The sequence below is a fragment of the Campylobacter sp. JMF_11 EL3 genome (genome assembly GCF_027736965.1).
GTDB lineage: Bacteria > Campylobacterota > Campylobacteria > Campylobacterales > Campylobacteraceae > Campylobacter_B.
In genome coordinates this window covers 57,672-112,516 of record NZ_JAOVTJ010000004.1, presented here as the reverse complement: position 1 = coordinate 112,516, position 54,845 = coordinate 57,672, and the positions used below count along the sequence as shown (strand labels likewise).

Here is a 54,845-nt window from a genome sequence, read left to right as displayed (position 1 = left end):
ATCCGTAAATACCACTGATAGCGCCGTTCGTATCACCCATATACCAACAGGTCTAGTCGTAACCAACCAAGACGGCAAAAGCCAACACAAAAACAAAGAAGCTGCGATGAAAGTGCTAAAAGCTAGGCTTTATGACTTGCAAGAGCAAGAACGCCTAGAAAAAGAGCGCGCCGAACGAAAAGATCAAGTCGGCACAGGCGATAGAAGCGGTCGAATTCGCACCTATAACTACCCGCAAAACCGCATTAGCGACCACCGCATAAATTTAACACTTTATCGCTTAGACGCGATAATGGCTGGCGGACTTTTTGATGAAATCATCGATCCGCTCATCACAAACGCACAGGCCGAAGCGATTGCAAACGCAGGGCTGTAAAGCTAAATTTATCTATAAATCAAATTTAATCAAAATTTTATCTGTTTTTAATGGGGAACTATAATCCCCTTTTTAAATTTTAAAAAGGAAATTTCATGGGAATTTGGCAAAAAACTTTTGGCGGATTAGACAAGGCGTATTATTTTAGACATTTTATCTTTGGCGCAGTTTTGGCTGTGATTTTGATCTGGGCGCAAAGCTACTCGGCAGAAAGCATGAGCGCAAGGACTGGCAAGGAATTCGCTGGTATGGATTTTTTTATCTATGTATTTTATGCGATTTGCGCGCTTTTGTATCCGTATGCGAGATTTGTGTATGAAAGTATCGTAAATTTCATCATCGGAAACAACTTTTTTATCGTAAATGCCGTGTTTTTGCTCATTTGGAAACTTGTAGTTATGATAGTGCTTTTTGCGTTTTCTATCATCATCGCACCCGTTGGCCTAGCGTATCTATACTACTATCACACAAAAAACCGCACATTTGACGAAAATTCAAGCGATTATTTTGAATTTATAGAAAAAGGCGACGAAAAATAAAAAATAGTGAAATTTAAACGAAATTTATTCTAAATTTTGCTATTCTCTTTCGAATTTTAATCAAAAGGATAGCTATGAGCAAAAAAGTATTTATCTGCGTTGATGAAAATGCGCTTTTAAAACCTGTTTGCGATTATGGAATCTACACTGCAAAGCGTCTTGACGCCGAGGCTGTGTTTATCCATGTAATCGAAACCCCAGAGCTTGGTCAAAATTTTTACGGACTTGCAGCTGGCGGGATAGTTTTGGGCGAAAATGATATGGTAATGTCGCAGTATGGGGCGTTTGACGGCAAAGACAACGAAGTAGATGAGGGCAAAATCAAAGCATGGTTAGATAAATGCGTAGATGAGGCAAAGGCTCAGGGCGTGAGCGCTAGCGCGATTTTGCGCGACGGCGATTTTATCGAAATCATCGAAGAATACAAAGATGAGGCTAGAATTTTCGTGCTAGGCATAAAGGGCACAAACAGCGAAGATGTGGGCTTTAACGCAACTATGCTGATTAAAGAAATGAAGGTTCCAGCCCTTTTGGTAAATAAAGATTTCAGCCCGATAAACTCCGTGCTTGTGGCGTTTGACGGCACAGAGGCTGCGCAAAAAACTCTAAATTTCACAAAAGAGGCCAAGCTTCTAAAAGACGCGAAAAAATATGTCATAAATGTAAATAACGACGCCGAGGAATCGCAAAAAACGCTTGAAATCGCAAGAGAAATTTTAAAGGGCGAAAACGCCGAATTTGTAAGCGTTTCAGGCGATGTGCCAGGCGATGAGATTATCAAATATCGTCGCGCAAACAACCTCGATTTAATCGCGACTGGCGCATTTACGAAGAGTTTTTTCAAAAAGCTTTTTGTAGGAAGCGTTTCAGAGGATATCTTGCACAACGCTCTTGTGCCGATTTTAGTTCTAAGTTAAAATTTGGGGCAAATTAGCCCCAAATTTACCAAATTTCTTTAAATTTCAAAATTCTATCAAATTTCAAAATTTCACCAAATTTTGCGCCTAAATTTTAGCCTTTAAAACGGCAAATCACGCCCCGCTCACTCGCAAATAAAACTTTACCTTTTGCCTTTTTCTTAAATTTATCGTAAAGCCTACCTGCACTCATGCTCTCGCCGATGACAGTTTTGGTGCTGTTTGCGACATAGCCGATTTTGCCAAAACCCTCCAATTTCACGACGATTGCCTCGCGGTCGTATTTATTATCTGGCTCTTTTTCGAGATTTACGACCATATTTTCCTTCAAAAATTCCCACCCATAGTAGAAATTTAGCCCAGTGATTGTGAAATAAATCTTTTTCATTTCGCGCTCCTTTCCTAAAATTTCCACTATTTTAGCGTGAAATTTTGACATATTATGTCGAAATTTAAATTTGTCCTTCCCACAAATCAAGCGCAGTTTTTAGCCTAGATAGACCATCAACCACATTTTTGCGCGAAGTTGCGATATTTAATCGCAAAAATTTCTCTCCGCCCTTGCCGTATTGCGCGCCGTGGCTTAGGAAAAGCCCTGTTTTTTGGCGGATAAATTTGGCTAATTTCGTGCCCTCATCGCAATACCCGCTTACATCAAGCCACATTAAATATGTCGCATTTTGCGCTACGCTACGCACTTTTGGCAGTTCGCGCGCAATAAATTCATTGACAAATTTGCGGTTTGCGCTCACATACGCTCTCATCTCTTCTAGCCACGCTTCGCCCCGCTCAAACGCCGCAATCGCCGCAATTAGCCCAAAAAAGCTAGGCTCTGCGATATCATCGCCATTTAGCGCACGGCTGACTTTTTTATGCAGTTTTGGATTTGGGGTAAAAACAGCCGCTGTTTGCAAACCAGCGATATTAAACGCCTTTGTGGGAGCTATGATATTTGCACTTAAATTCGCACAAACCTCGCTAGCAGCGGCAAATGGAGTGTAATTTACGCCAGGCTCAGTGATATCGCAATGCACCTCATCGCTGATGACGATGACGCCGTATTTTTCGCACAGCTCGCCGATTCTCATTAGCTCGTCCTTGCGCAAGGTCCTGCCGATAGGATTGTGCGGATTGCAGAGCAAAAGCAGCGATGTTTGCGGATCTTTTAGGCAAAATTCCAAATTTCCCCAGTCGATGAAATACTCGCCCTCTTCGTATCTAAGCTCGCAAGAAATGGTGTTTCTGCCCATATTTTTAATGCAGTAAAAAAAGCAGTTATAAACGGGCGTTAGGATTACGACATTTTCCCCGGGCGCGCTAAGCTTACGAATTAGCGAATTTATCGCTGCTAGCGTGCCACCAGCGTAAGTTAGAGAGCCTTTTTTGATTTCGTAATTATGGCGCCTTTTCCACCACGAAGTATAGGCGTTTTCCCACTGCTCATCTAGCACGCTATATCCATACACGCGCTCTTCCAAGCGATTTTTTAATGCCTCGTAAATCTCGGGTGCTACGGCAAAATCCATATCCGCAACCCACATTGCAAGCTCGCCCTCACCTACTTCCCATTTTAGCGATTTTGTGCCAGCTCGGTTTGGCAGATTGTCAAATTCATACGCCATTTTACGCCCTTAATTCAGTGATAATCTCGGTTTTGCTCGCATCTGTCGCGCCGTCTTGGATCAGCTCGCGGATTTTAGCGGCTTTGATTAGCCCTGAGCGCGGGTTTTTCACGCTGTCGATTTCACCGATGATTTGGGCATACACATCGCTAAATTCAAACGCCAAGGTCGTGTTTATGAGCTCGCAGTTTTCTAGGCGTAAATTTTGCATATAGCAAAATCCTTGCAGGCTTTCGATTTTGCAGTTTTTGAGCGTAACATTTTTGGAATTCCAGCCAAAATACTCGCCCGCGATGAAACAATCCTCGATTAGGATATTTTCGCAGTTCCAAAACGCATCTTTGCTAAGAAGTTTTGAATTTTTGATTTTCACATTTTTGCAGCCGTCAAAGCAATAATCGCCAAAAAGATTTAAATTTTGTATTTCTAAATTTTGGCAATCAAGCCCGAAATATGGGCCTTTTGCGCTGATATTTTTAAGCACGATATCCTCGCAGTGCCACATGGTTTCTAGCGCGTCAGTGAATTGGACATTTTCAATGTGCGCATTTTTTACTCTGCGAAGCCCCTTTGGCGCGCCATAAACGCAATCACTTAGCTTTAAATTTTGGCTATACCAGATACCTGCGCGCGCGATTTCATCGAAAAGGCAATTTGAGATTTCGATATTTTTCGCATACCAAAACGGATATTTCCACTCAAATTTTGAGTTTTGCACGATTATGTCAGAGCTCTCTTTCAGCGGTGATTCGCCGTCGCAAAAAACGGAATTTTCTATTTTTAAATTTTTCGCACCAAAAAGTGCTCTTTCGCCACTAAATCGCATTTGTTTTAATGTTTGCATAAATTTTCCTTGTGATAAATTTACCTTTTTATACCAAAATTTTTAAAATTTTAATAGAACAATATTGCAAATTTCTTGCCTAATTATGCAAAATTTGATTTATTTGTGTTTTGGCGTTTTGCGCAAATCAAAATAGATAAAATGTCCTGTGCTTTCGCCATTTTCAAAAATTTCGAGTTTATAGCGCATGATAGGGCTGTGGCAGGCTGCGACCATGATTTTAGCATGGTATGAGCCATCGTTAAAGCGGACAAGCGGGCTTTCGAAATTTCCCATATTCATGCTAATTCCTTTGATTTTTAGGGTTGGATTTTTTAGCTCGCGCAAAATCCCGCTAACCACAACCTCGCTCTCGCTCATCGCTACAATCGGCGCTGGTATGATTGCAAAGCTCGCGCTCTCGCCACCTGCATTGCTAAGGCACGAGGCTGTGTTTAAATCGCACGGCAAGGAAATTTTAGTATCCCCAAATAGCTTGTCGCTATCCTCGTTTGCGTGAGTTAAACCGCATAAAATCGCCAAAACAAGATAAAATTTTTTCATTTTTTCTCCTTGAAAATTTTTGCGTAATTTTAGGTAAAAAAGGTAAATTTTAATGATTGTTATTAAAATTTTGCTAAAATATCAGCCAAATTTTTAATGATAGGAGAGCTATTATGGATTTAAACGCACTTATGAAAATGGTTTCTGCGCTAAAAAGCGATGAGGGAAATGTCAGCAATTTCCAAGCAAACCCAGTTGCATTTATCGAGAAATTTTTAGGCGTTGATTTGCCTGATGATCAAGTAAATGCCCTAATCGCCGGCGTTAGCAATAACTTTTTAAAAGGCAACACTGCAAATGCTATGGGTAATGGCGGCGGCAGCGATATGATTGGAGCTGTGCTAGGCGGACTTTTAGGCGGTGGAGAGAGAGCAAACGCAAACTCAGTAGATAAATCAGGCGTAGATTTTACCGCGCTTATCGGCAAGCTTGCTGTGGCGAAATTTGACACAAACGGCGACGGCAAAATCGATATGAACGATCTAGGCGGGATACTCGGCAATATCATTGGTGGCGGAAACAAGGCTGGTTTTGGCGCAGATAACGGCGGAGAGACTGGGCTTGATCTTGGCACATTGATGAAAATGTTCAAAGTCTGAAAATAAAAAAAATATGCGAAATTCCCAAATTTCGCATATTAAAATATACTTAAATTATCATTTTTATATCACATATTAATCATTTATTTACCAAACTAGTAGTATAATCCCCCTGTCCGACAAGATAAAAACCTCCTTTTTGTATTTGCCTAGGCTTTCGGGTCTAGGCTTTTTTTATGCCCAAAAATTTGCTATAATCCCGCCAAATCAAATTCCAAGGAAAATCAATGCTAACACACATAGATGAAAACAATATGCCACGCATGGTCGATGTCAGCGCCAAAGATGACACCGAGCGTGTAGCCACAGCCAGCGGGATAATCCACCTAAACGAGGCTGCGTTTCGCGCAGTCAAAGAGGGCGATGGCAAAAAGGGCCCCGTGCTTCAAACTGCCGTTGTAGCGGCTATCATGGGAGCAAAAAAAACGAGCGAACTAATCCCAATGTGCCACCCGCTAATGATAAATTCGGTAAAAACGCAAATTGAAGAGTTGCCAAACGCTTTTAAACTCTATGTTACGGTAAAAATTACTGGTAAAACAGGCGTGGAAATGGAGGCTCTAACCGGCGTGAGCGTGGGCTTACTAGCCATTTATGATATGGTTAAGGCCGTAGATAAATCAATGCGCATTTCAGACATAATCTTAGAGCGCAAAGAGGGTGGCAAAAGTGGCGTGTATGTTAGAGAGTAAGCCTGTAATCGCCTATCCGGCGCAGTGGAAATACAAGGTCATCATCGAGTGCGCCACGCAAAAAAAAGAAAAGATTGACGAGGTTTTAGCTAGCGAGGAATACAGCCTGAAATTTTCGAAATTTTCAAACGGCGGAAAATACGCAAGCTTCGATATTTCGGTCTTGGTGGCTAACGAGGCTCACAGACTGGGCGTTTTTGAGAAATTAAAGAAAAATTTTAAATTTGTATTATAGGAGAGAGTATGAAAGAGGAATTAGTAGCGAAATTTGGCGAGAATTTACGCAGCGCAAGCGAGGCGCAAATTACTGAAAGTATCGAAAATTTGGCATTTTTGGCGTGTGAAAGAGAATTTGGAAATTTAAGCAAAGATGAGAAAACCGCTAAATTTGCAACCCTTACTAGCGCACTTTGCACCGAGTTGCAGGAGCTTGAAATTTTAAACAAATCAAACGCCAAATCTGTCATAAACGGCACAAAAAAGGCACTTTGCGAAGAGGGCGAAAAGGAGCTTTATAGCCTGTTTTACGAATACGACGATTTACGCAAAAAAATCCTAGCCTCACAAAGAGAACTTTTAAATTTAGTCGAAAACGGCTACGAAAAAATCGAAAATTTGCTCCCAAATTTGGGCGAAAACGAAAAAATCATAGTCTCTGACGCTCTTGGCGAGCTTAGCAAAAACTCGCTTTTGCTTGCCGATGTTTTGAAGGAAGCTAGCGAAATGGCGTTTATCAGCGTGCTAGAAAACGGCGATGATATCGAGGATACGGCGCATTATACGGCAAAAAATATCGCATTTTACGCTATTAGCGAGGGCGAATTTACCCGCTTCCGCCTAAAAGAGATAGCCAAACTCATCATCGAAAGTGCGATTTTCGTGGCAAACGAGAGCAAAAACACTGCCCCAGCACTAATCCGCGGAGCCGTGCTTGGCGTGTATGATGCGATCACCAAAGTGGCTGAAAAATACCTAGACGATATGAGCGTGAGTCCCGATGAGAGCGTGCAGACCTTGGAGCAAAAAAAGGCGCAAATCGCCCAGACTAGCGACATTTTCACAGCTGTTTTAAGCGACGCAATCTCTCGCGCTGGTGAGCCAGCCAAAAGCGAAATCGAAAAATTAGCGCAAGAGGAATTTGGCGGATATTTGTCGAAATTTAAGAAAATTTATAGCGAGCTTGGCGAGGTACTAAGTGATAAAATCAGCGAAATGAAATTTGGCGAAAAGGCCAAGGATCTAAGCGCGCAATGGAAGGAAAAAGGCGAGAGGATTATCGAAAATTTCGAGCTTGATGAGAAATTCGGTAGCTTTAAAAAGGAAATGAGCGAAAAGCTTAGCGAAATCAAAACGGATATGGCGAAAAATATGAGCCAAAAAGCGCGTGAAATCAGCAAAAAAGCCTATGAAAGCGCACTTGATGCACTTGCAAAGATGAAAAACAAAGGCGAGAGCAAATGAGTGACAAAAATAGCACCTATCCGCTAATGGGAACGAGATTTGTCCTTGACGAGGAAAAAATCCTGCGCGAGGGCAAATACCGCCCAGAAACGCTTTACGCGCAGATTGACAAAATCGCCAAAGAGTGCAATATGCAAAAGCAGGAGAAAAAGATAAATTTGAACTAATAAATTCGCTAATTGCTACCATAGAAGCAAAATCAGAGCTACAAGCTCACATACTAAAATCAAATTTCACACTTAAAAAGCTTGGCTTAATCACAAGCCAAAGCAAAGCGTGTGAGTAGGTGGGGAAAATGGGGAATTTAAGTGATAATCTAAATGAGCGAAAAGAAAAAACTCGTGAAAAACTGGTGCATAGTGCAATTTGGGTTAGTTATACGATTTTGGCTTTGCACATTTTTGTATTGCCACACGATGTATTGGATAAAGTCCCATTTCTTGCACCATATACGGAATTTATGAAGTATAATTTGCCTTTTATACACCAAATTTCGCTTCGTATTTCAAATTTGCCACAAGTTGGAATTTTATATGCGTCAAACATGATAATATTGGCGGTATTATATGCTATACCTATTTTAAAAACAGGTTATCCTTATTCAAAATATTCAAATTCTTGGGCGTTTAATTCTATAAAAAATGAAAAATTTTTTAATATACTTTTTATTTGTATTGTGACTTTTTGTGTCGCAAGTTATATTTTATACACTATGAATTCTGGCGAAATTTTTGATACGAATTTACACGGCGCCCCAAACAGCGACAATATAAACTCCAAGATAGGACTATTTGTAAGACTTTATATTTTATTTTTTGGTCTTGTTTTAATTTATACAATATTTTTGAGAACACTATTTTTAGAATTTAAAATTTTAATCAAATTTCTATTTAAAGGATAAATTATGGATCAAAATTCAACAAACAACACTCCGTCTAATGAAGAAGAGGGAAATGAGGATTTGATTGAAGATATAGCAGAGGTAAAACAATGGAAAAAATCCTAAATTTGGGCTAAATTCACGCTAAATTTAACCCAAATTTCATGCCTACTCAGCCGGGCTCATCTGCTTTATCACAAGTTCTGGCGAGATTACACTTCTGAAATTATTTTTATTTATGCTAAAAATCAAATCCACTCTCTGATTTTCGCGTGGCAAAAAATCATAGTTAAACCACAGCGCCTCGACGCTGGCGCCGTTTTTTTGGATACTCATTTTGATATGTTTGCCCTCTTTGCCGATTTGGCGCACATTGCCCACACTCGCACCACAGATATTAAAGACAGGCTTTGGATTTTTCTGCCCGTAAGGCTCGAAAAATTCCAAAATTTCAAGCAGTTCAAAGTCGATTTGCGAAACTTCTAGCTCGCCTAGCAAATCGTCCGCCGCCCTAAAATCCTCCAAATCATCAGGCGTGATTTTCGCATTTACCCTGCGCCTAAATTCCTCCAAATTCGCAGGCTCAATCCCCACACCAGCAGCACCTTTGTGCCCACCATAAGTGGTTAAAATTTCAGCCTGCGATGAGATTAAATTTAAAATATCAAATTTCCCCACACTCCTAGCGCTTCCCTTGGCGCGGTCCTCATGTACGCTAAAAACAATCGCTGGTTTTTTGTAAGTTTTGCTTAGGCGCGAAGCCACGATTCCGATAATCCCCTCGTGCCACTCATCACCCCAAACCACGATGATATTGTCGTCTTCGTTGATACTTTGCGCGATTTGCTCGTAAAGAGCTTTTTCTTCTTCTTTACGAGAATTATTAATATTATCTATCATTTTTAGGTATTGGTTTGCCTCTCTGATATCGCGCGCGCACAGAAATTTATACGACATCGTCGCATCGTCCATGCGCCCTGTGCAGTTAATCAGCGGAGCAATCGTATAGCTAATATCGTCGAATTCGAAATGTTTTTTGAAATAATGCTCTTTAATCGCCTTAAAACAAGCCCGATTTGAGTTGTTTAGCTTTTTGATACCATAGCGCAAAAGCGCCCTATTCATATCTCTAAGCTCCATCATATCGGCGATTATAGCGATGATTAGGATATCCATTAGGCTAGACATATCGTAATTCACACCAAGGGTTTCTTTGAGCGCGCCCACTAGATACCACGCGACCTGCGCCCCGCAAATTTCGATATTTGGGAAGGTGCAGTCTGGTTGTTTTGGATTGACGATAGCGTAGGCTTCTGGCAGGATTGGTGGTGGCATGTGGTGATCTGTGATGATTAAATCAATGCCCTTTTTAGCGCAAATTTGCGCTGCTTCTATCGCCGAAGTGCCGTTATCAACGGTAACAATCAGCCCTATACCCTCTAATTCGTCGATTATTTCGTTATTTAGCCCGTATCCATCAGTGAAGCGGTTCGGGATTTTTATGACATAATCTGCGCCGATTTGGTTAAAAAAGTCGCTCATAATCACGGTGCTTACGATACCATCGACATCGTAATCACCCACGACTGCTATGCGTTCATTTTCATCAATGGCAGTTTTTATACGCAATGCAGCCTTATAGATATCTTTGAGCTGGCTTGGTAAGGGAATTTCACTAAGTTTTGTGTGTTTATCATTTGCAAACCTCGATTGTAAAATTTCCCTTACTTCGTTTTTACCTAACATTTTTAATAGAAGCTTCGATAAAGCCCAAAATCGCAGGATTTGGGCGCACTAAGCGACTAGTAAATTCTGGGTGAAACTGCACACCTAGAAAAAACGGATGATTTTTTAACTCTACCGCCTCGATTAGGCCGTTTGATTCGCCACATACGATCAAACCCTCTTTTTCAAATTCGGCTCTATATTCAGGGTTTGCCTCGTATCTGTGTCTGTGGCGCTCTCTAATAGTCTTTGCGCCATCGTAAATTTTGGCTAGCAGTGAGCCTTTTTTGGTATCGCAGTCGTATCCGCCAAGGCGCATAGTCCCACCTAGCGGGCTTTTGTGCGTGCGGATTTGTTTTTTGCCACTTGCGTCGATAAAGCTATCAATGAGATAAATAAGCGGACTTTTGGTGTTTTCGTCAAATTCGATTGAATTTGCGTCCTTTATACCTAGCACATTTCGTGCAAATTCGATTATACATAATTGCATACCAAGGCAAATGCCTAAAAACGGCACTTTGTGCGTCCTAGCGTAATTTATGGCTAAAATTTTGCCCTCTACGCCACGCACGCCAAATCCCCCGGCTACTAGCACGCCATTTACATCGCTTAGCATTTCATCTAAATTTGACTCTTCTATTTTTTCGCTATCAATCCATTTGAGATTTACCCTAGTATCCAGAGTAGCCCCTGCGTGGATAATGCCCTCGGTTAGGGATTTGTAGCTCTCTTTGAGGTCGATATATTTGCCTACAAATGCGATTGTGGTCTCATTAGTCGGAGCGATTACGCGCTTGACTAGGCTGTCCCATTTGCTCATATCAGGCTTTAAAACGCCCAAATTTAGGAAGCTTGCAATCGGCTCTAAAATTCCTTGGCTCATAAATGCGAGTGGAATTTGATATATGCTTTGGCTATCTGGGCTTTCGATGACGCAGTTTTTATCCACGCCACAACTTAGCGCGATTTTGTCCTTTAAATTTCGATTTAAAGGCATTTCCGAACGACAAATTATCATATCAGGACTGATACCGATACGGCGCAACTCGCCCACGCTGTGCTGGGTTGGTTTGGTTTTTAGCTCGCCAGCGACCTTGATATAAGGAACTAGCGTTAGGTGGATATTCATGGTGTTTGCGCGCCCAAGCTCCACTCTCATAGCCCTTATCGCCTCCAAAAATGGCAAACCCTCGATATCGCCCACGGTTCCGCCGATTTCGACAATTAAAATGTCGTTGTCTTCGCCCGCTTTTTTGATACGGCGCACGATTTCGCCCACGATATGCGGGATTACTTGAATAGTCTTGCCTAGATAATCCCCCCTGCGCTCGCGCTCGATTACAGTGCTATAAACTCTACCTGTGGTGAAGTTGTTATCTTGGCTTAAATTTTCGTCCAAAAATCTCTCATAATGTCCCAAATCAAGGTCAGTTTCAGCCCCGTCATCAGTGACAAAAACCTCTCCGTGTTCTAGCGGGCTCATAGTACCTGGATCGACATTGATGTATGGATCTGCTTTTAGCATGCGAACTTTGAGCCCAGAGTGCTTCAAAAGTGTCGCAATCGATGCCGCCGCAATACCCTTGCCAAGGGAGCTTAACACGCCACCCGTCACAAAAATATACTTCGTTTGTTTTGACATAGAAATATCCTAAATTTTGATTTTGATTAATGGCGAAATTATATCTTTGTTTTGGTTAAAGATAGATAATTTAAAATTTTATTATTTTTGGTTACAATGTCTTTTTAAATTTAATCCAAATTTTAAGGAGAAGCTGTGAAAAAATTTCTTGTTCCCATAGTGGCTGTAATCGTGCTAATTTTGGGTTTTGCCTTTTTGCCAGGCAAAGATAAGGGCGAGAGCCAAAACGAGCCAAAAGTAGAGCAAAGCGCGCCCGCAAACCCTATCGCCAAGGCTATTGATAGCGTAGTTGGCAACAAAGCAGGCGAGCTAGCCGAAAAATACATTAACCAAATGCTAGAAAATAGCCAGTTTTTCGAGGTTAAAGAGCGTAAATTCGACCGAGGCGATAGCTCGTCTGCTGGATATTTTACCGGCGTGATTAAAAAACAAACCCTAAAAGATCAGCTAGTCGCAGTCGTAGCTAGCGTGCATGGCGAGGCAGAGGCTAAGGATTTGCAAAAGTTAAATTCCGAAATGGATGAGATTTTCCCGCAGGATTTGGAGTTTAGGTATGATTATACTATCGCACACAGTGTCGCAAATATCGCTGATGGCGCGCAAATCGAGGGCAAAATCAAAACCATTACTCCACACTATGCTAAAATTTTAAAACAATTTTTCAAAACCGAGGAAATCGTTACAAACCGCGTCACAATCGCAACTGATATTAAATTTATCACCCAAATAGCAGACGCCGAATACTCAAACGAGGGGGTAATGATAAATTTAAGCGGGCTAAATTTTGGCGGAGTTAGCGATTTAAATGGCGAAATTTTAAAAACCCTAAATTTGAGTTTGGATAAATTTTTCGTTTATGGCGTAGAGGGTGTGGATATCGAAATGCAGGGCCTTAACTACGATATGAAATACAAAAATGGCGTCAAAAATGGCGCAGAGCTAGTAGATTATTTCCTAGCTGATATGAGCTATACTTCCAGCCTTAAAAACGCCCTAATCACCGTGGAGGGCGATAGATTTATCGTCGCAAATGACGCTTCTAGCGAGGGCGAGACTAAGATTAGTAGCGGAAAATACTTTATGGACGATAAATCGCGCATAGCAAGCCTCAAAGTCGCAGATGTGCTAGTGCGAAATGTCGCAATCGATAGCGACATCGCTATGAGCGAGAAACTTTACCGCGAGCTTGCATTTGCGAACCAAAACAAAGCAGAGGAACTAGCGAAAAATCCGCAAATTTTAAGAGATTTGTTCAAAGATGATATTTCGCTAAATTTGAAAAATTTATCCTTCGAAAACAGCATCGGCAAAAAATTTAGCCTTAGCGCAAAGGGCGTCGTGGGCGATTTCGTCGATGAGGAGACGCTGTTTGCGAAAATGAGCGCCAGCGGCAACGCTAAAATCGACACAAGCCTTGGCGAGTTTATCTCTGATTACGATAGCCTGCGCCCGTTCGCGCCACTAATCGAGCTATATTCAGCGCAGTTTTTACGCCCTGAGGGAAATGGCGTAAAGCTTGATTTTAGCTACGATAAGGCTTCGAATTTATTGCAACTAAACGGCGAAAATATCCCGCTTCAATAATTTTTAGGTCAAATTTATGCGCGCAGAGCGTTTAAATTTGACCATTACATATTTTAAATTTGTGAAAATTTGTAATTTAAATCAAATTTAAAGGATAAAATTTATTAATATTATTTTATAAAAATTTTAAAATTTCGCCAAATTTTAAAATTTTGTTACCATAAGTAACGCACAAAAAAATTTTCAAATTTTATTTAACGCAATTTCAATAAAATTCCAACCTAATTTTGTATTATTCATAAAATCTTACAAAAAAGGAGTAACATGCCTGATCAAATCAAGGTGCGTGGGCACAACTTCCCAGACCTAGAACCGCAAAACTCGGAAGAAGTTGCGGAAGTAGCGCAACTAACCGATGTTGATTCGTTTCCGAAGCGTGGCATTATCATTGCGATAGTAGCGGCGTTGATTGCATTTGCGCTTTACAATGTCTTGCCGTTTGAGCCAAATGTCAAAAAGGGCTTGGCGCTTTTGGCATTTATCGCGATTATGTGGCTTACAGAAGCCGTGCATATCACGATTACAGCGCTTATGGTGCCAGTTTTGGCTGTGGCGATTGGGATTGGTAAATTTGGCAAAGACGGCGAATTTACAGCTTTGACGCTAAAAAACGCCTTGGCAAATTTCGCAAACCCTACGATTTTTACATTTTTTGGTGGATTTGCCCTAGCTACGGCACTTCACATGCAAAAACTCGACAAAAAAATCGCAACATGGCTTATCCAAAAAGCTGGCGGACGCCTTGGCGTGGCTGCGATTTTGATATGTATCACAACCGCGCTTTTATCAATGTGGGTATCAAATACCGCAACCGCTGCGATGATGTTACCGCTTGCGCTTGGAATTTGCGCGAATTTAGACGCAAAGAAAAAAGAAGATCGTGGCACAATCGTCTTTTTACTCTTAGGAATTGCCTATTCGGCTAGTATCGGAGGACTTGGCACGATTGTTGGCTCACCGCCAAACATCATCGCAGCCGAGGCTTTGGGCTGGAATTTCGCTGATTGGATGAAGGTGGGACTTCCGGTAATGCTTTTAATGCTTCCACTCATGTTAGTGGTGCTATATTTGGTCTTCCGCCCAAATTTAAATCACAAAGTCGAGATCGAACTAGAAGAAATTCCATGGAACAACAAGCGCATACTTACCGTCATAGTTTTCGTAATTACTGCGTTTGCGTGGATTTTCTCAAAAGACATTAGCAAGGTAATCGGCTTTAAAATCGACGACTCCTATGTTGCTGTGTGCGCTGCAATCGCTGTGGTAATGCTAGGCCTTGCTAAATGGCACGATGTGGCTGAAAACACAGAGTGGGGTGTTTTAATGCTATTTGGTGGAGGACTAACGCTAAGTGCGGTGCTAGGTATGTCAGGGGCTTCTAGCGTGCTAGGAAACCTAGTAGCTGATACCTTCAAAGACGCGCCTGTGTATTTGGTATTGCTTGTAACTGCTGTATTTATCATCTGCCTTACAGAATTTACTAGTAACACTGCCTCGGCTGCGCTTTTGGTGCCTGTTTTTGCAGGAGTAGCAGCTCACATGGGCTTGCCGAAAGAAACACTTACAATCGTAATTGGTATCGGCGCAAGTTGTGCGTTTGTAATGCCAGTAGCGACTCCGCCAAATGCCCTAGTTTTTGGCACTGGTATGATTAAACAAATGGATATGATTAAAGCAGGTGCTTACCTAGCCTTCGCTGGTGCGGTGATAGTATCGCTTTATGTTTATCTATTTTTTGCATAAAATTTAGTTGCGAGATTTTCTCGCAACTACTAAATTCTGCCAAATTTCACCTGCTAAAATTTATTAAAATTTTGATAAAATCACCAAATTTCATTTCAAAGGATTTTTATGAGAAGCGATATCGTTAAAAAGGGCTACACACGCACACCGCACCGCTCACTTTTTCGCGCGACAGGATTAAAGGACGAGGACTTTGATAAGCCGTTTATCGGCGTGGCAAATAGCTTTATCGAGTGTATTCCGGGGCATTTTTATCTCAACGAATATGCCAAAATCGTAAAAGACGAAATTCGTAAAAATGGCTGTGTGCCGTTTGAATTTAACACAATCGGCGTCGATGACGGTATCGCAATGGGGCATAGCGGAATGCTCTACTCGCTACCAAGTCGCGAAATCATCGCAAATTCGATAGAAACCGTGATGAACGCTCACAAACTCGACGCTCTTCTATGCATACCAAACTGCGATAAAATCGTGCCCGGTATGATAATGGGAGCTTTGAGAGTAAATGTGCCTACGATTTTTGCTAGTGGTGGCCCAATGGCTGCTGGCAAGGGGCTAGGTGGCGAACAAATCGACTTAAATACCGCATTTGAGGCTGTTGGCGCGTATGAGACTGGCAAGATTAGCGAAGAGCAGTTAAAAGCTATCGAGTGCGCGGCATGTCCTGGTGGAGGAAGTTGCTCTGGTATGTTTACTGCAAACTCAATGAATACCCTATGCGAAGCTCTCGGAATCGCACTTAAAGGCAATGGAACTATTCTAGCCCTTACGCCTGAGCGCGAGGAATTACTGCGCGCAGCTGCTAGAAGAATTTGCGAAATTGCGCTCGATGAGAGATTTAAAATCCGAAATTTAATCAACGAAAAATCGATCCGCAACGCCATGGTTATGGATATGGCAATGGGCGGTAGCTCAAATACGATTTTACACATGCTCGCAATTTCGCGCGAAGCGGGCGCGCCACTTGATATCGCGGAATTAAACGAAATTTCGCGCAGTGTGCCTCACATAGCCAAAGTCAGCCCAAGCCTACCTGGCGTGCATATGCAAGATGTGCAAAAAGCAGGCGGGCTAGGTGCTATAATGAAGGAAATAAGCAAATTTGATAGCTCTTTGCTTGATTTAAATTTACTCACAATCAGTGGCGAAAGCCTAGGTGAGCGTATCCAAAACGACGATATCAAGGACGAAAACATAATCCACACCGTAGCAAACGCGTATTCTAAGCGTGGCGGACTAGCAATTTTGTTTGGAAATTTGGCCGAGCAAGGCTGTGTCATAAAAGCCGCTGGAATCATCGGCGAGCGCAAATTTAGTGGCAAAGCGATTTGCTTTAACAGCCAAGATGAGGCAATCGAGGGGATTTCGGGCGGAAAAGTGCAAAAAGGAAATGTAGTCGTCATACGCTACGAGGGCCCAAGAGGAGGTCCTGGTATGCAAGAAATGCTAAGCCCAACTAGCCTAATCGTGGGCCGTGGCCTTGGCGCAGATGTCGCGCTCATCACAGACGGGCGTTTTAGCGGTGCTACAAGGGGGCTAAGTATCGGTCATGTAAGCCCAGAAGCAGCCGAGGGCGGTATGATAGGGCTACTCAAAGACGGCGATATAATCGATATCGATGTGGATAATTTCAGCATTAATGTCCGTCTAAGCGACGCCCAAATCGCCGCTCGCCGTGCCGCATGGAAATACGAGGGCAAAAAAGTAGAGGGCAGATGGCTTCGCCAATACCAAAAACTAGTAACCAACGCCAGCAGCGGCGCGATACTAGAAGCGTAGATTTAAATTTAAAACCCTTTTTTAAATTTTAAAAAGGGTTTTAAAATAGTTAAATTTAGACTTTATAAATTTTGCAAAATTTTAAAATTTAAAGGGCAAATTGCCCTTTAAATTTACGCATTTAAAAATTCTTTAATATTTCCTGCGATTTTGGAGATTAGCAGTTTGCGCGCCTCCACGCTCGCCCACGCAATGTGCGGAGTAAGGATTAGATTTGCCTTGTTTTTCACGCCAAGAAGCGGATTATCAGCGTTAATCGGCTCTTTTTCGACCACATCAAGACCCACGCGAAGTCCCATTTCATCGATAGCCCATGCCAATGCACTCTCATCAGCGATTCCGCCACGACCAAAGTTCATAAACACAGCGCCCTTTTTCATTTTAGCGATTTCATCTTTGCCGATTAGCCCTTTTGTTTTTTCGTTTAATGGCGCATGAACCGTGATGATATCGCACTCTTTAAGCATAGTTTCCAAATCCACCCTTTTAAACTCAGCGTCATCGTGCGCCCCGCTTGTAGAGTAGTAGCAGACATTTGCGCCAAAGGCTTTTGCTATGCGCCCTACTTCACGACCGATTTCGCCAAGGCCGATTATGCCGAAATTTTTGCCAGAAATTTGATCAATTGGCGCGTTTAAATGTGTGAAAATTTCACTTTGGCTCCACTTGTTTTGACCATAATCTGCATAGTATCTCACATCGTTTAAAAGCGCTAGAAGCGTAGCAAAGGCTTGTTGCGATACGCTTTTGGTCGAATACCCAGCGACATTTTTCACAGGCACGCCATGCGCTGCTGCCGCTTCGGAGTCGATATTGTTCGTGCCGGTTGCGCTTACGCAAATTAGCTTTAAATTTGTCTTTTCGAGCACCTCTTTTGTGATTAAAACCTTGTTTGTAATGACAATATCAGCGCCCGCTAAACGCTCGATCGTCTGCTCTGGCTTTGTTTTCGGGTATGTTACAAGCTCGCCTAAGGCCTCAAATTCGCTGAAATTTGCGTCGCTTCCTAGTGTATCAGCGTCAAGTAAAACAATTTTTGGTTTCATTACTCCACCCCTTCGATGTAGTGACCGACAAATTTAGAATAATTGTCGATGATATCTGCGCCCTTCCTAAATCCAAGCGCACAGCCTTCAAAGGCGTAAAACACCCCAGCTTGGTATTTTGCGCCGTTTTTATCAGTGTTTAGATTTGCAAATTCTTGGTATAAGAAATTTTGATTTGCGTATTCGCCACCATTTTCTTTGATTTTTTTGCCGTCTTCGTCAAAAATACTCACATTTGCCCCCTCGCGCCCAAAAAACGGCTTTTTGACCATTTTTTTGCCGATTAGTGGCTCGCATGCGCTTTCTAGCAAAAGCGGGTGATTTGGGTATAAATCCCATAAAATTTTCATTATTCCCTTGCTTTGGAAAAGTAGCGTGTATGCGGGGTTTAGGATAATTGCCTTTTGGTTTTTCATTATGTTTTTTAGTATCAAGGCTAGCTCGCCCTCCTCGATAGCAATCGCCTCCCACGGGATTAGTTTGCACCAATACTCGTAATTTTCGCCACCAAAAAATACCCCCTTCTCGTCGTCAAACTCGACCTCGTGCGCGTATGCGAAGGCTGTCTTAAAGCCCGCTTCATCGGCAGCTGTTTGCAAAAGCCTGATTGTTTTCTCGTCCTCATCGCTTCCAGCGACCGAGCTAAACAAAATTTTCCACCCCTCGTAAAATTTATCAAATTCCTCCAACTCTCCGCCCAAAACGACAAGGCGTTTGAAATTATCGCTAATCGCGGCGAAAAGCTCGTTAAACTGCGCCATTTCATCAAGTCCGTTTTCTTTAAGTAGCGCCCACTGGATAATCGCTGTTTCAAACACAGCCGTTGGCGTATCGGCGTTAAATTCAAGCAGTTTTATCGGTTCGCCGTCTAATCCGCCAGCGAAATCAAACCTGCCATAAAGGTGCCAATGTACATCATTTTCCCAGCTCATTTTGATAATTTCTACTAGATTAAAGGGAATTCCAAGCTCGTGGAAAAGGTCATTATCTATCACATACTGCGCCGCAGCGATAAACATATCATACAGCTCGTTTGCCGCCTCGTAATAGGCGTTTGCTTCCTCTGCGCTCACGCGGACGACCTCATCTGCTATGTATGCCGATAAATCCGCGTCAGTGTGCCACGAAAAGCCAAGTTTTTCTAAAAATTCATTGCTTAGCGGGGTTAGTTTTTTGAGTTTCATCTATTTCCTTGAATTTTAAAAATTTAGCCTAAATTTGGGCAAATTCGGAGCAAATTTAGCCACCAAATGCACTACCGCCACTTTTTGTGGGCGCGCTTTTCTCGCCTGATTTGGAGCCGAAAAATCCGCTTTTGCCACTTTTTGCTTTGGCGTTATTTGCCCTAGCCTCTTTGAAGCTGTTTACGCTCCTTGAATACGCGCTAGGGTTTTTAAAGGCTGTTTGTCTGTGCGCTTGATACGCCGGCGAGCCAAAGAGTTTCGAGCCTATCCATGAGCCGATGATTGCCCCTGCTGCGCTTGCTAAAATCGCCTCGCCAAGGCTGTATCCGCCACTAGAAATTTCGGCGTTTTGGTTGGTTAAATTTGAAGTGCCAGCGTCGATTTTGGCGTTTTCCTCAGCCAAAAGTGCGTTTGTCTCAGCCTCGCTTAAAATTCTCTCGCTTCCGTCCAAGCTTTTTAAGATAATTTGCGTTTTTTCGCTAGGAAATTCCTCTAAAATTTTGTATTTTCCAGGTGCTACTTCCTCGATTCTAACTAGCGCGCCCTCTTGGATACGAAGCTCTGAGCCTGTATTTTCGCGCTCGCAGCCTGCCAAAGCGCCAGATAAAATCAGTCCGAAACCGCCCACAATCGCATAACTTGCAATTTTTCTAATTTTCATTTTTTTCCTTTTAAATTTTTGATATCTAAACTCTTATGCACCAAAAGCTCATCGCCAATGACCCTGATTAGCTCGTTCGCGCCGATATTTTCGATGATTAGACTTTGGGCTTTCATCCGTTTTTTGCGCCCTAAATCTAGGCTTTTGATAAATTTCGCTAGGCTTAGCCACTCGTTTTCATCGAAAATTTGCTCTTTTACCTCGACATCGTATGGTTTTTTATCACGCGCACTCTCGCCGATTAGTGGCTTTTCAAAAAACGAGAGAAAATACCCAAGCTTCTCATCTCGCTCTTTATACATAAGCTTGATTTCTTCTTTTGATGAGATTAAAATTTCCTCTTTTTCGCGGTGGAGCCTATCTTTGTCGCTTTGTAAGGTTTGGATTTGTTCTTTTAGCTCGGCGATTTCTTTGATTAAATAATCAATAAAATTTTGGTTCGAATTTTGCGGGGCAGGTTTTGAGGGGCGCACTTTTGCGCTAGCTCCTTGCGCGCTAGAATTTGAAATTTCATCATTTTCGTCTTCCAAAACGACATATTTTACGCCATTAATCTCTGTCGTGCGAATAGAATTTCGCCTGATTCTATTGTAAATCGCCTCTTTTGAAACACCCAAAATTTCGGACGCTTCGCTTATAGAAACCTCTCTCATAATTCGCCTTATCCGCGTTGAAATTTTAAAACTGGGTATTATGGCGAAATTTGCCTAAAAATGGGCTTTAAATATCAAATTTCACGGACAAATTTGGATTTTTTTCGCGACATAATATCCAAATTCTATATTTTTAATATGTAATTAATCTTTTAAGAGTAAAATCGTGCATTTATACAAAAAGGACATTTCATGGAGAGTAAAATCACAAAATTTAGGCAGAAGCGCTACTTTTTTTACACTATCGCTTCGCTGTGGCTTTTCATCATGCCGTGGCTTCAAATAGGCGGCAAACACCTATTTTTAATCAGTTTTGAAAAAAAAGAAATTCACCTTTTTTTCAACACCTTCTCGACGCAAGAATTTTTCTTAATGCCGTTTTTGATAATCTTCTTTTTCATTTCGATATTTTTCCTAACCACGCTTGGCGGGCGTGTGTGGTGTGGCTGGGCCTGTCCGCAAACGATTTTTCGCGTGATTTATAGAGATTTAATCTGCACTAAAATTCTTAAAATTCGTGGCTCTATCACAAACAAACAAAAGGGCGAAAAAGCTGGCGCAAAGGGCGTTATCGCGGTTGCGCTTTTTGCCATTGTTGCGCTGATTGCAGCCTCAAATTTGCTCTGGTTTTTCGTGCCGCCACAAAGCTTTTTTGCCTATCTAGGCGAGGTCAGCGAGCATAAACTTCTTTTTGGCATAGTGCTAGGATTTACGGCGTTTTTGACATTTGATATCACATTTTTGGGCGAGAATTTCTGCGTTTTCATCTGCCCTTACGCAAGGATTCAATCGACCATGCTCGATGAAGACTCGCTTGGCGTGATTTACGATGATATCAGAGGTGGCGCGATTTATGACGAGCATAAAAATTTAATCTCAAACAAGCCTTCTAGCGGGGATTGCACCGGCTGTCAGGCGTGCGCGAGGATCTGTCCGACACATATCGATATCCGCAAAGGCATGCAGTTAGAGTGCATAAACTGCCTAGAATGCGCCGACGCATGTTCAAATGTAATGAGCAAACTAGGCAAAGCTCCACTTATCAACTGGACGAGCCTAAATGCGCAAAAATCACAAAGCAAGGTTAAATTTATGCGATTTCGCACGATTGGCTATATCGGTGTGCTAGCCGCTGCGCTAATCGGGCTAGTGGTGATGAGTGGCACGAAAGAGAGCATGCTTTTAAACATAAACCGAAACACCCAGCTCTATAAAATAGATTTCGACGATAACGGCGAAAAAATCGTCAAAAACAGCTATACATTTTTATTCGAAAACACCCATAGCGAACCGCACAGCTTCTTTTTTAGCGTAGATAACGAAAATATCAGCATTTCTCGCCCAGACGAGCCTGTAAAGGTAAGCCCTGGCAAAAAGGCAAAAATCATAGTCTCGCTCACAAGCAAGGCAAATTTGAGCCTAGAAAACGAGCATGATAATGTCGTTTTACCGCTAATCATCAAAGCTTACGCGGTTGATGATGAAAAAATCAGCGTTACACGCGAGAGTGTGTTTGTCTATCCGCAACAAAAATTTATCGATAGGAAGGATTAATGGCACAAAAATCAAGGTATTATAAATCGCAAATTCGCATAGAAAAAATTTTCGAGGTGGCCACAGAGCTATTTTTACAGCGAGGATATGACAGCGTCAGCCTAAATGATATCGTCGCTATCAGCGGTGGCTCGCTTGCCTCGATTTACAAATATTTCGAAAGCAAGGAAAATTTGTTTTTGCATGTGGTCGAATTTCACACCCAAAGGCTTGATAAAAAGCTAGATAATCTGCTTAGCTTAGACGAAAACCTCGCGCCACAGGAGTATTTGAGCGAATTTGCTCCGATTTATTTCGACTTTATTTATAGTGCCGAAAATCAAAAATTTCTAAAAAATATCTTGCTTGGAACCTCAAAAACCTTTGGTTCCATGCTAAAAAATGTCTCCAAAATCTTCTTAGATACTAGCACGCTTGCATTTCCAGCGGGGCTTAGCAATTATTTTAGGGCGCATATTGATGAGTTTGATAGCGCAGATCCTGAGTATTTGGCACGCTATTTTTGCTTTTTGCTTCGCGAGCCACACTTCAACCGCCTTATATTTTTCGGCGAAGAGCCAAATTTAGACAAAGAAAATTTCATAAAAGACCGCATTAAAATCTTTTTGCACGGCGTGAAAAAGCAATAAATTTATGCGAAATTTAGCGAAATTTAGCCTTTTGGCGTTTTTGTGCGCGGGCGCGTTTGGCGTGGATTTATCCAGCGTGGCAGAGAAAATTTACGCCAACGAAACCGGAGCAAAAAAGTCAAATTTAATCCACTGGAATAGTGGCGAGAATTTCCCGTCCTTGGGTATCGGACACTTCATCTGGTATAAAAAAGACGAAAAAGATAAATTCGAAGAGAGCTTTCCAAATTTAGTGAAATTTTATAAAATTCGCGGCGCGAGGCTTCCAAAAATACTGCGCCTGCACTCTCACGCGCCTTGGCAGAGCAAAACCGCGCTTGATGCGCTAAAAAAATCAGGCGACGCGGATTTGATAGAGCTAGAAAATTTTTTGTATCAAACCAAAAATTTGCAGGTAGAATTTATCTATGAAAGGCTTCAAAACTCCCTAGAAAAAATGCAAAATTTAAGTGATAAAAAAAAGCATATCAAATCGCAGTTTTACCGCGTCGCAAGCTCGCCAAACGGGCTTTATGCGCTCATTGATTATGTCAATTTCAAAGGCGAGGGCATAAAAGTGAGCGAGCGATATATGGGCGAAGGTTGGGGGCTAATGCAGGTTTTGGAGTGCATGAGCGCGCAAAAAGAGGCAATGAGCGAATTTCGCAGGTGCGCGAAATTTGTTTTAAAGCGCAGGGTGGCTAACGCACCAACAAACCGCGATGAAGCGCGCTGGCTGGCTGGCTGGATAAAACGCTGCGATACATATAGATAAATTTTAAATTTTGCTTACGCAAGCCCGTGATACTGCGCCGAATTTCAAATTTGGCAAATTTTGCAGGATTAGGCAATGAATTTAGAGAATTTTTCTAACGAAATTTTCGCTTTTTTTATATAATCTTTGAAATTTTAACTAAGGGGCAAGTATGAAAAAAATCCTACTTTTTTTTCTTTTATTTTTCTTTGGCTGTGCGGGAAATGCCGCTGACACAAAGGTTTCACAAGGATTTAATATGAGTGGTAAAAAGGTGCTAATCGCGTATTTTTCGCGCGCAGATGAGAATTATCAGGTGGGCTATATCGAGAAGGGAAATACCGAAATTTTGGCTGAGTATTTGGCGGAATTTAGCGGCGGCGAACTCTTTAAAATCGAAACTCTAACGCCCTATGCCAAAGAGTATCAAGCCGCGATAGATTTTGCAAAAAGCGAACAAAAACAAAAAGCAAGACCAGAGATTAAGCCGTTTGATAAAAATTTAGCTGATTTTGACGCCGTATTTTTGGGCTTTCCTACTTGGTGGGGCGATTTGCCAATGGGCGTTTTCACATTTTTAGAGGGGCAAAATTTCGCGGGCAAGCCAATTTTCGTCTTTAACACCCACGAAGGAAGTGGCTTAGATAGGACTATCGGCTCGGTCGAAAAAGCGACAAAAACCAAGGTTTTGGGCTATTTTAGCCTATATGGAAGCGTGGCGCAAAATCAAAGAGAGAAAGCCAAAACCGAGCTAAAAGCGTGGTTTGATGAGATTTCAAAATAAATTTTGCAATGAAATTTAATAAAAAATCATTTTACTGGGGCGCGATTTTTGCCCTAGTTTTGTGTATGAATTACAAAAAATTTGGCGAGATAGCGCATGAAATTTTGGGCTTAATCTTAATCTTTTTCGCCCTTTTTCATGCCTTTTCGCGTCGTAAATACTTAGCCAAATTTAGGGTGCGAAACGCCCTAAATTTCGCCCTTTTAGGTTCATTTTTGGCAACGCTAATAAGTGCTGTTTTTCTTAGCGAGCATATTTTTTCGTTTATTGATTTTGGCTTTGGCTCGGACGCAGCCAAAAATATCCACATGTTTGCCACGCACGCGCTGTTTTTGCTAAGTGCTACGCATTTGGGGTTAAATTTTAGAATTTTTGCAAATTTGCTTAGCGTGAAATTTGGTAAAATTTTGAAATTTTGCCTATTTTTGGCTCTTTTAGCTTTTGGAATTTATTCGTTTGTGGATCTGCATTTTTACGAATATCTATTTTTTAAAACCGGTTTTGGATTAGAAAACAAAAATACATTTTTATTCAGCAGTGCCGAATATTTGGCGATTTTTGCAGCTGTTATGCTAGGCGTAAGAGCGATAAATTTGAGATTTAAATTTTAGGGTTAAATTTTAAAATTCTAGGGCAAATTTGCCCTAGATGGATTAGATTTTTTTGTATGGTGCTTGACCGACTTCGTAGAAATTGTTTCCCTCACAATCAATTGCGACAATCGCTGGAAAATCCTCGACTGTTAGTCTTGCCACAGCCTCTGGGCCAAGCTCAGGGTAAGCTAAAACCTCGTATTTTTTGATACTTTGGCTAATTAGCGCGCCAGCTCCGCCGATAGCTACCATATAAACACAACCTGATTTTTTCATAGCTTCAACTACTGCGTCGCTTCTATAACCCTTACCGATCATGCCGTTGATACCCACTTCGTTAATCATTGTTGGAGTGTATTTATCCATACGACCGCTTGTTGTAGGACCTGCTGCGCCTACTGCTTGACCTGGTTTTGCAGGTGTTGGGCCAAGATAATAAATAGTCTCGCCAGCTAAATTTACAGGCAGTTTCTCGCCACGAGCCAAAGTCTCAGTCAAAGCCTTGTGGGCAGCGTCGCGTGCTGCGATGATTGTGCCTGTGATTAGGACATTATCACCAGCTTTTAGGCTTTTTACTACATCTTTATCAAATGGAGCTGTTATTCTTTTTACTTCTGACATAATTATCTCCTTAAAGTTCAGCACTTGCGTGGCGTGCTGCGTGGCAATTGACATTAATAGCTACTGGAAGACCTGCGATGTGAGTTGGATACCACTCTACATTTACTTTAACAGCAGTGTTTAGACCGCCTAGACCTTGTGGGCCAACGCCTGTTTGTCTAGCAAGCTCTAATAGCTCATCTTCTAGTTTTGCGTATCTTTCATCTGGGTTTCTGCTATCTACTGAGCGAACAGCTGCTTGTTTTGCAAGAAGCGCTGCTTTGTCCATTGTGCCACCGATTCCTACGCCAAGAACCATTGGAGGGCATGAGTTTGGACCAGCATATTTTACAGCTTCAAGGAATACTTTTTTCACACCCTCTACGCCGTCAGCTGGAACAAGCATTTTTAGCACAGATTTATTCTCGCTACCAAAGCCTTTTGGAGCAACTGTGATTTTTAGTTTTTCGCCTGGGACTATGCGCATGTTAATAACAGCAGGAGTGTTGTTTGTGGTGTTTTTGCGCTCAAATAGTGGCTCAGCTACAACTGATTTTCTTAGGTAGTTATCAACATAGCCGTTTTTAACGCCCTCGTTGATAGCGTCCTCGATATATCCGCCCTCGATATGCACATCTTGACCAAGTTCTACGAAAACTACCGTCATACCTGTGTCTTGGCAGATTGGAGCTACGCCTTTTTCTGCAAGATCAGCATTTTGAAGCAATTTGCCAAGGATTTCTTTACCGATTGAAGAAACCTCAGTCTCTTTTGCTTTTTCAAACGCTTTTCTCATATCTGGCGTTACTACATAACAGGCTTTTTTGCAAAGCTCTGCAACTGTTTTAGAGATTTCACTTGCTTGGATTGTTCTCATTGTATTCTCCCAAAAAATAGTGATTGAAGATTATACCTTTTTCAAATTTAGCAACCACTTAAAATAGTATAAATTTATGCATTTAATTTTTAAAAATAAATTTAAAAGCCAAAATTTTAAAATTTGGCTTTTAAATTTTCCTTACAAGCTCAGGAATTACAAGCTCAAATTTTACTCCGTCGCTGCGCCTCCACTCGCTATCACTCATAGTCTCTTTCATCGCGCTTACGACGAAATCAGCGGCTATGCGGATTGCGGTTTGGAGGGATTTGCCACGCATTAGCGCACCAAATGCAACCGAGGCAAAAATATCGCCCGTGCCGTTGTATTTCACAGGTAGTAGCTCGTGGAAATACTCGCTCATACGCCCGTCTTTGGCGTCGTAGCTAAACACGCCACACTGCTCGCTTATGTAATTAATCCCCTTTAAAATCACCTTTGATGCGCCTAAATCTTTTAGTCCTTCGAGCAAATCAAAGATAAATTCCCTCTCGGCCTTTTCTCGGTATTTCACCCCAACCATTGCGCAAGCTTCCGTGATATTTGGCGTAATCACATCAGCACTAGCGCACAAAAGCGCCATCATACGGGCAAAGTCGCTATCAAATCCGGGGTAAAATTCGCCATTATCGCCCATACACGGATCGACTAATATCGTCTTTCCGCTTCCACCAAATTCCATAAAAAGTTCGCTAATAAGCGCGATTTGTTCTTGCGAGCCCAAAAATCCAGTGTAAATTCCGTCAAATTCCACCCCCTGCTCGTGCCAATGCGACATTATAGGGCGCAAATCTTTGGTGAGATCGCGAAATGTAAAACCGCTAAATCCAGTATGCATAGAAAGCACCGCCGTAGGCAAAACGCTAACGCTTAGCCCCATTGCGCTAATCACTGGCAAAGCAGCACTAAGCGAGACCTTACCCACGCACGAAATATCTTGAACACTAAGAACTCTTTTCATCTACTTCCTTGATTAAATTTTTGCGCCATTTTACAGTTATTTTGCCTTAATGTAAAATTTAGCCCTTTTTGCGCGTTTTATAGAGATAATCGTATCAGCCACCAAAAAGCAAATAGCTATAAATAGGCAAATCATCAAAATATACGAATCAGGCTCGATTTTTTCGCCCAAAAGCAAAGAAACGCCTAACATCAAAAGTGGCTCGACATAGATTAATAGCCCAAAGAAATTTATCGGAATTAGCGCGCTTGATAAAATTTGAGCCAAAAGTGCAGTCGCACTCAATAGTGCCAAAACCGATAAAAGCGTGTAAATGTTTGGATTTTGCACTGCGACCGCGCCAAGGTCAGTGTTGCTTACAAACCACAAACAAAATGGCAACAAAAGCGCGATTTCTAGGGCGAAACTGCTAGCCCCTTCTAGCCTGAAATACCGCCTTAGGCAAAAATACAGCGGAAATCCTATAAAAACAATCGCGCTATGCCACGACGGCGCGCCTCCGATTAGGATTTTTGAAAACACTCCAATCACCGCAAAGCCCACGCACAGAGCTTTTAGGCGCGAAATTTTCTCGCCAAAGACAAGATTGCCAAAAATCACCATGGAAATTGGCATTATGAGGTATCCGATTGAGACTTGCAGTGCGTAGCCGTTACTTGGCGCCCACAGATACAACCACATCTGAATTCCCATTGTAGCGGAAGTCGCGAGTAAAATTATGAGCAAAAACGGCTTTTTTATCAAACGGACAAGTAGCTTTTTCATCTCTGTTTTTTTACCCCCTAGCACCAAAAACAGCGCCACTATCGGAAATGTTACTAGCATGCGGTATCCCAGCAACTCCTGCCCGCCAAGAGGCTGCATGAAAACCGACATATAATAAATGCTCGCAAACCCGATAGAAGAAAACAGCGATAACGCGATACCTTTTAACATTTTTAAAATTTAGCCTTGCTAAATTTGACCCTTCTCTGAAATTTTAAATTTGGGATTTTATTAAAATTTGACTTAAAAAATAATGGCTGAATTTTGGCAAATTTGAAATTTGCCAAAATTTATTAGTGAGAATTTTTGCCTTTTTGCGCGCCGCCCGCCTCGCCTTTTGGCGCACGAGCTGGCAAAAGTGCGTTTAGGATTTCGCCCTCTTTGAGATTATATTTAGCACACGCTTCGCGTAAATTTAGGCATTCGTCGAAATTCGCTATACCCTTACCCTCTAAAAATGCGCTAAATTTCGCATTATCCGTGCCAAATGCGCCTTTAAATTTGCTAATTTCCAAATTTAGAGCCTGCATATACACAGCCCTAGCTGGATTTCCAGCCCCGCTAGCGCCTTTGAGGCTGTATCCAGCGTATCCGCAGCTAAGCACGATAATAGCGCAGATTACAAGCCCCTGCCAGCCTTTAAAATAGAGTTTAAAAGGTTTGAAATTTATGAAAATATGCACCAGCGCAAGGGCTAGCATAGCCATGCCAAAGTATTCGTGGAAATTTTTCATAACCCCACTTTTTAGCCCAAAAAACATACCGGCCCCACTAAATGCGACGAAGCCAAAAACAGCGATTAAAAGCCCGGTTCCTACAAATCTAAGCGGTTTCAAAATAGCTCCTTTTGTAAAATTTAAAGGCGATTTTAGGCTAAAATTTTAACCCCAAAATCGCCCGAATCTAACCGAAGCTAACCTAGTTTTTTTCAGATTTTTTGCGCACTTGGATATTGATGAGCTCGACCACGAGCGAGAAAAACATAGAAAAATAAATATAGCCCTTTGGGATATGAAACCCAAGTCCGTCTGCGATGAGCGAAACACCCACCAAAATCAAAAACGAAAGCGCAAGAATTTTTATCGTAGGATTATCATCGACAAATTTCGCAATCGCCCCACTAGCAAACATCATCACAGCCACGGCGATGATGACAGCTAGTATCATTACAGGCAGGTGCTGTGCCATACCCACAGCCGTAATCACGCTATCAAGCGAGAAAATTATATCAAGCAAAGCGATTTGAATTAGCGTGCCACCAAAGCTAGCCTTTTTCTCATCTACTCGCTCTTCGTGGCTTTCGCCCACGGCAGAAGAGTGGATTTCGAGCGTGGATTTTACCAGCAAAAACAAACCACCGCCGATTAGCACCAAATCTCGCCCACTAAAACCATGCCCAAACACACTAAATAGCTCTTTTGTCAGCCCCATTACCCAGCTAAGGCTAAGTAGAAGCAAAATTCGCGTAATCATCGCAAGAGCTAGCCCCATAATGCGAGCTTTATCGCGGTTTTCCTGAGGCAGGCGCGAACACAAAATCGCTATGAAAATTATATTGTCTATGCCAAGAACGATTTCTAGCCCAGTTAGCGTGGCTAGGCTTATCCACGCCTCAGGCGAGCTGATCCAATCAAACATTTTAATCCTTAAATTTAAAATAAACTCGCTATTATAGCGATGAAAATTTAATTTTTAGCAAGGTGAAATTGTATGAAATTTAAAAAATTTGCGCACGAAGTGCGCCACCACTAGCGTCGGTCGGGTGGGGGTGTGGGGGCGGGCGACCCTCGCAACTCTGAGCGCCGCCCCCACATAAAAAGGATTAGACTAAAAAATTTCCAAGCGGTAAATTTTGTAAAGTATAATTAATAAATTTTTGAGTTAAAGGAAAGCCATGAAAAAGGTTCTTACAATCGCAGGTGTTGATAGTAGTGGCGGCGCAGGTATTTCAGCCGATATTAAGACCATAACCGCCCACAAAATGTATGGCGAAAATGTCATCACAGCCCTCACCGCCCAAAATACGCTTGGCGTGCAAGGCGTGCTAAATATCGAGCCCTCTTTCGTCGAAGCCCAGCTAGAAAGCGTATTTTGCGACATCGTCCCAGACGCTGTGAAAATCGGCATGATTTCTACTGCCCAAATCGCGCAAACCATAGCCAAAGCGTTGAAAAAATTTGGCGCGCAAAATGTCGTCACAGACCCTGTCATGGTCGCTACAAGCGGTGGCGTGCTAATGCAAGATAGCGCAATGAACGCGCTAAAATTTGAGCTTTTTAGCGTTTCAGCGATTATCACGCCAAATATCAAAGAAGCAAGCGCGCTAAGTGGCGTTAAAATCGAAAATTTCGACGATATGAAAACAGCCGCGCTAAAAATCGCCGAATTTTACAGCGGAGCGATTTTGGTTAAAGGCGGAGATTTAGCAGGCGTGGGCGAAGCGCGCGATATTCTTTACGAAAATGGCGAATTTAGCGAGTTTAGCGCACCCAAAATCATCACCAAAAACACTCACGGCACAGGTTGCACACTCTCATCAGCTATCGCTTGCGCCCTAGCAGCGGGGCTTGGCGTAAAAGAAGCGGTTGGTAGTGCGAAAGAATTCGTCCGCACAGCGCTAATGCAAGATTTGCACATTGGCAGGGGCAACGGCGCGATAAATCACTATTTTCGAATCCCAGAGATGTTTTAAATCTAAATTTGGCGGAATTTTAAAATTTCGCCAAATTTTATCCCCAAAAATACCCCAAAAACATTTAAAATCAAATCGTCAAGCTCGAAAATTCCGCTTTTAAAGACAAATTGTGAAATTTCGATTATTAGTGAGAGCAAAAGGCCAAAAATCAAAATTTTTCGCATGCTAAAATTTGGGAAAAAATATCGCGCAAAAAGCCCAAACGGCACAAACCAGACTATGTTTCCCGCAAAAAGATAGATAAATTTTATCGCGCCAAATTTCAAAATATTTGCGTAATCGCTAAATGGCACGAGATTGTATTCGCCGACACGCCAAATTTGATCGAGCCTAAAATTTGCCCTAAAAATCGTGATTTTAAAGAGCGCACAAAGATAAATTATGAAAAGAAAACAAGCTTTGGATTTTTTCATTTGAAATTTAAAATTTGGGTAAATTTTGCCATTAAAAAATGGCAAAATTTTAAGTTATAAATCTCTTGGATCTGCGATTTTACCAGCGATTGCGCTAGCTGCTGCGACGGCTGAGTTTGCTAGATACACTTCGCTCGTGCGATCGCCCATGCGGCCTACGAAGTTGCGATTTGTCGTGCTAACACACCTCTCTCCATCGCCCAAAATACCCATATATCCGCCAAGGCACGCGCCACAGGTCGGATTGCTCACGACTGCGCCTGCTTCGACGAAAATATCCCACAAGCCCTCTTTTTGCGCTTGTAGAGCGATTTTTTGCGTAGCTGGTGTGATGATAAGGCGAGTTTTGCGAGCTACTTTTCTACCTTTTAAAATCTGCGCTGCTATGCGAAGATCGCTTAAACGCCCATTTGTGCAGCTTCCGATGAAGACTTGATCGACTGCGATACTATCTTTTACCGCCTCTCTCACGCTTTTGCCGTTGCTTGGCAAAAATGGATACGCTATCACTGGGTCTAAATTTGCAGTGTCGATTTCTAGGACGCGCTCGTAGTTTGCCCCCTCGTCTGAGTAGTGAAATTTCGGCTCGCTTCGTAGCGTTCTAGCGGCCAGAAATTCTTTTGTTACCTCATCGCACGCGACGATTCCGCTCTTTCCGCCAGCCTCGATCGCCATATTACAAAGCGAAAATCTACTATCCATATCAAGGTGCGCAATCGCCTCGCCAACAAATTCTAGCGCTTTGTAGCGTGCGCCATCAACGCCGATTTGGCGGATTACTTCAAGTATCAAATCCTTACCGTAAATATGCGCGCCCGGCTTGCCCTTGAAAACCACCTTTATGCTTTCTGGCACCTTAAACCAGTTTTTGCCCGTTATCATCGCATAAGCTAAATCCGTGCTTCCCATGCCGGTAGAAAACGCTCCAAGTGCGCCGTGCGTGCAGGTGTGCGAGTCAGCTCCGATGATGACATCGCCTGGTACCACTAGCCCTTTTTCAGGCATTAGGGCGTGTTCTATTCCCATATCTTTTTCGTCAAAATAGTTTTTTAGGTTGTGTTTGTAGGCAAATTCGCGTGAAATTTTGGCTTGATTTGCGCTTAAAATGTCCTTTGTAGGGATATAGTGATCCATTACGATCGCAAAGCCGTCTGGATTTGCCAAAGCCTTTGCGCCGCTTAGCTCAAACTGCTTTATCGAAATCGGCGTTGTGATGTCGTTGCCGATGACCATATCGATTTTGCTCTCTACGATTTGCCCTGCACTGACCGCTTCACCCACATGTTCGCTGAAAATTTTTTCTGTGATTGTCTGTTTCATAACCTGTCCTTAAAAAATTTGGGCTAAATTCTATCAAATCTAACCATAAAACTTTATAATAAAAGGTATAATTTTGCTTTTGGAAAGGAAAAATCATGAAAATTTTAGAGATTTTAAAAGCCAGGCGCAGTGTGCGAAAATACGCTCCTGGCGAGATTAGCGACGAAATTTTAGACACAATCTTAAAGGCTGGTTTGCTGAGCCCTAGCGGACATGCAAGGAAATCTTGGGAGTTTATCGTAGTCAAAGATAAAGCAAACCTCGCCAAACTAAGCCTTGCGCGCACGGGCGCAGCCGATATGCTAAAAGGCGCAAATGCCGCTGTGGTCGTAATCGCCGATGAGAGCGTGCAAGATGTCTGGATCGAGGACGCCTCTATCGCTATGGCCTACATGCACCTGTGCGCGAGCGCGCTAGGCGTGGGAAGCTGCTGGATACAATGCAGACTGCGCGAGGCGCAAAATGGCGCGAGCAGTGAGGAATACCTGCGCGAAATTTTGGGTTTTAAGGGAAATTACAGGGCCTTAGCGATTTTATCGCTTGGAAATCTAATCTCCACGCCCGCTCCACACGAACTAGAAAAGCTAGAATTTAGCAAAATTCACAAAGAGAAATTTTAAGTGTAAAAATCAGAGACAACCAAATTTGCCGAATTTTACCCAAATTCGGCAATGAATTTATTTGCAACTAAGTTTTGGATAATTTGCCAGAAAATAAGTTTTGGTTTTGCCAAAGAGATTTTTTACCTCATCTTCGCTGCCGCTGCTAGCTAATAATCTTTGTTTATAGATAGTTTGAGTCATACCGCAAGATTTTAGTTCGATGATAGCAAAATTCATCTCATAATCTTTTTCGCCCCTGCGTTGATTTGGATACCAAAGCATGGTTTGAAGCGCCTTATTTTCGGCTAGTTTTTCAATTTTTGCTTCGTGTTTTTTATCGAATTTCGCAATATCTTTTTTGGTGTCGCTTAAAAATTTATCAAAATCTTTTTTCTTTAAACCTTCGCTAAAAAGCACATCGATTTGCCCGTATGTAGGATTTTGGGCTGAAAAGTAAGTAACCGCGCTAGTATCCGAGCCATAAACTCGTGGATATTCTTTGAATTTCTCAAAGTTTGTTTGCATATATTCTAGGCTTTGTGGGTGATTTAGCTTCGAACTTTTTATGCTAAGATCATACGCGCACTCGATTTTAGGATAGTTTTTCAAAAAATTTGCCTTTTTGCTCTGTATTTGCTTTCGCACAGTATCTATCGGCGTATCTTTGTCGAAATTCATCGCATAATGCACATTTACAGCCCCGCAATCTTTGATTTCATAAATTTTCAAATTTGCTTCAAATTTGTTTAAATTTGGATTATTTGTAGGGTAGAAAATTTCGGTAGAAATCGCCTTTTTCTCGCTCAATTTTTCGAATTTATACTCATTTTTTGCGCCAGAGCTTTTTTGTTTTTCTAACTCATGTTCCATGGCGCTGAGCCAACGCTCCATATCATACACGCCATGCCCATACGAAATTGTAATCAGCTTCGTCCAGCCAAAGCCCCTTTCGCCATCTAAAAAATATTCGGCGTTCATGGAGCTTTTGTGTCCTAGCGCGTAAGATTGCTTTTCAAATGTGATGTTTTGTGGCAAATTTAGCATTTTATCGATAGAGTGCGGACTGGCTTCGTTTGAAGGCACGACAATGTAAGTATCGCGTCCTAGCCCTTGCAAACAACCACTTAACACAAACGCCGATAATGCTAACGGCACTAAAATTTTAAATTTCATAATCTCTCCTTAAAAATAAACCCAAAGTATATCATTTTTTTTAAAGTAAAAATGGAATTTAAAATTTTTGCTAAATTTTTTTGCTAAAATAGCGTTTATGAAATACCAACACCTAATCCAAATTTGCGAATTTTTGCAAAATTTCAAAACTCTAAGCCACATAAAGCGCGTCGGCGATAATCTTTTTAAGCTTAGCTTTGATAGCTATGAGCTGTTTTTTGATATGAATAAAACCGCGTGCAATATCCATAAAAACGGCTCTTTCGTGGAAAATAAAATTTACAAAGCGCCCTTTGACGGAGTTTTGGCTAAACGGCTCGTAAAATCGAAAATTTTGCAAATTTGCGTAGTGGAAAATAATAGAATTTTGCATATCAAAACCGAACTCAAAGCCAGCTACAAGGCGTTTATCACAAATTTATACTTCGAATTTACAGGGCGATTTACAAATGTCATCATCACCGATGAAAACGGAGTAATCCTAGAAGCGCTCAGGCACCTAGATAACGATGTGCGAAGCGTGCGCGTGGGGCGGATTTTAGCGCAACTTCCGCCATATAAAATCAAAGAAAAAGATGTAGAAAAAATAGAGAATTTCGATAAATTTTTCGTGGGCGAGTTTGAAAAACTAAATCTGGCAAATTTAGCCCAAATTCGAAATTCAAAATTAACCCAAATTGATAAAAAAATCGAAATTTTGCATGCAAATTTAAATGCCGTGCCAAAAGAGAGCGAACTTTTAGCAAAAGCCGAAAATTTGGCAAATCTCGGGCAGGTATTATCGGCGAATTTGTATAATTTAAGCGACTGGCAAAGAGAATTTTGCCTAAACGATAAAAACGGCGAAAGCGTGGAATTTCGCCTAGAAAATCCGCCAAAAATCGCAATGAACGAATTTTTTAACGAAGCAAAAAAATTGCGCCAAAAAGCCGCAAATTCGCATATCCAAATCGCAAATTTAAACGAAAAAATCGAATTTTACGAAAATTTGAAAAATTTAATCGCAAACGCAAAAAGCGTCGAAGAACTTGAAATTTTGCTCCCCAAAAAGCGAATTAGCGCGAATTTGAAGGAAAAAAACGCAGAATTTGTGCAGAGCTTTTATATCGGCGAGTTTAAAATCAGCGTGGGCAAAAATGAAAAAGGCAACGAATTCTTGCTAAAAAACAGCGCCAAAAACGACTTTTGGTTCCATTTAAAAGATCGCGCTAGCGCGCATGTCATCGTCCAAACTAACAAACAAAATTTAAGCGAAGAAATAGCGAAATTTGCTGCTAAAATTTGCGTAAATTTTAGCGTCAAAGAGGCTGGAAACTACCTCGTTGATTACACCAAACGCCTAAATGTAAGCCCCGTGAAAGGCTCGTTTGTGCATTATGTGGATTATAAAACTATCGGCGTTTTAAAGCCGTGATAAGGCGAAATTTTATATAATCTCGCGAAATCAAATCTAAGGAAATTTTATGAAACAAAGACTAGTAACTGGCGGAATTTTGCTTGCTGTTTTTTCTGTTTTAATCCTGATAAATAGCAGATTTATCAACTTTTTCGTATTTGCCATAATGCTTAGCATAGGGCTTTTGGAGAGCTACAAGCTCTATGGACTAAAAAATGTCAGCCTCAAATGGCTAGCCCTTGCGCTCGCATTTTTCGCGCTAATTCCGTTTGCCCAAGACGACGAGCCATTTATCAGCGCGGTTAAAGTCTGTATCGCCTCAGTAGTCGTGGCTGCTTCGATTGTGGCTTTTAAAAAGCTTGAAAACGCGAAAATTATCCTGCCTTTTATCTACCCTTTCGCTCCGATTTGCCTAATGTGGGCGGTTTATGATGATTTGGGGATTTTCCACTTCGTCTGGCTTATCATCACCATAATCGCCTGCGATAGCGGTGCGTATTTCGCTGGTAAAAGCTTTGGCAAAACCCCATTTAGCCCTAGCTCGCCAAACAAAACCATTGAAGGCATCATAGGCGGAATTATTTTTGCCTTTATCACAAGCTTCATTTACGCGCGCATTTTCACAAACTTGCCGCCGCTTGAAATTTTATGCAAGACCCTAGTTATCGTGATTTTTGGCATTTTTGGCGATCTGTTTGAAAGCTATCTCAAACGAAGCGCAGGCGTCAAAGACAGCGGCAGTTTATTCCCAGGACACGGCGGCGTGCTAGACCGCATTGACGGGTATATGTTTGGCGCAGTGGCTATGGTGGTCGTGTATTCATGGTAGTGCTAGGCTCCACTGGCTCGATTGGCACAAACACCCTAGATATCGCGCACAAAAAGGGAATTTTGATCGAGGCTTTGGCGTGCGGGAAAAATGTGAGTTTGCTAAACGAGCAGATTGCTAAATTTCACCCTAAATTCGTCGCTATCGGCGAAGAAAGCCTAAAATCAGCCGTCAAACACGACAAGGTTTTTGTCGGTATGGAGGGGATTTTGGCAATGCTCGAAGAGTGCAAATCTAGCACCGTCGTAAATGCCCTAGTGGGCTTTGCTGGCATGCTCCCTAGCCTAAAAACGCAAGAACTTGGCAAAACGCTATGCCTAGCAAATAAAGAAAGCCTAGTCGTGGGCGGGAAATTCCTTGAAATTTCAAAAATTCACGCCATTGACAGCGAGCATTTCGGGCTAAAATTTCTAATCCAAAACGCAAAAACCCCTATTTCTAGGCTCATCATAACAGCCAGCGGAGGGGCGTTTTACGATACGCCACTAACCGAGCTTGGAAGTGTGAGCGCCAAAGACGCGCTAAGGCACCCAAACTGGCAAATGGGCGCAAAAATTACAATTGATAGCGCGAGCATGGCAAACAAGCTTTTCGAGGTAATCGAGGCGTTTTGGCTATACGGCACGAAAAATATCGACGCCGTGATCGAGCGCACATCGCAAATCCACGCCCTAGTCGAGTTCATCGACGGCTCGACCACAGCGCACATTAGCGAGACTGACATGCGCCTAGCCATAGCGCATGCGGTTTTAGAGGGCGCGATTAGCGAGCAAATCGTCAAACCTGTAAATTTGCTGGATTTAAAACCGATTAAATTCGCTCCAATCGATACACTCAAATACCCTATTTTTGGGCTCAAAGACGCGCTTTTGGATAATCCGAATTTTGGCGTAGTGATAAATGCGGCAAACGAAGTTGGCGTTTATGCGTTTTTAGAAGGGCGGGCGAGATTTAGCGATATTTCGCGCGTGGTGCTAAAATCCGTGGAGAAATTTCACTCGCCAAACACCCCAGACGCGCACGCTCTAATCGAAATCGACCGAAGCGTGCGAGCGTATGCAAATGAACTTTTGCGCTAAATTTGGGAAATTTGGCGCAAAATTTGGCGCAAAATTTAAAAAATTTGGCAAATTTGATTAAATTTTACATTTTTTAAATTTTATATTAGCTTTTTTTGCTATAATGCAAACTCTTATTTTTGGCCCCGTAACTCAGTTGGTAGAGTGTCACCTTGACATGGTGGAAGTCGTTGGTTCGAGTCCAATCGGGACCACCATTTAATCGAGCCTTAATTTCAAATATTTCAAATTTTTTTCTTATCTAAATTTAAATGCAAATTTTAATAATATTATGCGTGAGCGGAAATAAATTTTTTAAAAGGGTCAAATTAGGGGTCAATCGTTCCCTTAAACTTCACAAACTACGATAAAATGGGGATTTCATAAGAAAAAGTGGCTCCGGATGCTGGATTCGAACCAGCGACCAAGCGGTTAACAGCCGCCTACTCTACCGCTGAGCTAATCCGGAACGAGTATTAAATGGTGCGGATGAAAGGACTTGAACCTTCACGCCGTAAAGCACCAGATCCTAAGTCTGGCGTGTCTGCCAATTTCACCACATCCGCAAAAAAGAAAGCGCATTATAGCCAAAAGCTCTTAATGCTAGCTTAAATGGTACGCCCATCAGGATTCGAACCTGAGGCCTACGGCTTAGAAGGCCGTTGCTCTATCCAGCTGAGCTATGAGCGCATAAAAAACAAATCAGTGGTACGCCCGAAAGGAGTCGAACCTTCAACCTACAGATCCGAAGTCTGTTGCTCTATCCAATTGAGCTACGAGCGCGAAAGTGGGGTGAATTGTGGGAATCGAACCCACGACCCTCAGGACCACAATCTGATGCTCTAACCAACTGAGCTAAACTCACCACAATGGTCGGAGCGAAAGGATTCGAACCTTCGACCCTCTGGTCCCAAACCAGATGCGCTACCAGACTGCGCTACGCTCCGATAAATGATGTGGATTGAAAAAGGAAACTTGATTATATATAATTTTTAAAATTTTGTCAATGAAATTTAGCTTAAAAATTTAAAATTTAGAAAGAATTTTATTTATGGCGAATTTGCAAGCGACACAACACAAAAACTCAAAGTTTTTCTTTGTTAAAAGTCTAGCTTCTGCTTTGTTTAGCTCAACTTCTGCTTTTGACACTCTTTTGCTTGAATTACTCATAGCAATCTCCTTTAAAAATAGATTTTTTCAACATTATCAATGTTTATGTTGTATAAATTTAAAAAATACTCTTTAACTTCGCTATATTTACTGCGGTTACAAATTATTAAAGAATAGTATTGTGGTAAAAAATTACCAGCACTATACGGTATAAAATATGGCTCAGATAGTGCTATTTTTGGAAAGATTGTAAAAAATCTATCACCTTTTTTACCAATGATTATATAAAGAATAAAATTTGCCAATATAAAGCCAAACAAACCAAATATTAAAAATCCTAAAAACCACAAAAAAGACATACTAATAGACATAATCAGAGCACATATAGCAAAAATACCAAATTTTACTTTATAATTTTCATTGCGTATAGAATAAACAGTAAAAGGCTTATAAATATTTTCTTTAATATCTTTTAATTCCACAATTCTTTTTAATTCTGAATTATTAAAAAAAATAGTTTTTTCATAAAATTCAACAACGGAATTTTTTATTAAAATTTTATTCTTAGAAGGTTTATTAAATATAAATATAGCAAGAAAAATCAACAATACCATACCAAATATTATTGCATTTACGAAAATTATATCAATAATATCTTCGTTATCAAATATTGCATTGATATTTGTTGGTATAGAAACGCCAAATAAAAATGGGACAAGCAAAATGGCGGCATTATGTAAAACTTCATAATCGTATAGTTCAATCGGCTCCTTATCATAATCCCTCAAATTCTTATTTTTAATAAAAATATCGTTTTTGAAATTTCTGTTTTCCAAATTTAATCCTTTTATAAAATCTCGGTCAGTATCTGTGATACTGAAATTTTAAATTTTATAAATCAGATGTTTTTAAAAGAGTTTATCAAAATTTTCATCAGTCCCAAACCTCGTGAGCGGTGCGAAATTTCACCCTTGATGCGTGCTGGAAGCTCGCCTATGGTTTTGCCCAAATCGCCCTCTCCAAGCTCTTCGTAGCGACGCGGAATAAACATAAAATCATACCCAAACCCATTTTCCCCGCGCTCTTCGCAAATCACTTCGCCGTGCATAAATCCGTGCGTGCAGTATTCACCAAAGTGCGATTTCAGCGCGATTGCAGCCACATAGTGTGCGCCCGAGCTACGCACGCCACGCGCGATTAGCTCGCTGGCTAGTTTCGCGCGGTTGCTAGCGTCCGTCGCGCCCTCGCCACTAAATCTGGCCGAATAAATCCCAGGCGCGCCACCTAAAATATCCACGCAAATCCCGCTATCATCGCTCATCACGAGATATTCGCGGTGCAGATTTCGCGCTAGTAGCCTCTCATAGACCGCGCGCACCTTTATCAGCGCATTTTCTTTGAAACTCTTGCCGTCTTCAATGATTTCAAAAGGCTCTAAAACCTCGCCAAGCCCGTAAATTTCGTCATTTTTGAAAAATTCTCTAATCTCGTTAAGCTTATCTTTGTTGCCAGTGGCTACTAAAATTTTCATATCAAATCCTTGCGTAAAAACGCTTATTTTATCCAAATTTGACAAAATTTTAGCTACAATCACGGACAAAAATAATCTTTAAGGCTTTCGATGTTAAATACAATTTTGCCACTTAGTTTTATCGCAGCGACCCGCTTTTTTGGGCTTTTTATCCTGCTTCCGGTGCTTAGCTACTATGCTTTGGAGCTTCGCGGTGCTGATGAAAAACTAGTCGGCGTTTTAATCGGCGTGTATGCGATCATGCAAATGCTCTTGCAGACCCCATTTGGCGCGCTTAGCGATAAAATCGGGCGCAAAAACACTATCGCAATCGGCCTTGTGATTTTTATTGCAGGATCTGTGATTTGCGCCTTTGCTAGCGACATTTACACTATGATTTTAGGGCGATTTGTGCAGGGTTGTGGGGCTATCGGAGCTGTGGCTACGGCGCTGATTAGCGACTTTACCACAGAAGAAAACAGAGGCAAGGCAATGGCGATAATGGGTGCGATGATAGGCTGTGCCTTTGGCGCGGCGATGATTTTAAGCCCGGTTTTGAGCGCGAAATTTGGACTGGCAAGCCTTTTTTGGCTAAGTGTCATTTTGACGATTTTTTGCCTGATTTTGCTATTTTCTCTCGTGCCAGCTGAACCCAAAATTCGCTCCAAAATGCCCAAAAAATCCTCACTCGCGCTTTTGCGAGATAAAAATTTATCCTTGCTAAATTTAAGCAATTTTTTCCAAAAAGCCTTTATGACGACCGCATTTTTCCTAATCCCCATAATGCTTCACTCTAAATTTGGCTTCGCGCAAGACGAATTTATCAAAGTCTATGGCGTAGCTATGATTTTTGGCTTTTTGGCTATGGGCGCAAGTGGCGCAATGGGCGAAAAACTCGGACTTTCAAAGCAAATTTTGCTTCTTGGAATTTTATTTTTTATTGTTTCGTATTTGATTTTTGCTTTTGCAAACAACCCTTATTTTTTTATTTTTGGCGTGATTGTATTTTTCGCCGGATTTAACGCGCACGAGCCCATTATGCAGAGCCTCGCGTCGAAATTCGCCAAAACCGCAAACCGCGGCGAAGCACTTGGAATTTTCACTTCGTTTGGGTTTTTTGGCAGTTTTATCGGGGGCGTGTGTGGCGGAGTGGCGTATGGCTGGGTCGGTATTTTGGGTATCGGGCTAGTCGTGGCAGTGCTTGGGGCGGTGTGGTTTGCGATGATTTTAGCCCTGCCAAATCCGAAAATTTTTAAAAATTTATATTTTGATAAAGCGCTAAATTTCGATTTTAGCGCCATTAGCGGGCAGGCTGGGATTGTCGAAATTTACGAAAACGGCGAGAATTTCGTCGTCAAATACAACTCAAAAATCATAAGCACAGAAGAGATTAAAAATTTGCTAGGAGCCACCGATGCAGTTTGAGAGTTTGCAAAGCGCGATTGCGAGGTTTAAAGCCAGCGTCGCGCCTGAGAAAAAGAGCGAAATTTTGCCCCTAAACGAGGCTTTGGGGAGAATTTTAGCCGATGAAATTCGCGCGCCATTTGCCAAGCCAGAGCGCCCTACCGCCTCCATGGACGGATACGCGCTAAATAGCGCAAATTTGGCGTGCGGGGCGAGATTTAAGGTCGTTTCGCAAACCCCTGCTGGAAGCATGCCAATGTCTGCCCCAAAATCTGGCGAGTGCGTCAAAACCTTCACAGGCGCGATTATGGCGAGGGGCGCGGATACTCTCGCGCCTGTGGAAAATGTCAGCGTCTGCGGCAATGAAATCATAATCAATAAACCAGTGCCTGCTGGCTTTGCCGTGCGAAAAATCGGCGAGAGCTACGAAAAGGGCGAGGTTTTATTAAGCGCAAACTCACGGCTAAATTTTGCAAGCATTGCGCTTTTGGCTGAGCTAGGCATGGCTAGCGTGGCAGTGTTTGCGCGCCCAAAAGTCGCTATAATCGCTACTGGAAGCGAAATCAAACGCCCGGGCGAGAGCTTAGAAAACGAGGCGCAAATTTATAGCTCAAACAACTTCGCGCTTTTAAATTTGGCGCGTGCAATGGGGTTTGAAGTGGTGAGCGAGCAAATCATCAGCGACGATAAAGACGCCCTAAAAAGCGCGCTCTTTGGCGCACTCTCGCGCGCTGATATCGTAATCACCAGTGGCGGAGTGAGCATGGGGGATTATGATTTTATGAAGGCTTTGGTGAGGGAGAATTTCGAAATCCTAGTCGATAAAGTCGCCATAAAACCGGGTCGCCATGTCAAAATCGCCAAATTTGGCGAGAAATTTATCTTCGCGCTGCCTGGATTTCCGCTTTCTAGCATTGTGACTGGGTTTTTGTTTTTGCGCGCGTTTTTGAGCGCGAAATTTGGGCTTGATGACGGGTGTGAGAGTAGCGCGATTTTAAGCAACGATTATGCGAAAAAATCGCCGTTTTTGGAGTTTGCTCTTGGCGATATCAGCGTCCAAAATGGGCAAATTTTTATCTCTACTGCGGGTAAAAAGCAAGGATCTAGCGCGATTTTGAATAATTTTGGCCCAAATTCTGCCCTTCTAATCGCAGAGCAAAATTTAAGCGCAAATTCTGTGGTAAAAATTTTGCAAATCCCAAGGTGGTAAGGTTTGAAAAAAATAAAATTTTTAAAAATTAGGCTAAATTTGGAAATTTAAATTTTTTCAATCAAACTAAAACTTTAAATTTTACCGCCTAGAAGCATAAAAATTGCAATACCAAGAGCTAAAACTGAAACAATTAACGAAACTATGCTTATCAAACCATTGTTTTTAAGCTTAGACATTTCGCTTTCGAGCTTGGCTATTTGCCTGCTTTGTTCGGTGTCTAGGCTATCTTTTTCATCAAGTCTTGTTTTATTTGAGCTGATATTTATGGCATTTGCTCTTATATCTTTACTTTGTTTATCATCAAGCATATCTTTTTCATCAAGGCGTTTTGAATTTTTAGCGATATTTGTAGCATTTATATTTATTTTTTCTTTTTGTTCTTCTAGTTGAGTATGTTGCACCATTAAGTTATTCACAAATTCTTGTGCGTCATTGTAAATTCCTTCCATAACTTTGGTTGTTTCGTTGCTAAGAGTTGTAACTTTTCCCTTTATTTCTACTGAGCGATTTGCAATTATATGTGCCATATAGCCAACAGAAAATTTAGTATAAGTAATCGAACCTTGTATTAATTTAAGACTACTTTGTTGTATTTCATTTAATCGTGCTACTGCCTCGTTTGTTTGAGAAAGTCCTTTGGCTGTTAAATTCATTTTTTTATCATCGTTTCCCCAAGAAAAAGGATTATACCAACTACTATTTTTAGTATTTTCAGCTTCTCTCGAAAGTTCTTTCGCATACTTTATTGCGTCGGTGGCTTCTTCGATTTTTAAGGCAATTTGAGCAAATGCTTCTTGTGCCTTATTTTTAAATTCAGCCAACCTTGTATCGTTAGGTTGCAAATTTTTGTAGTTATCCAAATTTGGAATTAAATCGTTCATTTATTCTCCTTTTAAATTTTTAAGTTTATTTTTTAAATTTGTTCGCATATCATTTATTCGAGCAAAATCACTTTGTATTGCTTTATCTATTTCTAGCATATCTTCATTTGTTTTGGTATCAACTGCGTGTAGTAATTCTGTTGTTTGTGTAGCACTTGTTATTAGTGTCTTATACCCATCGCCTAATACAAACCAGCTTTGTGCTATGCTAAGCTGAACCACTTCACCACTTTTTGCCATTAACTGAAATTTGAGTTTTGATTGTTTAGCGTTTGAGCGAAATTTATCCATATAATAAAGCACGATAGTAGTTAAAAGTCCGCCAAGTAATGCACTTATTGTTACCGAAAGGGCACTACCTACCGTGCCATGCTCCGAAAATGGCAAAGGCAGAGCCATTATGGCGTTTAGCCCCGGCACACTCGCTAAAAGCGAGTCGATCCCAGCAGAAAGCCCAAGCGAAGCCCCGCCTATAATGCCTGTAATCAAAATTTTAAAAGCTTCATAATAAACATCGTCTTTATCTACATTTTCTGGCGGATTTACTATCATTTTAATAGCCTGAACTAGTGAAACAAAACCGGCTCTAATTATGCTGACTATTTTTTTGAGCGTTGTGGTAACGAGATTGATTGCAAAGACTAGCAAATTTGAAAAAAATGCCGTTACAGCACCTTCAAGCGAGCCTTTTAGTATATCTTTCCATTTAGCTTTGATATTTTCCCAAATTTCGCCAAGACGAGTTTTGAAACGCTTCGAAATTTCAGAAAAACTCTCATCGCCAAAATTTTTAAGCGTTATTTTTATTTCATCGATTGTAGCTTCGATAAATTCCCTAAGTATGAGTGCAAACGCAGAATACACAGCCATTTTAACAGCATCTTTTCCACCTGTTATAGCAAGTTCTTTTCCGTCTTTTTTGACTTGGGCTTTGAATTTTTCCATATTTACGAATTTACGAGCCTCTTTATCTTTTTCGAGTGCAACCTTTTCATCCAAGCCAAAGTGTTCCGCGTTTGTTTTGCCGTCATCATTTCGTTTTTGTTTTATCCAATCTTTCATTTTTTTATTGCCTTTTGACTGATTTGGGCTATTTTTTACGGCAGCTAGATTTATCTTGTTTGTAGCTATTTTGGCTCTTTGCTCTGGTGTCATATATAAATTTAGTGCTGGGTCAAATTCTATTTCGTGAGCTGAGACAATATGGTCGATATTTGTATCGTTTCTCGAAATTTTACCGCTTCCATACTCGCAATCAATCGTATCGTTATTTGCAAATAGTTCGTTTTTCATTTTATCTAAACCATTATCGTAACCCCTATCTTTTCGCAAACCTTTACCTTTTTTGCTCCATATCTTTTCTTTATTGTTTTCCCATTCTTCGTATTTTTTTCTATCTTCGTCGTTTGCCGTTATACCTTGTTTGAAATTATGGGTTGTTGTTACGCTACCGCCGTCTTTGCTGGATATTACAAGACTAGCAAGTCCAAATTGTGAAGTGATTGTATTGATTGCATTTTCTTTACAAAGTTCAAGCAACTTTGCACTATCACCTTGTGATAGTTTATCTTTTAGTTCGTTTAATTCAGTTATTGCTATTTCTAGCTCACCGCTTAACCGAATTCTAAGCGCATCATAATCGAAGCCAGCTACCCTCTCTCTCTCTCTCGATTTCAAAAATAGAATTGTCGCTTAATTTTTCATCAAGCCAATCAATTTGTTTTTCCATTTATGCTCCAAATTCAATAAGAAATTTTAAAAATGTATAACAAAATCTCTAAATTCTAGCGAATTTAGAGATTTCAAATTTACAAATCCGCTAGTTTGCAACTAGAAGTTATCGCAAATTTGGTCAAAAATGCCTTGTTTTCGCGATCGATCCTGCGAAGTTCGTCGATTTGGGCGGGGTCGTATTCGTGCGAAAAATCCATATCTTCTAGCGGAAATAGCGCCTTTTCAAGCTCCTTGCTCAAAGCCTTTATGCGCGCGCCGTCCTTGCAAGCTTCGAGCGATTTATGCAAATCTTGCATGATTTGTTCTGCCTTTTGGGGCGCGACCTTCATCGGCGTAAATTCCACGCCAAAAACACAGGCGCAAAACGCGCAAATTAAAGCGATTTTTCTCATTAGTAATCATCTCCGTCGATGTTGTTGTAGTTTAGCCCCTCGCCATCATCGTAGCTATAATCGTCCTCGTCATAAGCGTAGTTATAGCCCTCTTCGCCCTCGATTATATCCTCATCGTAATCGTCTAAATCCTCGTATTCTTCGAAGTCTTCGTCAAACTCTCTCATCTTCTCCTCCTTCACTAAATTTCGGGTTATCATAATCAAATTTTGGTAATTTTTCAACATACAAACTCTGCGACGGGAAGGCAAATTCTAGCCCGTTGTTCTCGACAATCTGCATGATTTTAAACAAAATATCCTCTTTAATCTGCAAATAATCATCTCTCATAACGGTTTTTGTGAAACAATACACCAAGATATTAACAGAACTATCGCCGAAGCTATCAAGCACCACATTCATCGTGCTTTTATAGCCCGCTAGATCGTCGATTGAGACCATGTTTTGGCGCGAGCGCATACGAAAATCGCGCGAATTTGTCGCACTATCGCCAGATTGAGCAATCCTAGGGTGCGCTTTTAGCATTTCTTTGATATCTTCGATACACTTTCTAAGCTGTTCTGATCTGGCAGAGTATGTTACGCCCACGATGATATTGATATGGCGGCCGACCTTGCGGCGGTTCCAGTTTTTGATATTTTGCGCCATAATGTTTGCATTTGGCACGAAAACAAGGGCATTATCAAAGGTTCTAATCGTGGTTTTCCTAAACCCAGTCTCCACGACCGTGCCCTCTATGTCGCCCACTACGACATGATCGCCTTGCGAGAAGGAATTATCAAACAAAAGCATGATTGATTGGAAGAAATTTGCGATAATATCCTTGGTCGCAAACGCAATCGCCAAACCTCCGATTCCAAGCGAGGCTAGTATCGCGCTGACATCAAAACCTAGCCGTTTTAGGATAAGTAAGAGCGCGATTATGACGACGATGATATATAAAATTTTGATAACCAAATTTATAACATCTTTTCTAACGCCCTTTTTAGCGATATTTCCTAGCACGATTATGCCGTATCCGTCGATGATTTCTATGATGACCCACGCCCACAAAATGACATAGATTATCGACAAAATACTTGCGAACCTTATCGGCACAGGGGCTGGATAGAAAAATATCACCAGCGAAATATCTATCGAATACGCTATCAAAAGCACGCCAAGCGGGCGTTTTATCGTGGCTACGACCTGCTCTTTTATGGTTTCTTTATCAATGGCTGTGGAGCGATTGATGATTTTAAAGACGAAATAAATCAAATTTGCTAACACCCTGCGAAGCGAGTAGAAAAAGAGCATTATCGCGCTAATTAACACGATTTTGCCGAAATTTATGCGTCTATCTTTGATAGGGGAAATTTCATTTATGCTATCGATTGCGGATTTGAAATTTAGGCTAGTAAAAATCACGCTAGACGCGAGCAAATCGGCATTTGAGTGCAGATAGGATAAAATTTCCTCGTAAGTTGCTTTATCATTTTTAAGCTCGCTAAATTTAGCCACGAAATTTTCGGCATCTTCTTGCGATTTTAGGGCTTCTTTTAGCTTGGAAGTTTTATCTAGCGAATACTCCGAAATCCTGCTAAGCGCGTCCTCTAAGCTCATTTTTAGCTCATCTTTGCTCGCACCATTTACAAAAAGATTATCAAGTTTTAAAATTTCTTGATAAAAAATATCCCCAAGCGCCATTCTATCGGCACTGACCGCTGCGCTTACATATTCAATCGAATTTTGCTTTTTCGCAAATTTCGCCAGCGTATCCTCGATATTTTTCTTAATCTCAGCGTATTTTAAAAGCCCTTCCCTGCTTAGCGTATTATTCGTAATCGCCATAGGAACGCTCTCTAAAAGCCTTGCTTTGTTTTCTTTGAGAGTTTTTAGCGAGCTATCTGTGGCGTTGGCTTCGCCTTTTGGCGAGATAGCGAGGATTTTTTTATTTATCTCTTTGATCTCATTTACCACGCGATAAAAGGAATTTGCGCCGTTTGTTTCGTTTGCGTTAAGTTCGTTTTGTGCGACCTTATTTACGATTATATCATAGACTTCGCTTTTGTTCGCATCGGCCCCTGAAACCTCGCTCAAAAACTCTTCGACTTCCTTTTTTTTCTCTTCTAAATTTGGCGCAGGAACTGCGCTTTGGCTCGAATTTTGCTCGGTTAGGTTTGCTTCGCTTTTATTCGCTTCTGCGAAAATAAAATTTAGGCAAAGCGCACTAATCAAAAAGCTGATGAGAAATTTTTTCATAGTCATAATCCTTGTTTAATAGCGCAAAATGGTCATTGTGCGGGTCGTAGTTGAAAATTTCGCCCGTTTCGATGATATAGTGCCAGCCAAAAATTTTAATCTCTCCTGCCATATAACCCTCTTTGACATTTGGGTAGGTTAGCAGATTTCGTATCGAATTTACGATATTTAGGCGTTCGGCCAGCCACTCTCTTTTAGCTTTATCGTTGGCGCAGTGCTTTGAAATTTGATCTTTTACCCCAGACATCAAATTTATCCATTTTTTCACATTTGGGGTTTTTTGTAGTTTTGCCTCGTCATAAAACAGCGCCGCGCAACCGCCACAATTACTGTGTCCGCAAATGATGATTTGTTTGATCCCTAAGGCATACAGCGCGTATTCGATAGCCGCTGTGGTAGCGACGAAATCATCACTAACGCGATATGGCGGGACGATATTTGCGATATTTCGCACTACAAACATTTCTCCCGGTTTTGTCGAAGTTATGAGCCCTGGCACTACGCGCGAATCCGAACACCCGATAAAAAGCGTGTGCGGGGTCTGCGTATTTGCCAAAGAGCTAAAAAGCTCGGCGTGCTCGGCGTAGTTTTCTTCCATAAATTTAATTGCACCATTGATTAATTGTTCAGCCAAAATTCTCTCCTTTTTAAAAACGGCTGATTATATATTGCTTTTTTAAATAGAAAAAATTTTAGCTATTTATTATATATTTGGTAAAATTTTGCTAAACTCCCTACCCAAAATTAAAAAAAGGAGAGAAAATGAGTCTTTACGATAGAAATCATCTTACTAGCGAATACGACGCGAGCTACGATGCGCCATTAGAGCAAGGCAGAGTTAGCAAACTCATCAAAGAAACTTATGCTCTTTTAACAGCTTCTATGGTCGCAGCCGCCGCTGGTGCGTATGTAGCGATGAGCACAGGCGTATCAATGGGGCTAAATCCGTTGCTAAGTTTTATTTTGTTGGTTGGTTTGATTTTTGCAATGCAATTCGCCGTCAATCGCGGAGCTAACAGCCTTGCATTGGTTTTGCTTTTTGCCTTTACATTTATCACAGGTCTTACACTAGGTAAGGTTTTATCGCTTTATATCGGTGCTGGTATGGGTGGCGTGGTAACGCAAGCTTTCGTGGCTACTGCGGTTGCATTTGGCGCACTTACTGTGTATGCCATGAACTCAAAAGTCAATGTCGATGGCTGGGGCAAACCGCTATTTATCTCGCTAATTGCAGTGATTATCATCGGATTTTTGAACTACTTTTTCTTCAAAAGTTCACTTGTGAGCCTAGGAATTTCTGGTTTTAGCGCACTTTTGTTTTCGTTTTATATCATTTATGATACTAAAAACATCATCAACGGCGTCTATACTTCGCCAATCATGGCAGCTGTGGGTATGTATCTAAATATCTACAACCTTTTTATGTCACTTCTAAATATCCTTGGTTTTGCAAACAGGGATTAAAATTTAGGGCGCAAATTTGGCGCCCTTAACTTAAAATTTATATTTTTTTCATTATAATGCCAAATTCAATTTTTTTCAAAGGTTAATATTGTGACTACTTTATTTTTGGTTTTACAAGTAATTTTTGCTATCGTAATAACAATCGCCGTGTTGTTACAAAAAAGCTCATCTATCGGTCTTGGCGCATATAGCGGAAGCAACGAAAGCCTATTTGGCGCAAAGGGACCTGCTGGATTTTTGGCTAAATTTACAGCGTTTATGGGAATTTTATTTGTGGCAAACACTCTTGCTTTGGCATATTTTTATCAACAAGACGCAAAATCATCAGTAATCGACCGCGTCAAAGTAGAACAAAAACAAAGCGAAGCGCCTAAAAACGCCGTTCCAGCCGTGCCAAGCGCACCAAAGGCAAATAGCTTAAATATAAAACCTTCGTTTGATAACGCAGCTAATGCTTTGCAAAGTGGAGCAGAAAAAATTTCAGAAGCAGTTGAAAACAACGCTAGCGCGGCAGTAGAAACCGTGAAACAAAGCATAGAGGGCGTAGAAAACAATATCTCACAAGCTAGCGAAAAAATCGAACAAAAAGCTAGCGAGCTTGGCGCAGCAATCGAGGGCAACGCCACAGAGGCTCTCAAAACTCTAAGCGATCAAAATCAATCAAAATAATTCTAAATTTTTGCATTTAAAAATGTCAAATTTCGCATTTTTAAATGCAACTCTTATTTTTTTTACGCTACAATTCACAAATTTTTCTTAAAAGGATTTTAATGTTAGACTCTATTTATAAAGACCAGAAATCGCACTGCGACAAAGCTATTGAAGCCCTTAAAAAGGACTTTGGGACACTTCGCACCGGCAAGGTAAATATAAATATCCTAGACCACATTACGGTTGATTACTACGGAAGCCAAACTCCACTCAATCAAGTCGCTACCGTTTTAGCGACAGACGCTGTTACAATCACAATCACGCCTTGGGAAAAACCAATGCTAAAAACGATTGAAAGCGCGATTGCAGCGGCAAATATCGGCGTAAATCCGAACAACGACGGCGAGGCTGTGAAGCTGTTTTTTCCACCGATGACGGTAGAACAAAGACAAGAAAACGCCAAAAAAGCCAAAGCAATGGGCGAAAAGGCAAAAATCAGCATTAGAAATATCAGAAAAGACGCGAACGACGAGGTTAAAAAACTAGAAAAAGACAAAGCTATTAGCGAAGATGACGCTAAAAAAGGCTACGATGAAGTGCAAAAAATCACCGATAACTACTCAGCCAAAATCGATGAAACCGTAAAAGCCAAAGAGGCAGAGTTATTGAAGGTTTGATAATGGAAATCGAAAAAATTTACAAAGAAAACGGCGCGTATTTGCACGGGCATTTTTTGCTCAGTAGCGGAAACCACTCTGAATACTACCTCCAAAGCGCAAAAGTTTTAGAAAACCCTGCCCTAGCTGGGGAGTTAGCAAGCCAGCTAGCGGGCGTCATAAAAGATGCTGGCATTAGCTATGATAGCGTCTGCTCGCCAGCACTTGGCGGAATTTTGGCTGGTTACGAGCTAGCCAAGCAAGCAGGCAAACGCTTTATTTTCACTGAGCGCGTCGAAAAGGTTATGAGCCTAAGACGCGGTTTTGAAGTCAAAAAGGGCGAAAAATTCGTAATCTGCGAAGATATCATCACTACGGGAGGCTCAGCATTAGAGAGTGCGAAAATCATCGAGAGCCTTGGTGGCGAGGTTGTAGCTTTTGCGGCCCTTGCAAACCGCGGATTTTGCGCAGTGGCAAATTTAGGCAACTCACGCCATGAAAGTTGCAAACTTCCATTTGATAAACCGCTTTTTACGCTTGGAAATTTCAGCTTCGAAATTTACGAGCCTAGCTCTTGTCCGCTTTGCAAAAACGGAAGCGTGGCAATCAAACCTGGTTCGCGCGGAAACTAAATTTCGCGCGAAATGCAAATTATTCAAGGAAATTTAAGTGGCAAAGCAAAAAGCGGTAATCGCGCCAGTGTTTTTACGCGTAAAGGCCTTTATCGTCGATATGTTTTTCATCGCAATGCCACTTTTTTATATCACGACCTACCTTGTTTTGGGCTCGAAAGAGGCTTTTCAAAGTAACCAAATCGCAATCGCGCTAATCTGGCTAGCTTACGGGGCAATCTGCGCGGTTTTTTACGCCAAATCAGCCCAAAGCCCTGGCTATAAATTTTCAAATATCTATCTTATTGATCTTCGCTCGGGGCGCAAAATTTCATTTTTTCGCGCGTTTTTGCGCTTTTTGTGCTTTATTTTGGCGGGATTTAGCATGATTGGGTTATTAATCTGCTTTTTTCGCAAAGACAGGCTCTGTCTGCACGATATCCTAACCCACACAGCAGCTGTGAGAAAAAGCGATAATGGCTGAGATTTGCGGTATCGACGAGGCTGGCAGAGGCTGTATCGCAGGGCCTTTGTGCGTGGCAGGCTGTGTTTTGCATGCCCAAATTTCAGGGCTAAATGACAGCAAAAAACTAAGCGAAAAAAAACGCGAAGAACTATTTGAAAAAATCGTTAAAAACTCAAATTTTAAAATAGTCGAATTTTCTAGCGCCGATGTCGATGAAATGGGGCTTAGCGCGTGTTTAAAAAGCGCGCTTGAAGAGATTGTGGCGCACTTTGGGGAGCAAAATTTCGACATTATTTTTGACGGAAATTCCAAATTTGGCGCAAGTGGATTTCGCACTATGGTGGGGGCCGATGCTAAAATCGCAGAGGTAAGCGCAGCCTCGATTTTAGCGAAGGTTACGCGCGATCGCAAAATGAAAGAAATCGCAAAAGCTTACCCACAATACGGCTTCGCAAAAAACAAAGGATACGGCGCAAAAGCCCATATCGAGGCGATTAAAAAATTTGGCTACACAGAATTTCACCGCAAATCATACCACCTCAAAGCCTTAGAGCCGACACTTTTTGATTAAAATTTTAAATCGTATTGAATAAACATTAAATTTTTTGCCATAAAATAGCGAAATTTTTTATGGGGGCAAATTTTGCTTAAAAAAATTATTTTGATTTTCGCGCCATTTTTTTTAATGGCTAGTTGGGAAGAAGTCGCTGTAAAGGGACTAGATGTGATGATAAGCGCCAATGTCGGCGACAGCGAAAATTTCAAACGCTCTCTTTCTTCGCTCATCGAGCGCGCCGCGAGAGAATACGCCAAATCAGGCATAACGCAATACGAGCTGGATTTGCCGAATTTCATCGCCAAAAAAACGAGCCCAAACTCCCCTGCTGCGCGCACTATGCGTCGCTCACTAACCCAAAGCCTAACCCCTGCAATCCCAAATTTAAAGCAAATTTTGCAAACCAAAATCTCAGCTATGGACGAAAACTCCACGCAGGCCATAATGCGTGGCGAGCTAAGCCTAGCGCATTATATGAGAGTTAATGCCTTTAATGAAATTTACGCCGCCTTGCGCCCAAATATCGAAAACCTTGCCAGCGACACAAGCTTTGCCAAAAGCTACAAAAACGCCACAGGAAGCGAGATCGGCGATGATTTTGCGAACGAATTTACAAGCGAGTTTTTAAACGACGCCTTTGATAAACTAGTCGCTCACGAACGCGAATTTCGCAACAGCACAGAGGCGATGTTTAATATACTAAAAACTATTCGCTAGCTTATGCGCTCTAAATTTAACCAGCCAAATTCAACCCTTATTTGGGAGCTTGCCCTAATTTGCGTCGCGCTGATTTGGGGTAGCACATTTATCCCCGTCCAGCGCGCCACTGCAAACGCTGATATTTTTAGCTTTTTGTTTTGGAGATTTTTGCTCGCTAGCGTTTTTATGTATCTAGCAAGCCTGAAATTTAAGCCTAAATTCGACACAAAAACCATATTTTTCGGTATTTTTTGCGGGCTAATGCTATTTTTTGATTTTACCTGCCAGACCTTTGCCCTGCGCTACACTCTATCATCATCGGTAGCCTTTATTTTGGGGCTTAATGTCATTATGGTACCATTTATGATGTATGCGTTTTTTCGCAAAAGTGTCGGAATTTTCGCTTTTTTAGGCGCAGGGGTTGCGTTTTTGGGGCTGTTTTTTCTAAGTGGGGCTAGCAATGTTGGCTTTAACCTTGGCGAGCAACTCACGCTGATTTCTGCCTTTATGTATGCCCTGCACATCGTATTTACCGGCGTTTGCGCTAGGAGGTGCAACCTGCACGGCTTTGTGGTGATGCAGTTTGTTTGCGTGAGTGTTTGCACGCTTTTTGCCGCGATTTCCACACCGCACGAAAATTTCGCAAATTCCATAAATTTAATCGGAAATTTGACATTTTCCTTCAAATTTGACTTTATTTTCGCCCTGATTTTAACCTCGATTTTCGCCACTGTTTTTGCATTTTTTATCCAAACACTAGCCCAAGAAAAGGGCGTCAGCGAGATTAAAACGGTGCTTATTTTCACACTCGAACCACTTGGCGCTGGCGTGCTGGGATACATTTTTGGCGAAAAGTTAAGCTCGCTTCAAATCACGGGCGCAGGTTTGATACTAGGCGGAATTTTACTAAGCGAGCTTGGCGGGATTTTAAGCGCGAAATTTCGCAATAAGCGCAGTGGCGAAAAAGCAGACCGAAGCGATTAAAATTATCGCTGCACCGCTTGTGAGATTGTAAAAATAGCTTAGTGCTAACCCGCTAAGGCAAAAAATCGCAGAAATTATCACAGCACTTATCATCATAATGCCTAAATTTTTTGAAATTTTCTCCGCGATAAATGGTGGGATCGTCATCAGCGAAATGACTAGTATCAGCCCTACAATCTGGATCGCACTCACAATCGCAAAGCTCGCCATTATCACCAAAACATAATAAAACACGCTCGTATTTACCCCACGAAGCGTGGCAAACTCCCTATCGAAGCTAATCGCCAAAAACTGCCTATAAAAGCAGATTATAATCAGCACAAAAACAGCATCGCAAATGAGAGTGAAATTCAAGGTCGCGCTATCAATAGCCAAAATCGAGCCAAACAAAAAGCTCATCAAATCGCTTTTATAACCCGGCGCAAGGTCAGCAAAAATAATCCCCAGAGCCATGCCAAAAGCCCAAATCGCGCCGATTATGGCGTCAAATCGTTCGTTATTTCTAGCCGTGATATATGCAATTATCAGAGCCAAAAGTAGCGAAAACACGCTCGCGCCCAAAAGTGGCGAAAATCCAAAATATATCGCCATACCGACCCCGCCATACGCCCCGTGCGCGATTCCACCGGCGATGAAGCTCATTTTATTTATGACGATCAGCGAACCTATAACGCCACAAATCACGCTGACTAAAAGTGCGCCTATTAGGGCATTTCGCATAAATTCCAAGGCCAAAATTTCACTCATGCTCGTCCCCGCAGTGGCAATCATTTAGCGCAAGCTCGACCGAGCAAAAAT

The 54,845-nt window shown here is 41.6% G+C and carries 61 protein-coding genes, 7 tRNA genes and 1 pseudogene (2 of these 69 cut by a window edge); 33 read left to right on the top strand and 36 right to left on the bottom strand.

Annotated features, from left to right (window positions below):
• From prfA to OFN67_RS06665, 3 genes are all read left to right on the top strand, one after another.
• On the top strand, positions 1 to 376 hold the 3' portion of the coding sequence (gene prfA / locus OFN67_RS06675; protein ID WP_270858712.1) for a peptide chain release factor 1. It extends 692 nt beyond the left edge of the window; 376 of the gene's 1,068 nt are visible here — the last part of the coding sequence; its start codon lies off the left edge, out of view; it ends in the stop codon at positions 374 to 376.
• Between the two features lie 95 nt (positions 377 to 471).
• Positions 472 to 915: a hypothetical protein gene (locus tag OFN67_RS06670; protein ID WP_270868576.1), complete on the top strand. Its 444-nt coding sequence runs from the start codon at positions 472 to 474 to the stop codon at positions 913 to 915.
• 74 nt (positions 916 to 989) lie between these two features.
• Complete coding sequence (locus OFN67_RS06665) at positions 990 to 1,832, top strand: universal stress protein (protein WP_270868577.1); 843 nt, start codon at positions 990 to 992, stop codon at positions 1,830 to 1,832.
• A 94-nt stretch (positions 1,833 to 1,926) separates the two neighbouring features.
• Here the strand turns inward: OFN67_RS06665 and OFN67_RS06660 are convergent, their stop codons facing one another.
• From OFN67_RS06660 to OFN67_RS06645, 4 genes are all read right to left on the bottom strand, one after another.
• The gene (locus tag OFN67_RS06660) at positions 1,927 to 2,220 is read right to left on the bottom strand and encodes an HIRAN domain-containing protein (protein WP_270858709.1); all 294 of its coding nucleotides are present in this window, start codon (positions 2,218 to 2,220) and stop codon (positions 1,927 to 1,929) included.
• Between the two features lie 64 nt (positions 2,221 to 2,284).
• Positions 2,285 to 3,454 carry a MalY/PatB family protein gene (locus OFN67_RS06655; protein ID WP_270868578.1) on the bottom strand — a complete coding sequence of 390 codons (1,170 nt, stop codon included), beginning with the start codon at positions 3,452 to 3,454 and terminating at the stop codon, positions 2,285 to 2,287.
• A 1-nt stretch (position 3,455) separates the two neighbouring features.
• Positions 3,456 to 4,298, bottom strand: a complete 843-nt coding sequence (locus OFN67_RS06650; RefSeq protein ID WP_270868579.1) for a DUF3737 family protein — start codon at positions 4,296 to 4,298, stop codon at positions 3,456 to 3,458.
• Positions 4,299 to 4,397: 99 nt separating this feature from the next.
• Positions 4,398 to 4,841 carry a hypothetical protein gene (locus OFN67_RS06645; RefSeq protein WP_270868580.1) on the bottom strand — a complete coding sequence of 148 codons (444 nt, stop codon included), beginning with the start codon at positions 4,839 to 4,841 and terminating at the stop codon, positions 4,398 to 4,400.
• Between the two features lie 113 nt (positions 4,842 to 4,954).
• On the opposite strand from OFN67_RS06645, the gene OFN67_RS06640 reads away from it, so the two are divergent.
• The 6 genes from OFN67_RS06640 to OFN67_RS06615 all read left to right on the top strand — a co-directional run bounded on the left by OFN67_RS06640 (position 4,955) and on the right by OFN67_RS06615 (position 8,494).
• The gene (locus tag OFN67_RS06640; protein ID WP_270868581.1) at positions 4,955 to 5,440 is read left to right on the top strand and encodes a hypothetical protein; all 486 of its coding nucleotides are present in this window, start codon (positions 4,955 to 4,957) and stop codon (positions 5,438 to 5,440) included.
• 227 nt (positions 5,441 to 5,667) lie between these two features.
• Positions 5,668 to 6,132 (top strand): cyclic pyranopterin monophosphate synthase MoaC, encoded by a 465-nt coding sequence (gene moaC / locus OFN67_RS06635; protein WP_270868582.1) that lies wholly within the window; start codon positions 5,668 to 5,670, stop codon positions 6,130 to 6,132.
• Positions 6,119 to 6,367: an HP0495 family protein gene (locus tag OFN67_RS06630; protein ID WP_270868583.1), complete on the top strand. Its 249-nt coding sequence runs from the start codon at positions 6,119 to 6,121 to the stop codon at positions 6,365 to 6,367. Before moaC ends, OFN67_RS06630 begins: the two co-directional genes overlap by 14 nt.
• A gap of 8 nt (positions 6,368 to 6,375) precedes the next feature.
• The gene (locus tag OFN67_RS06625) at positions 6,376 to 7,593 is read left to right on the top strand and encodes a hypothetical protein (protein ID WP_270868584.1); all 1,218 of its coding nucleotides are present in this window, start codon (positions 6,376 to 6,378) and stop codon (positions 7,591 to 7,593) included.
• The gene (locus OFN67_RS06620) at positions 7,590 to 7,760 is read left to right on the top strand and encodes a hypothetical protein (RefSeq protein WP_270868585.1); all 171 of its coding nucleotides are present in this window, start codon (positions 7,590 to 7,592) and stop codon (positions 7,758 to 7,760) included. Before OFN67_RS06625 ends, OFN67_RS06620 begins: the two co-directional genes overlap by 4 nt.
• 128 nt (positions 7,761 to 7,888) lie before the next feature.
• Entirely contained in the window at positions 7,889 to 8,494 is a 606-nt protein-coding gene (locus OFN67_RS06615; RefSeq protein ID WP_270868586.1) for a hypothetical protein, read from the top strand.
• A 147-nt stretch (positions 8,495 to 8,641) separates the two neighbouring features.
• On the opposite strand, the gene recJ is transcribed toward OFN67_RS06615, so the two are convergent.
• Both recJ and OFN67_RS06605 read right to left on the bottom strand, forming a co-directional pair.
• Positions 8,642 to 10,219: a single-stranded-DNA-specific exonuclease RecJ gene (recJ, locus tag OFN67_RS06610; RefSeq protein WP_270868587.1), complete on the bottom strand. Its 1,578-nt coding sequence runs from the start codon at positions 10,217 to 10,219 to the stop codon at positions 8,642 to 8,644.
• Positions 10,209 to 11,840, bottom strand: coding sequence for a CTP synthase (locus OFN67_RS06605; protein ID WP_270868588.1), 1,632 nt, complete (start codon positions 11,838 to 11,840; stop codon positions 10,209 to 10,211). The genes recJ and OFN67_RS06605 overlap by 11 nt, the downstream gene beginning before the upstream one ends.
• 135 nt (positions 11,841 to 11,975) lie before the next feature.
• Here OFN67_RS06605 and OFN67_RS06600 point away from each other — a divergent pair, with 135 nt between their 5' ends.
• The 3 genes from OFN67_RS06600 to ilvD all read left to right on the top strand — a co-directional run bounded on the left by OFN67_RS06600 (position 11,976) and on the right by ilvD (position 16,949).
• The gene (locus OFN67_RS06600; RefSeq protein WP_270868589.1) at positions 11,976 to 13,424 is read left to right on the top strand and encodes a hypothetical protein; all 1,449 of its coding nucleotides are present in this window, start codon (positions 11,976 to 11,978) and stop codon (positions 13,422 to 13,424) included.
• Positions 13,425 to 13,688: 264 nt separating this feature from the next.
• Entirely contained in the window at positions 13,689 to 15,167 is a 1,479-nt protein-coding gene (locus tag OFN67_RS06595) for an SLC13 family permease (RefSeq protein ID WP_270865442.1), read from the top strand.
• A gap of 108 nt (positions 15,168 to 15,275) precedes the next feature.
• Complete coding sequence (gene ilvD / locus OFN67_RS06590) at positions 15,276 to 16,949, top strand: dihydroxy-acid dehydratase (protein WP_270868590.1); 1,674 nt, start codon at positions 15,276 to 15,278, stop codon at positions 16,947 to 16,949.
• Between the two features lie 113 nt (positions 16,950 to 17,062).
• On the opposite strand, the gene OFN67_RS06585 is transcribed toward ilvD, so the two are convergent.
• The 4 genes from OFN67_RS06585 to OFN67_RS06570 are packed head-to-tail and all read right to left on the bottom strand — an operon-like array spanning position 17,063 to position 20,493.
• Positions 17,063 to 17,995 (bottom strand): D-2-hydroxyacid dehydrogenase, encoded by a 933-nt coding sequence (locus tag OFN67_RS06585; RefSeq protein WP_270868591.1) that lies wholly within the window; start codon positions 17,993 to 17,995, stop codon positions 17,063 to 17,065.
• Entirely contained in the window at positions 17,995 to 19,179 is a 1,185-nt protein-coding gene (locus OFN67_RS06580; RefSeq protein WP_270874000.1) for a glutathionylspermidine synthase family protein, read from the bottom strand. The genes OFN67_RS06585 and OFN67_RS06580 overlap by 1 nt, the downstream gene beginning before the upstream one ends.
• A 55-nt stretch (positions 19,180 to 19,234) precedes the next feature.
• Complete coding sequence (locus tag OFN67_RS06575; RefSeq protein WP_270858693.1) at positions 19,235 to 19,840, bottom strand: UPF0323 family lipoprotein; 606 nt, start codon at positions 19,838 to 19,840, stop codon at positions 19,235 to 19,237.
• Positions 19,837 to 20,493 (bottom strand): DNA-binding protein, encoded by a 657-nt coding sequence (locus OFN67_RS06570; RefSeq protein ID WP_270865447.1) that lies wholly within the window; start codon positions 20,491 to 20,493, stop codon positions 19,837 to 19,839. The genes OFN67_RS06575 and OFN67_RS06570 overlap by 4 nt, the downstream gene beginning before the upstream one ends.
• 192 nt (positions 20,494 to 20,685) lie before the next feature.
• Here OFN67_RS06570 and ccoG point away from each other — a divergent pair, with 192 nt between their 5' ends.
• The 5 genes from ccoG to OFN67_RS06545 all read left to right on the top strand — a co-directional run bounded on the left by ccoG (position 20,686) and on the right by OFN67_RS06545 (position 24,804).
• Positions 20,686 to 22,047, top strand: coding sequence for a cytochrome c oxidase accessory protein CcoG (gene ccoG, locus OFN67_RS06565; RefSeq protein WP_270873999.1), 1,362 nt, complete (start codon positions 20,686 to 20,688; stop codon positions 22,045 to 22,047).
• The gene (locus tag OFN67_RS06560; protein ID WP_270868596.1) at positions 22,047 to 22,676 is read left to right on the top strand and encodes a TetR/AcrR family transcriptional regulator; all 630 of its coding nucleotides are present in this window, start codon (positions 22,047 to 22,049) and stop codon (positions 22,674 to 22,676) included. The genes ccoG and OFN67_RS06560 overlap by 1 nt, the downstream gene beginning before the upstream one ends.
• Positions 22,677 to 22,680: 4 nt before the next feature.
• Entirely contained in the window at positions 22,681 to 23,430 is a 750-nt protein-coding gene (locus OFN67_RS06555; protein WP_270868597.1) for a hypothetical protein, read from the top strand.
• Positions 23,431 to 23,581: 151 nt separating this feature from the next.
• Positions 23,582 to 24,193 (top strand): flavodoxin, encoded by a 612-nt coding sequence (locus OFN67_RS06550; RefSeq protein ID WP_270873998.1) that lies wholly within the window; start codon positions 23,582 to 23,584, stop codon positions 24,191 to 24,193.
• 8 nt (positions 24,194 to 24,201) lie between these two features.
• The gene (locus OFN67_RS06545) at positions 24,202 to 24,804 is read left to right on the top strand and encodes a DUF4405 domain-containing protein (protein WP_270873997.1); all 603 of its coding nucleotides are present in this window, start codon (positions 24,202 to 24,204) and stop codon (positions 24,802 to 24,804) included.
• A gap of 42 nt (positions 24,805 to 24,846) precedes the next feature.
• On the opposite strand, the gene OFN67_RS06540 is transcribed toward OFN67_RS06545, so the two are convergent.
• The 6 genes from OFN67_RS06540 to OFN67_RS06515 form a co-directional block, all read right to left on the bottom strand.
• A complete protein-coding gene (locus tag OFN67_RS06540) occupies positions 24,847 to 25,407 on the bottom strand; it encodes a Fe-S-containing hydro-lyase (RefSeq protein ID WP_270858686.1) in 561 nt (186 codons plus the stop codon).
• Between the two features lie 10 nt (positions 25,408 to 25,417).
• A complete protein-coding gene (locus OFN67_RS06535) occupies positions 25,418 to 26,263 on the bottom strand; it encodes a fumarate hydratase (RefSeq protein WP_270858685.1) in 846 nt (281 codons plus the stop codon).
• A 130-nt stretch (positions 26,264 to 26,393) separates the two neighbouring features.
• Entirely contained in the window at positions 26,394 to 27,224 is an 831-nt protein-coding gene (locus OFN67_RS06530; RefSeq protein WP_270873996.1) for a pyridoxamine kinase, read from the bottom strand.
• 36 nt (positions 27,225 to 27,260) lie between these two features.
• Positions 27,261 to 28,160, bottom strand: coding sequence for an EamA family transporter RarD (gene rarD, locus OFN67_RS06525; protein WP_270858683.1), 900 nt, complete (start codon positions 28,158 to 28,160; stop codon positions 27,261 to 27,263).
• Positions 28,161 to 28,282: 122 nt separating this feature from the next.
• Positions 28,283 to 28,825 carry a DUF4405 domain-containing protein gene (locus OFN67_RS06520; RefSeq protein WP_270873995.1) on the bottom strand — a complete coding sequence of 181 codons (543 nt, stop codon included), beginning with the start codon at positions 28,823 to 28,825 and terminating at the stop codon, positions 28,283 to 28,285.
• A gap of 82 nt (positions 28,826 to 28,907) precedes the next feature.
• Positions 28,908 to 29,627: a TerC family protein gene (locus OFN67_RS06515; protein ID WP_270865667.1), complete on the bottom strand. Its 720-nt coding sequence runs from the start codon at positions 29,625 to 29,627 to the stop codon at positions 28,908 to 28,910.
• A gap of 256 nt (positions 29,628 to 29,883) precedes the next feature.
• Between OFN67_RS06515 and thiD the strand changes: the two genes are divergently transcribed.
• Positions 29,884 to 30,681 carry a bifunctional hydroxymethylpyrimidine kinase/phosphomethylpyrimidine kinase gene (gene thiD, locus OFN67_RS06510; RefSeq protein ID WP_270873994.1) on the top strand — a complete coding sequence of 266 codons (798 nt, stop codon included), beginning with the start codon at positions 29,884 to 29,886 and terminating at the stop codon, positions 30,679 to 30,681.
• 2 nt (positions 30,682 to 30,683) lie between these two features.
• On the opposite strand, the gene OFN67_RS06505 is transcribed toward thiD, so the two are convergent.
• Positions 30,684 to 31,097 (bottom strand): VanZ family protein, encoded by a 414-nt coding sequence (locus tag OFN67_RS06505; RefSeq protein WP_270865669.1) that lies wholly within the window; start codon positions 31,095 to 31,097, stop codon positions 30,684 to 30,686.
• 54 nt (positions 31,098 to 31,151) lie between these two features.
• Positions 31,152 to 32,417, bottom strand: a complete 1,266-nt coding sequence (locus OFN67_RS06500) for a 3-isopropylmalate dehydratase large subunit (RefSeq protein ID WP_270868606.1) — start codon at positions 32,415 to 32,417, stop codon at positions 31,152 to 31,154.
• Between the two features lie 95 nt (positions 32,418 to 32,512).
• Here OFN67_RS06500 and OFN67_RS06495 point away from each other — a divergent pair, with 95 nt between their 5' ends.
• A complete protein-coding gene (locus OFN67_RS06495; protein ID WP_270868607.1) occupies positions 32,513 to 33,037 on the top strand; it encodes a nitroreductase family protein in 525 nt (174 codons plus the stop codon).
• Positions 33,038 to 33,094: 57 nt separating this feature from the next.
• Here OFN67_RS06495 and OFN67_RS06490 read toward each other — a convergent pair whose 3' ends face one another.
• Entirely contained in the window at positions 33,095 to 34,192 is a 1,098-nt protein-coding gene (locus tag OFN67_RS06490) for a hypothetical protein (protein ID WP_270868608.1), read from the bottom strand.
• A 97-nt stretch (positions 34,193 to 34,289) separates the two neighbouring features.
• Here OFN67_RS06490 and OFN67_RS06485 point away from each other — a divergent pair, with 97 nt between their 5' ends.
• From OFN67_RS06485 to OFN67_RS06470, 4 genes are all read left to right on the top strand, one after another.
• The gene (locus tag OFN67_RS06485) at positions 34,290 to 35,606 is read left to right on the top strand and encodes an NFACT RNA binding domain-containing protein (protein WP_270868609.1); all 1,317 of its coding nucleotides are present in this window, start codon (positions 34,290 to 34,292) and stop codon (positions 35,604 to 35,606) included.
• Between the two features lie 49 nt (positions 35,607 to 35,655).
• Positions 35,656 to 36,417 carry a phosphatidate cytidylyltransferase gene (locus OFN67_RS06480; RefSeq protein ID WP_270858675.1) on the top strand — a complete coding sequence of 254 codons (762 nt, stop codon included), beginning with the start codon at positions 35,656 to 35,658 and terminating at the stop codon, positions 36,415 to 36,417.
• Positions 36,411 to 37,496 carry a 1-deoxy-D-xylulose-5-phosphate reductoisomerase gene (gene dxr / locus OFN67_RS06475; RefSeq protein ID WP_270868610.1) on the top strand — a complete coding sequence of 362 codons (1,086 nt, stop codon included), beginning with the start codon at positions 36,411 to 36,413 and terminating at the stop codon, positions 37,494 to 37,496. The genes OFN67_RS06480 and dxr overlap by 7 nt, the downstream gene beginning before the upstream one ends.
• Positions 37,497 to 37,617: 121 nt before the next feature.
• Positions 37,618 to 37,693 (top strand) — tRNA-Val (locus OFN67_RS06470).
• Positions 37,694 to 37,869: 176 nt separating this feature from the next.
• On the opposite strand, the gene OFN67_RS06465 is transcribed toward OFN67_RS06470, so the two are convergent.
• From OFN67_RS06465 to OFN67_RS06425, 9 genes are all read right to left on the bottom strand, one after another.
• Positions 37,870 to 37,944: transfer RNA gene (locus OFN67_RS06465), tRNA-Asn, on the bottom strand.
• A gap of 12 nt (positions 37,945 to 37,956) precedes the next feature.
• Positions 37,957 to 38,041, bottom strand: a tRNA-Leu gene (locus OFN67_RS06460).
• A gap of 47 nt (positions 38,042 to 38,088) precedes the next feature.
• Positions 38,089 to 38,165, bottom strand: a tRNA-Arg gene (locus OFN67_RS06455).
• A 16-nt stretch (positions 38,166 to 38,181) separates the two neighbouring features.
• A tRNA-Arg gene (locus OFN67_RS06450) sits at positions 38,182 to 38,258 on the bottom strand.
• A 5-nt stretch (positions 38,259 to 38,263) separates the two neighbouring features.
• Positions 38,264 to 38,340: transfer RNA gene (locus tag OFN67_RS06445), tRNA-His, on the bottom strand.
• 5 nt (positions 38,341 to 38,345) lie between these two features.
• A tRNA-Pro gene (locus OFN67_RS06440) sits at positions 38,346 to 38,422 on the bottom strand.
• Between the two features lie 79 nt (positions 38,423 to 38,501).
• Entirely contained in the window at positions 38,502 to 38,645 is a 144-nt protein-coding gene (locus tag OFN67_RS06435; protein WP_270868611.1) for a hypothetical protein, read from the bottom strand.
• Between the two features lie 11 nt (positions 38,646 to 38,656).
• Positions 38,657 to 39,421, bottom strand: a complete 765-nt coding sequence (locus OFN67_RS06430; protein ID WP_270868612.1) for a hypothetical protein — start codon at positions 39,419 to 39,421, stop codon at positions 38,657 to 38,659.
• 62 nt (positions 39,422 to 39,483) lie between these two features.
• Positions 39,484 to 40,116: a non-canonical purine NTP pyrophosphatase gene (locus OFN67_RS06425; RefSeq protein WP_270868613.1), complete on the bottom strand. Its 633-nt coding sequence runs from the start codon at positions 40,114 to 40,116 to the stop codon at positions 39,484 to 39,486.
• A gap of 90 nt (positions 40,117 to 40,206) precedes the next feature.
• Between OFN67_RS06425 and OFN67_RS06420 the strand changes: the two genes are divergently transcribed.
• Both OFN67_RS06420 and OFN67_RS06415 read left to right on the top strand, forming a co-directional pair.
• Positions 40,207 to 41,520 carry an MFS transporter gene (locus OFN67_RS06420; protein ID WP_270868614.1) on the top strand — a complete coding sequence of 438 codons (1,314 nt, stop codon included), beginning with the start codon at positions 40,207 to 40,209 and terminating at the stop codon, positions 41,518 to 41,520.
• Positions 41,510 to 42,709, top strand: coding sequence for a molybdopterin molybdotransferase MoeA (locus tag OFN67_RS06415; RefSeq protein ID WP_270868615.1), 1,200 nt, complete (start codon positions 41,510 to 41,512; stop codon positions 42,707 to 42,709). The genes OFN67_RS06420 and OFN67_RS06415 overlap by 11 nt, the downstream gene beginning before the upstream one ends.
• Before the next feature lie 74 nt (positions 42,710 to 42,783).
• Here OFN67_RS06415 and OFN67_RS06410 read toward each other — a convergent pair whose 3' ends face one another.
• The 6 genes from OFN67_RS06410 to OFN67_RS06385 all read right to left on the bottom strand — a co-directional run bounded on the left by OFN67_RS06410 (position 42,784) and on the right by OFN67_RS06385 (position 48,558).
• Positions 42,784 to 43,593 carry a hypothetical protein gene (locus OFN67_RS06410; RefSeq protein WP_270868616.1) on the bottom strand — a complete coding sequence of 270 codons (810 nt, stop codon included), beginning with the start codon at positions 43,591 to 43,593 and terminating at the stop codon, positions 42,784 to 42,786.
• Positions 43,594 to 45,270 carry a hypothetical protein gene (locus OFN67_RS06405; RefSeq protein WP_270873993.1) on the bottom strand — a complete coding sequence of 559 codons (1,677 nt, stop codon included), beginning with the start codon at positions 45,268 to 45,270 and terminating at the stop codon, positions 43,594 to 43,596.
• Positions 45,271 to 45,401: 131 nt separating this feature from the next.
• Positions 45,402 to 45,719, bottom strand: a complete 318-nt coding sequence (locus tag OFN67_RS06400) for a hypothetical protein (protein ID WP_270868618.1) — start codon at positions 45,717 to 45,719, stop codon at positions 45,402 to 45,404.
• Positions 45,719 to 45,886, bottom strand: coding sequence for a hypothetical protein (locus OFN67_RS06395; protein WP_270858667.1), 168 nt, complete (start codon positions 45,884 to 45,886; stop codon positions 45,719 to 45,721). The genes OFN67_RS06400 and OFN67_RS06395 overlap by 1 nt, the downstream gene beginning before the upstream one ends.
• Entirely contained in the window at positions 45,873 to 47,960 is a 2,088-nt protein-coding gene (locus OFN67_RS06390; protein ID WP_270868619.1) for a mechanosensitive ion channel family protein, read from the bottom strand. The genes OFN67_RS06395 and OFN67_RS06390 overlap by 14 nt, the downstream gene beginning before the upstream one ends.
• The gene (locus OFN67_RS06385) at positions 47,929 to 48,558 is read right to left on the bottom strand and encodes a carbonic anhydrase (RefSeq protein WP_270868662.1); all 630 of its coding nucleotides are present in this window, start codon (positions 48,556 to 48,558) and stop codon (positions 47,929 to 47,931) included. Before OFN67_RS06385 ends, OFN67_RS06390 begins: the two co-directional genes overlap by 32 nt.
• 164 nt (positions 48,559 to 48,722) lie before the next feature.
• On the opposite strand from OFN67_RS06385, the gene OFN67_RS06380 reads away from it, so the two are divergent.
• The 8 genes and pseudogenes from OFN67_RS06380 (at position 48,723) to OFN67_RS06345 (ending at position 54,047) form a co-directional block, all read left to right on the top strand.
• A complete protein-coding gene (locus OFN67_RS06380; protein ID WP_270868620.1) occupies positions 48,723 to 49,424 on the top strand; it encodes a Bax inhibitor-1/YccA family protein in 702 nt (233 codons plus the stop codon).
• A 90-nt stretch (positions 49,425 to 49,514) separates the two neighbouring features.
• Positions 49,515 to 49,835, top strand: a pseudogene (gene secG, locus OFN67_RS06375) (preprotein translocase subunit SecG); the annotation flags it as partial.
• A gap of 359 nt (positions 49,836 to 50,194) precedes the next feature.
• Complete coding sequence (gene frr / locus OFN67_RS06370; protein ID WP_270858664.1) at positions 50,195 to 50,752, top strand: ribosome recycling factor; 558 nt, start codon at positions 50,195 to 50,197, stop codon at positions 50,750 to 50,752.
• A gap of 2 nt (positions 50,753 to 50,754) precedes the next feature.
• Positions 50,755 to 51,363: an orotate phosphoribosyltransferase gene (gene pyrE, locus OFN67_RS06365; RefSeq protein WP_270868621.1), complete on the top strand. Its 609-nt coding sequence runs from the start codon at positions 50,755 to 50,757 to the stop codon at positions 51,361 to 51,363.
• 37 nt (positions 51,364 to 51,400) lie between these two features.
• Complete coding sequence (locus OFN67_RS06360; RefSeq protein WP_270858662.1) at positions 51,401 to 51,826, top strand: RDD family protein; 426 nt, start codon at positions 51,401 to 51,403, stop codon at positions 51,824 to 51,826.
• Positions 51,819 to 52,379, top strand: coding sequence for a ribonuclease HII (locus tag OFN67_RS06355; protein WP_270868622.1), 561 nt, complete (start codon positions 51,819 to 51,821; stop codon positions 52,377 to 52,379). Before OFN67_RS06360 ends, OFN67_RS06355 begins: the two co-directional genes overlap by 8 nt.
• Before the next feature lie 72 nt (positions 52,380 to 52,451).
• Entirely contained in the window at positions 52,452 to 53,081 is a 630-nt protein-coding gene (locus OFN67_RS06350; RefSeq protein ID WP_270865686.1) for a DUF4197 family protein, read from the top strand.
• 3 nt (positions 53,082 to 53,084) lie between these two features.
• A complete protein-coding gene (locus OFN67_RS06345; protein WP_270868623.1) occupies positions 53,085 to 54,047 on the top strand; it encodes a DMT family transporter in 963 nt (320 codons plus the stop codon).
• Here OFN67_RS06345 and OFN67_RS06340 read toward each other — a convergent pair.
• Together OFN67_RS06340 and OFN67_RS06335 are read right to left on the bottom strand one after the other, a co-directional pair.
• The gene (locus OFN67_RS06340) at positions 53,991 to 54,794 is read right to left on the bottom strand and encodes a metal ABC transporter permease (RefSeq protein ID WP_270865688.1); all 804 of its coding nucleotides are present in this window, start codon (positions 54,792 to 54,794) and stop codon (positions 53,991 to 53,993) included. The two genes, OFN67_RS06345 and OFN67_RS06340, sit on opposite strands and share 57 nt — an antisense overlap.
• Positions 54,787 to 54,845, bottom strand: partial view of a metal ABC transporter ATP-binding protein gene (locus OFN67_RS06335; RefSeq protein WP_270858657.1) — the 3' portion only. 706 nt of this gene lie beyond the right edge of the window; 59 of the gene's 765 nt are visible here — the last part of the coding sequence; its start codon lies off the right edge, out of view; it ends in the stop codon at positions 54,787 to 54,789. Before OFN67_RS06335 ends, OFN67_RS06340 begins: the two co-directional genes overlap by 8 nt.

Bases quoted from the DNA above. Each gene is read 5' to 3' on its own strand.
- OFN67_RS06670 (WP_270868576.1), top strand. From the start codon at position 472: ATGGGAATTTGGCAAAAAACTTTTGGCGGATTAGACAAGGCGTATTAT.
- OFN67_RS06665 (WP_270868577.1), top strand. From the start codon at position 990: ATGAGCAAAAAAGTATTTATCTGCGTTGATGAAAATGCGCTTTTAAAA.
- OFN67_RS06660 (WP_270858709.1), bottom strand. From the start codon at position 2,220: ATGAAAAAGATTTATTTCACAATCACTGGGCTAAATTTCTACTATGGG.
- OFN67_RS06655 (WP_270868578.1), bottom strand. From the start codon at position 3,454: ATGGCGTATGAATTTGACAATCTGCCAAACCGAGCTGGCACAAAATCG.
- OFN67_RS06650 (WP_270868579.1), bottom strand. From the start codon at position 4,298: ATGCAAACATTAAAACAAATGCGATTTAGTGGCGAAAGAGCACTTTTT.
- OFN67_RS06645 (WP_270868580.1), bottom strand. From the start codon at position 4,841: ATGAAAAAATTTTATCTTGTTTTGGCGATTTTATGCGGTTTAACTCAC.
- OFN67_RS06640 (WP_270868581.1), top strand. From the start codon at position 4,955: ATGGATTTAAACGCACTTATGAAAATGGTTTCTGCGCTAAAAAGCGAT.
- moaC (WP_270868582.1), top strand. From the start codon at position 5,668: ATGCTAACACACATAGATGAAAACAATATGCCACGCATGGTCGATGTC.
- OFN67_RS06630 (WP_270868583.1), top strand. From the start codon at position 6,119: ATGTTAGAGAGTAAGCCTGTAATCGCCTATCCGGCGCAGTGGAAATAC.
- OFN67_RS06625 (WP_270868584.1), top strand. From the start codon at position 6,376: ATGAAAGAGGAATTAGTAGCGAAATTTGGCGAGAATTTACGCAGCGCA.
- OFN67_RS06620 (WP_270868585.1), top strand. From the start codon at position 7,590: ATGAGTGACAAAAATAGCACCTATCCGCTAATGGGAACGAGATTTGTC.
- OFN67_RS06615 (WP_270868586.1), top strand. From the start codon at position 7,889: ATGGGGAATTTAAGTGATAATCTAAATGAGCGAAAAGAAAAAACTCGT.
- recJ (WP_270868587.1), bottom strand. From the start codon at position 10,219: ATGTTAGGTAAAAACGAAGTAAGGGAAATTTTACAATCGAGGTTTGCA.
- OFN67_RS06605 (WP_270868588.1), bottom strand. From the start codon at position 11,840: ATGTCAAAACAAACGAAGTATATTTTTGTGACGGGTGGCGTGTTAAGC.
- OFN67_RS06595 (WP_270865442.1), top strand. From the start codon at position 13,689: ATGCCTGATCAAATCAAGGTGCGTGGGCACAACTTCCCAGACCTAGAA.
- ilvD (WP_270868590.1), top strand. From the start codon at position 15,276: ATGAGAAGCGATATCGTTAAAAAGGGCTACACACGCACACCGCACCGC.
- OFN67_RS06585 (WP_270868591.1), bottom strand. From the start codon at position 17,995: ATGAAACCAAAAATTGTTTTACTTGACGCTGATACACTAGGAAGCGAC.
- OFN67_RS06580 (WP_270874000.1), bottom strand. From the start codon at position 19,179: ATGAAACTCAAAAAACTAACCCCGCTAAGCAATGAATTTTTAGAAAAA.
- OFN67_RS06575 (WP_270858693.1), bottom strand. From the start codon at position 19,840: ATGAAAATTAGAAAAATTGCAAGTTATGCGATTGTGGGCGGTTTCGGA.
- OFN67_RS06570 (WP_270865447.1), bottom strand. From the start codon at position 20,493: ATGAGAGAGGTTTCTATAAGCGAAGCGTCCGAAATTTTGGGTGTTTCA.
- ccoG (WP_270873999.1), top strand. From the start codon at position 20,686: ATGGAGAGTAAAATCACAAAATTTAGGCAGAAGCGCTACTTTTTTTAC.
- OFN67_RS06560 (WP_270868596.1), top strand. From the start codon at position 22,047: ATGGCACAAAAATCAAGGTATTATAAATCGCAAATTCGCATAGAAAAA.
- OFN67_RS06555 (WP_270868597.1), top strand. From the start codon at position 22,681: ATGCGAAATTTAGCGAAATTTAGCCTTTTGGCGTTTTTGTGCGCGGGC.
- OFN67_RS06550 (WP_270873998.1), top strand. From the start codon at position 23,582: ATGAAAAAAATCCTACTTTTTTTTCTTTTATTTTTCTTTGGCTGTGCG.
- OFN67_RS06545 (WP_270873997.1), top strand. From the start codon at position 24,202: ATGAAATTTAATAAAAAATCATTTTACTGGGGCGCGATTTTTGCCCTA.
- OFN67_RS06540 (WP_270858686.1), bottom strand. From the start codon at position 25,407: ATGTCAGAAGTAAAAAGAATAACAGCTCCATTTGATAAAGATGTAGTA.
- OFN67_RS06535 (WP_270858685.1), bottom strand. From the start codon at position 26,263: ATGAGAACAATCCAAGCAAGTGAAATCTCTAAAACAGTTGCAGAGCTT.
- OFN67_RS06530 (WP_270873996.1), bottom strand. From the start codon at position 27,224: ATGAAAAGAGTTCTTAGTGTTCAAGATATTTCGTGCGTGGGTAAGGTC.
- rarD (WP_270858683.1), bottom strand. From the start codon at position 28,160: ATGTTAAAAGGTATCGCGTTATCGCTGTTTTCTTCTATCGGGTTTGCG.
- OFN67_RS06515 (WP_270865667.1), bottom strand. From the start codon at position 29,627: ATGTTTGATTGGATCAGCTCGCCTGAGGCGTGGATAAGCCTAGCCACG.
- thiD (WP_270873994.1), top strand. From the start codon at position 29,884: ATGAAAAAGGTTCTTACAATCGCAGGTGTTGATAGTAGTGGCGGCGCA.
- OFN67_RS06505 (WP_270865669.1), bottom strand. From the start codon at position 31,097: ATGAAAAAATCCAAAGCTTGTTTTCTTTTCATAATTTATCTTTGTGCG.
- OFN67_RS06500 (WP_270868606.1), bottom strand. From the start codon at position 32,417: ATGAAACAGACAATCACAGAAAAAATTTTCAGCGAACATGTGGGTGAA.
- OFN67_RS06495 (WP_270868607.1), top strand. From the start codon at position 32,513: ATGAAAATTTTAGAGATTTTAAAAGCCAGGCGCAGTGTGCGAAAATAC.
- OFN67_RS06490 (WP_270868608.1), bottom strand. From the start codon at position 34,192: ATGAAATTTAAAATTTTAGTGCCGTTAGCATTATCGGCGTTTGTGTTA.
- OFN67_RS06485 (WP_270868609.1), top strand. From the start codon at position 34,290: ATGAAATACCAACACCTAATCCAAATTTGCGAATTTTTGCAAAATTTC.
- OFN67_RS06480 (WP_270858675.1), top strand. From the start codon at position 35,656: ATGAAACAAAGACTAGTAACTGGCGGAATTTTGCTTGCTGTTTTTTCT.
- dxr (WP_270868610.1), top strand. From the start codon at position 36,411: ATGGTAGTGCTAGGCTCCACTGGCTCGATTGGCACAAACACCCTAGAT.
- OFN67_RS06435 (WP_270868611.1), bottom strand. From the start codon at position 38,645: ATGAGTAATTCAAGCAAAAGAGTGTCAAAAGCAGAAGTTGAGCTAAAC.
- OFN67_RS06425 (WP_270868613.1), bottom strand. From the start codon at position 40,116: ATGAAAATTTTAGTAGCCACTGGCAACAAAGATAAGCTTAACGAGATT.
- OFN67_RS06420 (WP_270868614.1), top strand. From the start codon at position 40,207: ATGTTAAATACAATTTTGCCACTTAGTTTTATCGCAGCGACCCGCTTT.
- OFN67_RS06415 (WP_270868615.1), top strand. From the start codon at position 41,510: ATGCAGTTTGAGAGTTTGCAAAGCGCGATTGCGAGGTTTAAAGCCAGC.
- OFN67_RS06410 (WP_270868616.1), bottom strand. From the start codon at position 43,593: ATGAACGATTTAATTCCAAATTTGGATAACTACAAAAATTTGCAACCT.
- OFN67_RS06400 (WP_270868618.1), bottom strand. From the start codon at position 45,719: ATGAGAAAAATCGCTTTAATTTGCGCGTTTTGCGCCTGTGTTTTTGGC.
- OFN67_RS06395 (WP_270858667.1), bottom strand. From the start codon at position 45,886: ATGAGAGAGTTTGACGAAGACTTCGAAGAATACGAGGATTTAGACGAT.
- OFN67_RS06390 (WP_270868619.1), bottom strand. From the start codon at position 47,960: ATGAAAAAATTTCTCATCAGCTTTTTGATTAGTGCGCTTTGCCTAAAT.
- OFN67_RS06385 (WP_270868662.1), bottom strand. From the start codon at position 48,558: ATGGAAGAAAACTACGCCGAGCACGCCGAGCTTTTTAGCTCTTTGGCA.
- OFN67_RS06380 (WP_270868620.1), top strand. From the start codon at position 48,723: ATGAGTCTTTACGATAGAAATCATCTTACTAGCGAATACGACGCGAGC.
- frr (WP_270858664.1), top strand. From the start codon at position 50,195: ATGTTAGACTCTATTTATAAAGACCAGAAATCGCACTGCGACAAAGCT.
- pyrE (WP_270868621.1), top strand. From the start codon at position 50,755: ATGGAAATCGAAAAAATTTACAAAGAAAACGGCGCGTATTTGCACGGG.
- OFN67_RS06355 (WP_270868622.1), top strand. From the start codon at position 51,819: ATGGCTGAGATTTGCGGTATCGACGAGGCTGGCAGAGGCTGTATCGCA.
- OFN67_RS06345 (WP_270868623.1), top strand. From the start codon at position 53,085: ATGCGCTCTAAATTTAACCAGCCAAATTCAACCCTTATTTGGGAGCTT.
- OFN67_RS06340 (WP_270865688.1), bottom strand. From the start codon at position 54,794: ATGAGTGAAATTTTGGCCTTGGAATTTATGCGAAATGCCCTAATAGGC.